This window comes from Acinetobacter sp. A3 (assembly GCF_012371415.1).
Taxonomy (GTDB): Bacteria; Pseudomonadota; Gammaproteobacteria; order Pseudomonadales; family Moraxellaceae; genus Acinetobacter.
On sequence record NZ_JAAZQW010000012.1, the window covers coordinates 1 to 57,671 of the forward strand.

56 protein-coding genes (1 of these 56 running past the window's edge) are annotated in these 57,671 nt (G+C 41.5%); 22 read left to right on the forward strand and 34 right to left on the reverse strand.

The window, feature by feature from the left end; all coding sequences use genetic code 11:
* The 5 genes from HHA42_RS05855 to serC form a co-directional block, all read left to right on the forward strand.
* The coding region (locus HHA42_RS05855) for an FAD-binding protein (protein WP_168525753.1) at positions 1 to 865 on the forward strand (865 nt) is incomplete at its 5' end.
* A gap of 179 nt (positions 866 to 1,044) precedes the next feature.
* Entirely contained in the window at positions 1,045 to 1,695 is a 651-nt protein-coding gene (locus HHA42_RS05860) for a hypothetical protein (protein WP_168525755.1), read from the forward strand.
* Positions 1,696 to 2,029: 334 nt separating this feature from the next.
* The gene (gene gyrA, locus HHA42_RS05865) at positions 2,030 to 5,011 is read left to right on the forward strand and encodes a DNA gyrase subunit A (protein WP_168460171.1); all 2,982 of its coding nucleotides are present in this window, start codon (positions 2,030 to 2,032) and stop codon (positions 5,009 to 5,011) included.
* 84 nt (positions 5,012 to 5,095) lie between these two features.
* Complete coding sequence (locus HHA42_RS05870; RefSeq protein ID WP_168460169.1) at positions 5,096 to 5,539, forward strand: DUF3887 domain-containing protein; 444 nt, start codon at positions 5,096 to 5,098, stop codon at positions 5,537 to 5,539.
* Between the two features lie 174 nt (positions 5,540 to 5,713).
* Positions 5,714 to 6,793, forward strand: coding sequence for a 3-phosphoserine/phosphohydroxythreonine transaminase (serC, locus tag HHA42_RS05875; protein WP_168460168.1), 1,080 nt, complete (start codon positions 5,714 to 5,716; stop codon positions 6,791 to 6,793).
* Positions 6,794 to 6,896: 103 nt separating this feature from the next.
* On the opposite strand, the gene HHA42_RS05880 is transcribed toward serC, so the two are convergent.
* The gene (locus HHA42_RS05880) at positions 6,897 to 7,037 is read right to left on the reverse strand and encodes a hypothetical protein (protein WP_168417755.1); all 141 of its coding nucleotides are present in this window, start codon (positions 7,035 to 7,037) and stop codon (positions 6,897 to 6,899) included.
* Between the two features lie 420 nt (positions 7,038 to 7,457).
* Positions 7,458 to 8,390: a hypothetical protein gene (locus HHA42_RS05885; RefSeq protein ID WP_168417756.1), complete on the reverse strand. Its 933-nt coding sequence runs from the start codon at positions 8,388 to 8,390 to the stop codon at positions 7,458 to 7,460.
* Positions 8,391 to 8,630: 240 nt separating this feature from the next.
* Between HHA42_RS05885 and HHA42_RS05890 the strand changes: the two genes are divergently transcribed.
* The gene (locus HHA42_RS05890) at positions 8,631 to 9,110 is read left to right on the forward strand and encodes a YaiI/YqxD family protein (RefSeq protein ID WP_168417757.1); all 480 of its coding nucleotides are present in this window, start codon (positions 8,631 to 8,633) and stop codon (positions 9,108 to 9,110) included.
* Between the two features lie 12 nt (positions 9,111 to 9,122).
* Positions 9,123 to 10,040, forward strand: a complete 918-nt coding sequence (locus HHA42_RS05895; RefSeq protein WP_168460166.1) for an EamA family transporter — start codon at positions 9,123 to 9,125, stop codon at positions 10,038 to 10,040.
* A 67-nt stretch (positions 10,041 to 10,107) separates the two neighbouring features.
* On the opposite strand, the gene HHA42_RS05900 is transcribed toward HHA42_RS05895, so the two are convergent.
* Complete coding sequence (locus HHA42_RS05900) at positions 10,108 to 10,680, reverse strand: PilZ domain-containing protein (RefSeq protein WP_168460165.1); 573 nt, start codon at positions 10,678 to 10,680, stop codon at positions 10,108 to 10,110.
* Positions 10,681 to 10,705: 25 nt separating this feature from the next.
* Between HHA42_RS05900 and HHA42_RS05905 the strand changes: the two genes are divergently transcribed.
* The 3 genes from HHA42_RS05905 to HHA42_RS05915 all read left to right on the forward strand — a co-directional run bounded on the left by HHA42_RS05905 (position 10,706) and on the right by HHA42_RS05915 (position 15,204).
* Positions 10,706 to 11,941, forward strand: coding sequence for a lipoprotein-releasing ABC transporter permease subunit (locus HHA42_RS05905; protein WP_168417760.1), 1,236 nt, complete (start codon positions 10,706 to 10,708; stop codon positions 11,939 to 11,941).
* On the forward strand, positions 11,934 to 12,617 hold the full coding sequence (lolD, locus tag HHA42_RS05910) for a lipoprotein-releasing ABC transporter ATP-binding protein LolD (protein WP_168460164.1): 684 nt from the start codon (positions 11,934 to 11,936) through the stop codon (positions 12,615 to 12,617). The genes HHA42_RS05905 and lolD overlap by 8 nt, the downstream gene beginning before the upstream one ends.
* Positions 12,618 to 12,771: 154 nt before the next feature.
* A complete protein-coding gene (locus HHA42_RS05915) occupies positions 12,772 to 15,204 on the forward strand; it encodes a DNA internalization-related competence protein ComEC/Rec2 (RefSeq protein WP_168525757.1) in 2,433 nt (810 codons plus the stop codon).
* Here HHA42_RS05915 and HHA42_RS05920 read toward each other — a convergent pair.
* Entirely contained in the window at positions 15,161 to 16,150 is a 990-nt protein-coding gene (locus HHA42_RS05920) for a lysophospholipid acyltransferase family protein (protein WP_168525758.1), read from the reverse strand. The two genes, HHA42_RS05915 and HHA42_RS05920, sit on opposite strands and share 44 nt — an antisense overlap.
* A gap of 127 nt (positions 16,151 to 16,277) precedes the next feature.
* On the opposite strand from HHA42_RS05920, the gene sppA reads away from it, so the two are divergent.
* The gene (sppA, locus tag HHA42_RS05925; protein WP_168525759.1) at positions 16,278 to 17,300 is read left to right on the forward strand and encodes a signal peptide peptidase SppA; all 1,023 of its coding nucleotides are present in this window, start codon (positions 16,278 to 16,280) and stop codon (positions 17,298 to 17,300) included.
* Positions 17,297 to 18,115: an alpha/beta hydrolase gene (locus HHA42_RS05930; RefSeq protein WP_168460157.1), complete on the forward strand. Its 819-nt coding sequence runs from the start codon at positions 17,297 to 17,299 to the stop codon at positions 18,113 to 18,115. The genes sppA and HHA42_RS05930 overlap by 4 nt, the downstream gene beginning before the upstream one ends.
* A gap of 79 nt (positions 18,116 to 18,194) precedes the next feature.
* Here the strand turns inward: HHA42_RS05930 and purN are convergent, their stop codons facing one another.
* Positions 18,195 to 18,824 carry a phosphoribosylglycinamide formyltransferase gene (gene purN / locus HHA42_RS05935; RefSeq protein ID WP_168460156.1) on the reverse strand — a complete coding sequence of 210 codons (630 nt, stop codon included), beginning with the start codon at positions 18,822 to 18,824 and terminating at the stop codon, positions 18,195 to 18,197.
* Positions 18,825 to 18,834: 10 nt separating this feature from the next.
* Positions 18,835 to 19,905 (reverse strand): phosphoribosylformylglycinamidine cyclo-ligase, encoded by a 1,071-nt coding sequence (gene purM / locus HHA42_RS05940; RefSeq protein ID WP_168460155.1) that lies wholly within the window; start codon positions 19,903 to 19,905, stop codon positions 18,835 to 18,837.
* 135 nt (positions 19,906 to 20,040) lie between these two features.
* Here purM and cxpE point away from each other — a divergent pair, with 135 nt between their 5' ends.
* From cxpE to HHA42_RS05960, 4 genes are all read left to right on the forward strand, one after another.
* Entirely contained in the window at positions 20,041 to 21,261 is a 1,221-nt protein-coding gene (gene cxpE / locus HHA42_RS05945; protein ID WP_168460154.1) for a chloramphenicol efflux transporter CxpE, read from the forward strand.
* A gap of 14 nt (positions 21,262 to 21,275) precedes the next feature.
* The gene (hda, locus tag HHA42_RS05950; protein ID WP_168460152.1) at positions 21,276 to 21,980 is read left to right on the forward strand and encodes a DnaA regulatory inactivator Hda; all 705 of its coding nucleotides are present in this window, start codon (positions 21,276 to 21,278) and stop codon (positions 21,978 to 21,980) included.
* 122 nt (positions 21,981 to 22,102) lie between these two features.
* Positions 22,103 to 23,923 (forward strand): rhombotarget A, encoded by a 1,821-nt coding sequence (gene rbtA / locus HHA42_RS05955; RefSeq protein ID WP_168460151.1) that lies wholly within the window; start codon positions 22,103 to 22,105, stop codon positions 23,921 to 23,923.
* A gap of 57 nt (positions 23,924 to 23,980) precedes the next feature.
* Entirely contained in the window at positions 23,981 to 26,395 is a 2,415-nt protein-coding gene (locus tag HHA42_RS05960) for a CSLREA domain-containing protein (RefSeq protein ID WP_252726303.1), read from the forward strand.
* Between the two features lie 126 nt (positions 26,396 to 26,521).
* Here HHA42_RS05960 and HHA42_RS05965 read toward each other — a convergent pair whose 3' ends face one another.
* The 5 genes from HHA42_RS05965 to HHA42_RS05985 all read right to left on the reverse strand — a co-directional run bounded on the left by HHA42_RS05965 (position 26,522) and on the right by HHA42_RS05985 (position 29,803).
* On the reverse strand, positions 26,522 to 26,923 hold the full coding sequence (locus tag HHA42_RS05965; RefSeq protein WP_168460147.1) for a DUF3106 domain-containing protein: 402 nt from the start codon (positions 26,921 to 26,923) through the stop codon (positions 26,522 to 26,524).
* Complete coding sequence (locus HHA42_RS05970; protein ID WP_168417773.1) at positions 26,913 to 27,233, reverse strand: hypothetical protein; 321 nt, start codon at positions 27,231 to 27,233, stop codon at positions 26,913 to 26,915. The genes HHA42_RS05965 and HHA42_RS05970 overlap by 11 nt, the downstream gene beginning before the upstream one ends.
* Positions 27,230 to 27,844, reverse strand: a complete 615-nt coding sequence (locus HHA42_RS05975; RefSeq protein ID WP_168460214.1) for an RNA polymerase sigma factor — start codon at positions 27,842 to 27,844, stop codon at positions 27,230 to 27,232. Before HHA42_RS05975 ends, HHA42_RS05970 begins: the two co-directional genes overlap by 4 nt.
* A gap of 156 nt (positions 27,845 to 28,000) precedes the next feature.
* Complete coding sequence (locus HHA42_RS05980) at positions 28,001 to 28,777, reverse strand: RNA methyltransferase (protein WP_168460145.1); 777 nt, start codon at positions 28,775 to 28,777, stop codon at positions 28,001 to 28,003.
* A 54-nt stretch (positions 28,778 to 28,831) separates the two neighbouring features.
* On the reverse strand, positions 28,832 to 29,803 hold the full coding sequence (locus HHA42_RS05985) for a class 1 fructose-bisphosphatase (protein WP_168417775.1): 972 nt from the start codon (positions 29,801 to 29,803) through the stop codon (positions 28,832 to 28,834).
* 177 nt (positions 29,804 to 29,980) lie between these two features.
* Here HHA42_RS05985 and HHA42_RS05990 point away from each other — a divergent pair, with 177 nt between their 5' ends.
* Positions 29,981 to 30,166 (forward strand): NF038105 family protein, encoded by a 186-nt coding sequence (locus HHA42_RS05990; protein ID WP_168417776.1) that lies wholly within the window; start codon positions 29,981 to 29,983, stop codon positions 30,164 to 30,166.
* Between the two features lie 207 nt (positions 30,167 to 30,373).
* Here HHA42_RS05990 and pal read toward each other — a convergent pair whose 3' ends face one another.
* The 6 genes from pal to ybgC form a co-directional block, all read right to left on the reverse strand.
* Positions 30,374 to 30,943: a peptidoglycan-associated lipoprotein Pal gene (gene pal, locus HHA42_RS05995; protein ID WP_168460144.1), complete on the reverse strand. Its 570-nt coding sequence runs from the start codon at positions 30,941 to 30,943 to the stop codon at positions 30,374 to 30,376.
* Positions 30,944 to 31,013: 70 nt separating this feature from the next.
* The gene (tolB, locus tag HHA42_RS06000) at positions 31,014 to 32,297 is read right to left on the reverse strand and encodes a Tol-Pal system beta propeller repeat protein TolB (protein WP_168460212.1); all 1,284 of its coding nucleotides are present in this window, start codon (positions 32,295 to 32,297) and stop codon (positions 31,014 to 31,016) included.
* Between the two features lie 195 nt (positions 32,298 to 32,492).
* Positions 32,493 to 33,734, reverse strand: a complete 1,242-nt coding sequence (gene tolA, locus HHA42_RS06005) for a cell envelope integrity protein TolA (RefSeq protein WP_168525761.1) — start codon at positions 33,732 to 33,734, stop codon at positions 32,493 to 32,495.
* A 3-nt stretch (positions 33,735 to 33,737) separates the two neighbouring features.
* Positions 33,738 to 34,187: a protein TolR gene (tolR, locus tag HHA42_RS06010; protein WP_168525762.1), complete on the reverse strand. Its 450-nt coding sequence runs from the start codon at positions 34,185 to 34,187 to the stop codon at positions 33,738 to 33,740.
* Positions 34,187 to 34,885, reverse strand: coding sequence for a protein TolQ (gene tolQ, locus HHA42_RS06015; RefSeq protein WP_168525764.1), 699 nt, complete (start codon positions 34,883 to 34,885; stop codon positions 34,187 to 34,189). Before tolQ ends, tolR begins: the two co-directional genes overlap by 1 nt.
* 27 nt (positions 34,886 to 34,912) lie before the next feature.
* The gene (gene ybgC, locus HHA42_RS06020) at positions 34,913 to 35,320 is read right to left on the reverse strand and encodes a tol-pal system-associated acyl-CoA thioesterase (protein ID WP_004971791.1); all 408 of its coding nucleotides are present in this window, start codon (positions 35,318 to 35,320) and stop codon (positions 34,913 to 34,915) included.
* 227 nt (positions 35,321 to 35,547) lie between these two features.
* On the opposite strand from ybgC, the gene HHA42_RS06025 reads away from it, so the two are divergent.
* Positions 35,548 to 36,126, forward strand: coding sequence for a hypothetical protein (locus HHA42_RS06025; RefSeq protein ID WP_168525766.1), 579 nt, complete (start codon positions 35,548 to 35,550; stop codon positions 36,124 to 36,126).
* 66 nt (positions 36,127 to 36,192) lie between these two features.
* Here the strand turns inward: HHA42_RS06025 and ruvB are convergent, their stop codons facing one another.
* From ruvB to HHA42_RS06040, 3 genes are all read right to left on the reverse strand, one after another.
* Positions 36,193 to 37,200, reverse strand: a complete 1,008-nt coding sequence (ruvB, locus tag HHA42_RS06030) for a Holliday junction branch migration DNA helicase RuvB (RefSeq protein ID WP_168460137.1) — start codon at positions 37,198 to 37,200, stop codon at positions 36,193 to 36,195.
* Between the two features lie 286 nt (positions 37,201 to 37,486).
* Positions 37,487 to 38,089 carry a Holliday junction branch migration protein RuvA gene (gene ruvA, locus HHA42_RS06035; RefSeq protein WP_168460136.1) on the reverse strand — a complete coding sequence of 201 codons (603 nt, stop codon included), beginning with the start codon at positions 38,087 to 38,089 and terminating at the stop codon, positions 37,487 to 37,489.
* A gap of 112 nt (positions 38,090 to 38,201) precedes the next feature.
* Entirely contained in the window at positions 38,202 to 39,545 is a 1,344-nt protein-coding gene (locus HHA42_RS06040) for a deoxyguanosinetriphosphate triphosphohydrolase (protein ID WP_168460134.1), read from the reverse strand.
* Between the two features lie 308 nt (positions 39,546 to 39,853).
* Between HHA42_RS06040 and purL the strand changes: the two genes are divergently transcribed.
* On the forward strand, positions 39,854 to 43,690 hold the full coding sequence (gene purL / locus HHA42_RS06045; RefSeq protein WP_168525768.1) for a phosphoribosylformylglycinamidine synthase: 3,837 nt from the start codon (positions 39,854 to 39,856) through the stop codon (positions 43,688 to 43,690).
* Between the two features lie 178 nt (positions 43,691 to 43,868).
* A complete protein-coding gene (locus tag HHA42_RS06050; RefSeq protein WP_168525770.1) occupies positions 43,869 to 44,186 on the forward strand; it encodes an NGG1p interacting factor NIF3 in 318 nt (105 codons plus the stop codon).
* Here HHA42_RS06050 and HHA42_RS06055 read toward each other — a convergent pair.
* Together HHA42_RS06055 and HHA42_RS06060 are read right to left on the reverse strand one after the other, a co-directional pair.
* Positions 44,183 to 44,959, reverse strand: a complete 777-nt coding sequence (locus HHA42_RS06055; RefSeq protein ID WP_168525772.1) for a nitroreductase family protein — start codon at positions 44,957 to 44,959, stop codon at positions 44,183 to 44,185. The two genes, HHA42_RS06050 and HHA42_RS06055, sit on opposite strands and share 4 nt — an antisense overlap.
* Positions 44,960 to 45,109: 150 nt before the next feature.
* On the reverse strand, positions 45,110 to 45,910 hold the full coding sequence (locus tag HHA42_RS06060) for an enoyl-CoA hydratase-related protein (protein WP_168460130.1): 801 nt from the start codon (positions 45,908 to 45,910) through the stop codon (positions 45,110 to 45,112).
* Positions 45,911 to 46,010: 100 nt separating this feature from the next.
* Between HHA42_RS06060 and HHA42_RS06065 the strand changes: the two genes are divergently transcribed.
* On the forward strand, positions 46,011 to 46,583 hold the full coding sequence (locus HHA42_RS06065) for a nicotinate-nicotinamide nucleotide adenylyltransferase (RefSeq protein ID WP_168525774.1): 573 nt from the start codon (positions 46,011 to 46,013) through the stop codon (positions 46,581 to 46,583).
* A gap of 67 nt (positions 46,584 to 46,650) precedes the next feature.
* Here the strand turns inward: HHA42_RS06065 and HHA42_RS06070 are convergent, their stop codons facing one another.
* The 5 genes from HHA42_RS06070 to dapD all read right to left on the reverse strand — a co-directional run bounded on the left by HHA42_RS06070 (position 46,651) and on the right by dapD (position 49,958).
* Positions 46,651 to 47,112: a peroxiredoxin gene (locus HHA42_RS06070; protein ID WP_168525776.1), complete on the reverse strand. Its 462-nt coding sequence runs from the start codon at positions 47,110 to 47,112 to the stop codon at positions 46,651 to 46,653.
* Positions 47,113 to 47,182: 70 nt separating this feature from the next.
* Complete coding sequence (locus HHA42_RS06075; protein WP_168525778.1) at positions 47,183 to 47,587, reverse strand: hypothetical protein; 405 nt, start codon at positions 47,585 to 47,587, stop codon at positions 47,183 to 47,185.
* A 13-nt stretch (positions 47,588 to 47,600) separates the two neighbouring features.
* Positions 47,601 to 48,272 (reverse strand): 7-cyano-7-deazaguanine synthase QueC, encoded by a 672-nt coding sequence (gene queC / locus HHA42_RS06080; protein ID WP_168417792.1) that lies wholly within the window; start codon positions 48,270 to 48,272, stop codon positions 47,601 to 47,603.
* Between the two features lie 74 nt (positions 48,273 to 48,346).
* Positions 48,347 to 49,057, reverse strand: a complete 711-nt coding sequence (gene queE, locus HHA42_RS06085; protein ID WP_168525780.1) for a 7-carboxy-7-deazaguanine synthase QueE — start codon at positions 49,055 to 49,057, stop codon at positions 48,347 to 48,349.
* A 79-nt stretch (positions 49,058 to 49,136) separates the two neighbouring features.
* Positions 49,137 to 49,958, reverse strand: coding sequence for a 2,3,4,5-tetrahydropyridine-2,6-dicarboxylate N-succinyltransferase (gene dapD / locus HHA42_RS06090; RefSeq protein WP_019837707.1), 822 nt, complete (start codon positions 49,956 to 49,958; stop codon positions 49,137 to 49,139).
* Between the two features lie 303 nt (positions 49,959 to 50,261).
* On the opposite strand from dapD, the gene carO reads away from it, so the two are divergent.
* On the forward strand, positions 50,262 to 50,978 hold the full coding sequence (gene carO / locus HHA42_RS06095) for an ornithine uptake porin CarO (RefSeq protein WP_168525782.1): 717 nt from the start codon (positions 50,262 to 50,264) through the stop codon (positions 50,976 to 50,978).
* 56 nt (positions 50,979 to 51,034) lie between these two features.
* Here carO and HHA42_RS06100 read toward each other — a convergent pair whose 3' ends face one another.
* The 7 genes from HHA42_RS06100 to HHA42_RS06130 form a co-directional block, all read right to left on the reverse strand.
* Positions 51,035 to 52,207 (reverse strand): outer membrane protein transport protein, encoded by a 1,173-nt coding sequence (locus HHA42_RS06100; protein ID WP_168525784.1) that lies wholly within the window; start codon positions 52,205 to 52,207, stop codon positions 51,035 to 51,037.
* A gap of 201 nt (positions 52,208 to 52,408) precedes the next feature.
* Positions 52,409 to 53,332 carry a CysB family HTH-type transcriptional regulator gene (locus tag HHA42_RS06105; RefSeq protein ID WP_168525785.1) on the reverse strand — a complete coding sequence of 308 codons (924 nt, stop codon included), beginning with the start codon at positions 53,330 to 53,332 and terminating at the stop codon, positions 52,409 to 52,411.
* 53 nt (positions 53,333 to 53,385) lie between these two features.
* Entirely contained in the window at positions 53,386 to 54,447 is a 1,062-nt protein-coding gene (locus HHA42_RS06110; RefSeq protein ID WP_168525787.1) for a sulfate ABC transporter ATP-binding protein, read from the reverse strand.
* Positions 54,448 to 54,458: 11 nt separating this feature from the next.
* Positions 54,459 to 55,352: a sulfate ABC transporter permease subunit CysW gene (gene cysW / locus HHA42_RS06115; protein ID WP_168460110.1), complete on the reverse strand. Its 894-nt coding sequence runs from the start codon at positions 55,350 to 55,352 to the stop codon at positions 54,459 to 54,461.
* Positions 55,349 to 56,182, reverse strand: coding sequence for a sulfate ABC transporter permease subunit CysT (gene cysT / locus HHA42_RS06120; RefSeq protein WP_168460108.1), 834 nt, complete (start codon positions 56,180 to 56,182; stop codon positions 55,349 to 55,351). Before cysT ends, cysW begins: the two co-directional genes overlap by 4 nt.
* 84 nt (positions 56,183 to 56,266) lie before the next feature.
* Positions 56,267 to 56,872: an alpha/beta hydrolase gene (locus HHA42_RS06125; RefSeq protein WP_168525789.1), complete on the reverse strand. Its 606-nt coding sequence runs from the start codon at positions 56,870 to 56,872 to the stop codon at positions 56,267 to 56,269.
* Positions 56,873 to 57,137: 265 nt separating this feature from the next.
* A protein-coding gene (locus HHA42_RS06130; RefSeq protein ID WP_168460105.1) for a sulfate ABC transporter substrate-binding protein crosses the window boundary here: on the reverse strand, positions 57,138 to 57,671 show its 3' portion. 477 nt of this gene lie beyond the right edge of the window; the window shows 534 of its 1,011 coding nt (coding positions 478-1,011); its start codon lies off the right edge, out of view — the gene reads right to left on this strand; the stop codon is at positions 57,138 to 57,140.

A 57,671-nucleotide genomic window follows, 5' to 3' on the forward strand; every position in this document is an offset into this window, starting at 1 on the left:
TGCAGCTCAAAAAATCGGTGGTGATATCACTGTATTGGTTGCGGGTTCTGGTGCACAAGCAGTTGCAGACCAAGCAGCTAAAGTTGCAGGCGTAAGCAAAGTATTGCTTGCTGATGATGCTGCTTATGCAAATCAATTGGCTGAAAACGTTGCAAAACTTGTTGCAGAGTTAGGCAAAGGTTATAGCCATATCCTTGCTGCTTCTACAACAACAGGTAAAAACATTTTACCGCGTGCGGCTGCACTTCTTGATGTCAGCATGATCACAGACATCGTAGCTGTAGATTCTGCAAAAACATTCAAGCGTCCAATTTATGCAGGTAACGCAATTGCGACTGTAGAATCTTCAGAAGCGATTGTGGTGGGTACTGTACGTGGTACAGCATTTGATCCTGTCGCTGCAGAAGGTGGTTCAGCTGCAGTTGAAGCTGCTGCATCACAAGGTGATGCGGGTATATCTAAGTTCGTATCTGAAGAAATTGTGAAATCAGAGCGTCCAGAATTAACAGCAGCGCGTATTGTGGTTTCAGGTGGTCGTGGTGTAGGTTCTGGTGAGAACTATCACAAAGTACTCGATCCATTAGCGGACAAACTTGGTGCAGCACAAGGTGCTTCACGTGCAGCGGTTGATGCGGGCTTCGTTCCTAACGACATGCAAGTTGGTCAAACAGGTAAAATCGTTGCACCTGATTTGTACATCGCTGTAGGTATCTCAGGTGCGATTCAGCACTTGGCAGGTATGAAAGACTCTAAAGTGATTGTTGCAATCAACAAAGACGAAGAAGCACCAATTAATGCAGTAGCAGACTACTGGTTAGTGGGTGATTTGAACACTGTTGTTCCAGAATTGGTTTCTAAAATCTAATTCCTGAACTTCGGTTAAAAAGACGCTCTTGCGCAAGCAGTAAAAGTATTACTTTGCTGTTTTGTTCAGGGGCGTTTTTTATGCCTGAAAATAAGGATGACTGTGCCTTATAAAAGATTTGTGTTTCATTTGAGTGAAAAGTGATAGAATTCGCCTTTCATTTTTTATCCCGCGTTGTAATGTCCCTGTCCAAAACTGCTCACATCTTATTTATCAGTTTTCTGCTGATCGGCATTTATATTGGTGTTTGTGTTCATACCGCCTTATTTGCACCTGTTCAAGTGACTCAATTCCTGTTTAGCGAGTCGGGACCGTTTGAGACCTTTAGTGCCTGGCTCTGGTATTTGCTGGCTGTACTGTGTGTGCTGAATACGGAGCTGAAGTTAAAGACACGTATTTTTACCGCTTTGGGCGCTGCGCTGTTGGGCTTAAGGGAAATGGATTTTCATAAACGTCTATTCGATGACAGCTTTATTAAAACCAATTTTTATCGCAGTGCAGAAATTCCTTTTATGGACAAGCTGTTAGGTTTTATCTTGCTGTTGGCGATTATTTTCGTATTTTTCAATCTGGCCAAGATTTTTGTGCAGGCCATTCGTCAATTTAAGTCGAATCCGAATATTGCCTACCTGTTTATTGCCTTGACGGTATTGTGTGGTGGTTTGAGCAAGCTGTTGGACCGTACCAGCTCGACTTTAAATGAAGACTTTAATATCAAGCTGATGCAGCATACCGAGGTCATTATTATGACCATTGAAGAAGGCGTAGAGATGCTATTGCCTATTTTGCTGGTGGTTGCAGTCACGAGTTACAGGAAAATACTTAACTAGTCTGATCGCAACATCCTTTGCTGGTTCAAGCACGTTAGTCTATAGAAAAGTTGATGTGTTTTTTTAAATTAATAATGCAAAAATCATATTGAATATATTCGGATAAAAGTGGACCAAGCTATATAAATTTAATTTTTAAATTAGTATAAAAAAACATCACTAAATTTAAGTAAATTAACAAGATTAAGATCATCTCTAAAGCACAAAAACACAGGTGTATATGCTATAATTTTTCGCTGTATTTTATTTTTAGCCTGCATTTCAGGCTAATCATTTGCAAGTTTTACGACATATAAAATGCAAGCAAAATTTGTTTGCAGAATAAGGAGTATGCATGAGCGTATCGGAAATTAGACCGATTGCCATTGAGGATGAACTCAAGCACTCGTATTTAGACTATGCGATGAGCGTGATTGTGTCACGTGCGCTGCCAGATGTACGAGATGGTCTAAAACCTGTGCATCGTCGTGTGCTATTCGCAATGCACGAATTGGGCAATGACTACAACAAAGCTTACAAAAAGTCTGCCCGTGTAGTCGGTGACGTCATCGGTAAATATCACCCGCATGGTGACTCCGCTGTTTATGAAACCATTGTTCGTATGGCGCAAGACTTTAGTTTGCGTTATCAATTGGTCGATGGTCAGGGTAACTTCGGTTCGATTGATGGCGATAGCGCAGCAGCTATGCGTTATACCGAAGTGCGTATGCGTAAATTAACCCATGAACTGTTGGCCGATTTAGAAAAAGACACAGTTGACTGGGAAGATAACTACGACGGCTCTGAGCGTATTCCTCAAGTCATGCCAACCCGTATTCCAAACTTACTGGTGAACGGTGCAGCGGGTATTGCGGTAGGTATGGCGACCAATATGGCGCCACACAACATGACCGAAGTAGTACATGCGTGTTTGGCTTATGCAGACAATCCAAATATTTCTATTGAAGGGTTGATGGAACATATTACAGGTCCAGACTTCCCTACAGGCGGTATTATTTACGGTAAATCAGGCATTGTAGATGCTTACCGTACAGGTAAAGGCCGTTTGCATATTCGTGGTAAGTACCATTTTGAGGAAGATCAAAAAACTGGTCGTACCACCATCGTCTTTACTGAAATCCCTTATCAGGTTAATAAAGCGAAAACCATTGAGCGTATTGCTGAACTGGTAAAAGAAAAGAAACTCGAAGGTATTTCTGAACTACGTGATGAGTCCGATAAGGAAGGGATGCGTATTGCAATTGACTTAAAGCGTGGTGAAAACGCTGAAGTGATTGTGAACAATCTGTTCTTGAATACGCAATTAGAAAACTCATTCAGCATCAACATGGTTTGCCTAGACAATGGTCAGCCAAAGTTGATGAACTTAAAAGATATTATTGCGGCATTTATTCGTCACCGCCAAGAAGTAGTGACTCGCCGTACCATGTTTGAATTGCGTAAAGCACGTGAACGAGGGCATATCTTAGAAGGCTTAACCGTTGCTTTAGCCAATATTGATGCCATCATCGAAACCATTAAATCTTCTGCCAACCCAGCCGAAGCGCGCGAGCGTTTACAGGCAGGCGAGTGGGCTGCAGGCGGTGTCGTGGCGTTATTGGAAAAAGCAGGTTCAGTATCTGTACGTCCAGATGAAATTGAAGGCGAAGACCCAAATCGTCCATTCGGTTTGGAGGGACAGATTTACCGTTTGTCACCTACGCAAGTGACTGCAATTTTAGAATTACGTCTGCATCGTTTAACAGGTCTGGAACAAGACAAATTACATGCAGAATATTCTGAAATTTTGGCACAGATTGCTGAATTGACCGCAATTTTGAATGACTTTAATTTGTTGATGGGTGTGATTCGTGAAGAATTGGCGCAGGTTTTACAACAGTATGGCGATGCACGCCGTACTGAAATTGTAGAATCACGCATCGATTTCTCTCGTGAAGATTTAATTCCAGAAGAACAAGTGGTTCTGACTGTTTCACAAACAGGTTATGCGAAAACTCAGCCATTGTCTGATTATGCTGCGCAGCGTCGTGGTGGTCGTGGTAAATCTGCAACGTCAATGAAAGAAGACGATTACGTACAGCATTTAATTGTGACCTCTAACCACGCAACAGTACTGTGCTTTACCGATGTAGGTAAAGTCTATCGTCTGAAAGTGTTTGAAGTGCCGCAAGCATCACGTGGTGCAAAAGGTCGTCCAATGGTGAACTTGTTGCCATTAGATGCCAATGAAACCATCACCGCGATTTTACCTGTGATTGATGCACCGAAGAAATTTACAGAACGTCTGGCAGACTTCCGTAGCTATGTGAAAGCCAATGCGATACATCTACAGACTAATGCCATTATTGCTGCTCACTATGCTGAACTAGAAGCTGCTTTTGCTGAGCTTGCAGATGGTGATGATTTATCTGATGCACTGCGTGTTCAGTTAAAACAATTGGGTGTGGAGCTTTCTGCAACCGATCTAGATGATGAAATCATTGCTGAATTTGCTACACAAGCAGAAGCATTGCGTAAAAACTTCTATGTATTTATGGCAACAGCATCGGGCACAGTGAAGCGTGTTGAATTGGAACAATTCAGTAACGTTCGCTCGAATGGTTTACGTGCCATTGAACTGAATGAAGAAGATACCTTAATTGGTGTTGCAATTACTGATGGCGAACAACAAATTATGTTGTTCTCCAATGAAGGTAAAGCGATTCGTTTTGCAGAAACCGATGTTCGTTCAATGGGGCGTGCAGCCAAAGGTGTGCGTGGTATGCGTGTCAGCTTTGGTTCAGCACAAGTTGAAGACATCGAAGATGCAGAAGTAGATGGTGATGATGAAGATAGTTCAGATTCAGCATTTATCAGTCGTATTGTGTCCTTAGTTGTTGTTCCAGAAACAGGCGAAGTGCTGTGTGCTTCTGCCAATGGTTATGGTAAGCGTACGCCTGTAGATGATTTCCCAACTAAAAAACGTGGTGGTAAAGGGGTTATTGCAATCAAAACCTCGGAACGTAACGGTGAATTGGTGGGTGCGGTTGCCATTGATGAAAGCAAAGAGCTGATGCTGATTTCTGATGGTGGTACTTTGGTGCGTACGCGTGCATCTGAAGTAGCGCAAACAGGCCGTAATGCACAGGGTGTTCGTTTAATTCGCTTGGGTGAAAATGAAACATTGGTGGGCGTAGAAGCGATTGAGACAGTTGAAGAAGAGGACGATTTTATTGAAGATCAGGAAACTGATGATTTAGAAAATTCAGAGACTTCAGAAACAGCAGCAGAAGCAACACCAACCGATGCAGCCAATGATCAAGAAAGTGCTGACTAAGTAATTCAATTAAGAGCAAAGAAAATGATAGAAATAAGGGCGCTTCGGCGTCCTTATTCTTACAGAGCCAAAATGGAAACAACGATGAAGAAAAAAGTAGCTTTGATCTTTGCTGCAACGATGCTGAGTTTAGTTGGCTGTAAGCAATCACAAGATCAGGTGCCTGAACCAACGGCGGCACAACAACAGGTTGCCTTTGCTGCCTATGATCAATTACGTGATGGTGAATATGAGCAGTTTTTGACACATCTTGAGCCTGAGTTGCAGCAGTATTTTCAGGACAATCAACGGGTCATGAAAAAGTTTTCCAAGTCTATTCCTAAAGATGCAGAGCGTTCTCGCACGTTGATGACTAAGAAAATTGAGCAACAAGCCAATCAGGGCAAGCAATATAAAATCAGTTATGAAATTGCTTATCCTAAAAACTTGGTGCAATACGATGTAAGTTTTGATGCTGTAGCAAATTCAGCAACTACAACGCAGCAACCTAAAATTCGGAATTTAAATATTCAGGTGTTTGGTGAGTAAACTGATCTATCCTGAAATTTTATGATGAATTGAGAATGCTACAAATAAATATTGTGAAAGATTGATTTTATGACTGCATCTGGCATTTGATATTGAAATAATTTTATGCAAGTCAGGGCAAGATGTGGTTAAATGCCATCATTTTATTGTGTTTCACATAGATAAGGAAAAATCATGCGCGCGTACAATTTCTGTGCTGGTCCTGCTGCATTACCTACAGCCGTTTTAGAAAAAGCCCAAGCTGAAATGCTGGATTGGCATGGCAAGGGACTTTCCATTATGGAAATGAGCCATCGTAGCAAAGACTATGTGGCTGTTGCAGAAAAGGCTGAAGCAGATTTACGCACTTTAATGAATATTCCTGAGAACTACAAAGTATTGTTCTTACAGGGTGGTGCATCGTTGCAGTTTTCTGCAATTCCGTTGAATTTGTTGGGTAAAAATAACAAAGCAGATTATATCCATACAGGAATTTGGTCTGAAAAAGCATTAAAAGAAGCGCAGCGCTATGGCGATATCAATGTCGTAGAAGCGGGTATTCAAATTGAAGGCAAACATGCCATTAGCGAACAAAGCCAATGGAATTTATCTGCCGATGCTGCTTATGTGCATTATGCCGATAACGAAACCATTGGTGGTTTGCAGTTTGCCAATATTCCTGAAACAGATAAGCCATTGGTATGCGATTTCTCATCGAGCATTTTATCTGCACCTTTAGATGTATCTAAATTTGGTTTAATTTATGCGGGTGCGCAAAAAAATATTGGCCCTGCGGGTCTAACCATCGTCATTGTACGTGAAGACTTGCTTGATCAAGCTAAGCCAGAAATTCCAAGCATTTTGAAATATTCATCGCAAGCAAAAAATGATTCGATGGTGAATACTCCTGCAACTTATGCATGGTATTTATCTGGTTTGGTGTTTGAGTGGTTATTGCAAAATGGTGGTGTGGATAAAATTCATCAAGCCAATTTGGAAAAAGCTAGATTGTTGTATGGCTATATCGATTCAAGTGACTTCTATGCAAATCCAATTTACACAGCAAACCGCTCAATCATGAATGTGCCATTTACGTTAGCGGATGCAGCACTTGAAAAAGCATTTTTGCAAGAAGCCGAAGACAATCGTTTACTGAATTTGGCAGGTCACCGTTCTGTGGGTGGTATGCGTGCAAGTATTTATAATGCTGTGCCATTAGAAGGTGTGCAAGCTCTCGTGAACTTTATGGATGACTTTGCAAAACGTCACGGTTAATTGCTCAGCGAAAGCAAAAACCCAGCTGAAAAGCTGGGTTTTTTTTGGAATGAAGGTGAGTATTTGGCTTCAGTTTAGAGAATTCAACTTAGAACATTAGATATTAGAAAACAAAATAGTGTAAAGCATAAGCAGAGAGCAGCATGCCTAATGCAAAAAATAGGCAAGACATTGCATCGAGTTGGTAGCGTTGCTCTAACTGATGTTCAACATGCTGTAAGTTTTCTTCTTGCACGATTTTCATAGATATTATTTTCCGATGATCTATTTATCGTTAAATATGTAGTAAGCCATATTTTTAGCATAAAAAATTGATTAAATAAAGTACTAATTTTATTTTAAGCAGATTTAAGTATCGATATTGAAATAATTACAGTAGATTTTCCAAATCCTTGCTGTTTAAGGCTTTGCGATTATTTGATGTAATTCTATTTTAAATAATTTATCCACAACTTATATTTTAAATTGAGTTGATTTTTGAATTTATAATAAATTTAAAACTGTGGATAAATGAGCCTATTTTGAATTTAAAACGATTAAATAATCGGCAGTTTATCCACAATTCTTTTATAGAGGTAACGATTTAACCCTAAATAAAATAAAAAATCGCCCATCTTTTAGATACATTGTATCGATGGGCGATTAGAAAGGTTAAATAAATAACTTACTGTTTTTTATTGTGAATGTAGGCTTGAATCCAGATGTTGCCACGAATGTATTGTCCAATTTCAAAATTTTGATGGGCAGGGTTTTTAGTCGCAATACGAATCAAAATAGCAGGCTGATTTTCATCATGAATCAGGGTGACATCATAAACAGTATAGTTTTGATTCATGAATTCAAAACTGGTTTTGCCAACCACGTTGCCCTGAAACCATGCTTCATCTTCCTGACCAATATTTTCACCATATAAATATGCCACCATTTTAGAAAAATCGACGGTGACAGGTGCCTGATCATCTTCAGATTTGGGCTGCCATGCATCAATTTGTTCCTGCAAATTTGGTGGTGCAACGCCATCATTGGCAGCCAAAATATCATTTAAGGCACGGTGGTGTTTGATTGAAGCAGGATCATCTACTACTAATTGTTCACCTTCGGCCACGGTTTCCAGTTCGTATGCCCATGCATTTAAATGTACCCAATAGCTTTGGTCTTTTTGGTATTGCTGGTGGTTTACGCTATAGAGACTATCAAAGGCATATACAATACTGTTATTGCCTAAATTGAGTCTAAGCACCGCTTGGGTATTCGATTTACAGCAAATTATACGTTCAATTTTGGCTTCGACTTTGTATGGACTTTCAAAACACGGAAAAGCTATTTTAACAGCTTGTGGTTTATTATTTTCAACAGCAATTACTTGCGCCAACTGTACCGCTTGTTTGCTTGGCCCTTGAATGAGCCAAGTTGCAGGATCCATTTCTGATTCTTGGCGACACAAACCCATTGGCATAATTGGTGCATCTAGAGCCAGCCCTAACCATTTTGGAACTTCAGTGCAGGGTTCATCCGTCAGTAAATTCCAATGTTCTACATGGCTACCGAAGTTTTGATCTTCAATGCGGATGATTTCTGGTCTATTTTGATTGTTCATAAGCACTTTTAGATGTTGGGTTCTGTTCTTTACTATTAGATCGAGGGTTATTTTGATTTTTCAAGTCTTTGGCTGAAATTTCACAGAAATGTAGGAGATCATCGATATATTCAACATCAGCTAAAGCGATTTGAGATCGTAATGAAAAATAGTCTGCAGGATGCTTTCATCTGCATAATTTGAAATTTTAAAACAGGCTGTATTGCAGTGAGTTTGATACACTAGTTCAATATTATTGTGATGGGTTGTACTGTGCTGCCATTTAAACTTTGGGTCGATGCGGATGCATTGCCTAAAATTCTGAGAGAAGTGATTCTACGTGCTTCAGATCGTTATCAGCTAGAAGTTACCTTTGTTGCCAATCAATCTGTGGGCATCACGCCTTCGGTACGCATCAATTCCATTCAGGTCATGCATGGTGCAGATGCAGCTGATCAGGAAATTGTAGACCGCATGAAAGCGCATGACATTGTGATCACTCAGGATATTCCACTTGCAGCTCAGGTGATTGAGAAGGGTGGAATTGCGATTCATCCACGCGGTGAAGTGTATACGGTAGCCAATGTGAAAGCACGGCTGCATTTGCGTGATTTTATGGATACCTTACGTGGTGCGGGGGTACAAACAGGTGGACCTGCACCCATTTCAGAACGAGATAAACGTGAGTTTTCCAGTAGCTTAGACCAAACCATTCAAAAGCAAAAACGTAAAACTGCTTAATACGAGCCCGATATGCCATCTAAAACCAATATTATGATGACCTATGCAGGATTGGTTTTCATTTGGGCAACGACACCTTTGGCGATTGTGTGGAGTGTGTCGGATTTACCCGTGCTGTGGGCATTGGTGCTACGGTTCTTTCTAGCATTGCCCATGGCGGTGACTTTATTGTTGCTATTCAAAGTACATTTTCCATGTCATGCACAGGCATGGCACAGCTATTTAGCTGGCTCGTTTAGTTTAATTGGCTCGCAAATTTTTACCTACATTGCCACAGCTTATTTAAGCTCGGGCATTATTGCTTTAATGTTTGGACTTGCGCCAATTATGGCAGGCTTGATTGGTCGCTTTGTATTTCAGCAGCATTTGGCACGTTTGCAGTGGTTGGGTATGCTAGTGTCTATTACTGGATTGGGCATTATTTGTTTTGGTGGAGAAACGCAGCATGTGCACCCTGTCGGGATTGCTTTAATGCTGTTGAGTGTACTGACTTATGCGATGTCCATTTTCTGGGTTAAAAAGGTCAATGCAAAGATTGAACCTGTTGCACAAGCCACAGGCTCAATTTTAGTGTCTACTATTGCAGCCCTATGTATTGTGCCTTTTATTTGGCAAGATGTTCCGACAGCTTGGCCAAGTTTGAAATCTATGGCCGCTTTGCTCTATACCGTGATCATGGCTTCACTCATCGCCATGTTCTGTTATTTTAAGTTGGTGCAAAATATTCAGGCCACCACTTTATCGCTAACAACGGTGATGACGCCCATGCTGGCTTTATTGATTGGCGCATTGTTTAATCAGGAAGCATTGTCCATGATGGTTTTTGTGGGGGCATCGGTATTGTTGTTAGGCTTATTCCTGTATTTTTATCGTGATTTAAAAACCAGCCGCAGCTTGGCACAAAAAATAAAATCATCATCACCATCTTAAACAAGGCTTAAAGCTACATAGAATTTGAAAGTCACTTTCTTTTTAATTGTATTTTGTTAGGCTTTACTCAGATATCTTTACCTTGTTTTATTGCGACAGCTTCGGTAAGTTTGACGCGGTCTTGAGGGTGTAAGGTAATAAAATACGCACCTGTGCGATATTGGCCATTTTCTTCCTCACGGCTATACACCACTTGGGCAGTTGCCGCGATATGAAAGAAATTTTCAGGATGGCTGAGCGTGACATGAATATAACTGCCCGAATTTAATTCACGGTCACTATAAAAGCTCAAACCACTTTCTGAAAAATTGACCTGTTCAGGCACAGGTAACATGCTTTGTACAATTGCATCGTACAAAGACCCCGTAATAAGGTTTAATTTTTGGTTGAATAAGGATAAGATTCGAGCAATTTGTTGATCTTTTTCAGTTAATTGTTCTAATTCGTAGTTTAGGGCATGATCAAATTGATCTAATTCTGCGAGTAGTAGAAAATAACGCGGTAAAACAAAATTAGGATCGTAAGGGTCATTTAAGGCAACATCGTCTGAAATGATCTGATAATTGATTCTTAAGGCAGCATCAATTCGTGACATTACACGACGTTCGGACGGGACACTTTGATGCTGTAAATTTTCCATAATGTATTACCTCGGACTAGATGGTATGTTTAAACCAATCTCGCTATATATAGGGTTGAGATATACGCGCGCACGGCGCAGTAACCACTTTATTTCTTTTATTGCCTTAGTTTCAATGATCGGTCTAACTTTGGGTGTTGCCGTCCTCATTACCGTACTTTCGGTGATGAATGGTTTTGATCGCGAGTTAAAAAATCGTGTCTTGGGAATGATACCTCAAGCCACTGTTTCATCAACACAAATTTTAACAAATTGGCCAGAACTTGCAACGAAAGTTGAGCAGCATAAGCATGTAGTTGGGGCTGCTCCATTTACCCAATTACAAGGCATGTTAACTGCGCAAGGTCAGGTTTCGGGCATTATGGTGACGGGGATTGAACCCGAATACGAAAAGAAAGTTTCGATTATTCAAAACCATATGGTTGCAGGCAGTATCGATAATCTTAAAAAAGGTGAGTTTGGTATTGTCTTAGGCAAACAAATGACCGATGCCTTGGGCTTAGGTTTAAATGACAATATCACACTGGTTTTGCCTGAAGCGACACCCTCACCAGCAGGTGTAGTACCACGTTTTAAGCGCTTCAAAGTGGTAGGTATTTTTAGTATTGGTGCAGAAGTTGATTCAATGATGGGCTATATTGCCTTGAATGATGCATCTACTCTGTTGCGTTTGCCTGATGGTGCACAAGGTGTGCGTTTAAAACTGGATGATATTTTTGCCGCGCCACAAGTGTCACAAGACATTGTGCAAGATTTGCCAGCGAACTTCTATGCTTCGGATTGGACCTATACCCACGGTAATTTATTCAGTGCCATTCAAATGGAAAAGGCGATGGTCAGCCTGTTGTTATTCCTGATTGTTTTGGTGGCTGCGTTTAATATTGTGTCTTCATTGGTCATGGTCGTGACTGATAAAAAGTCGGATATTGCAATTTTAAGAACCTTGGGGGCATCGCCAAGTACCATTACTAAAATCTTTATGGTGCAAGGGACTGTCATTGGGGTGATTGGCACAGTGTCAGGGGCAATTTTGGGGATTATTTTTGCTTCAAGCATTAGTGGCTTTATTGCATGGCTGAATAATCTATTTGGGCTTAACTTGTTTGATGCTTACTTTATCAACTACTTACCTTCATATTTAAGATGGCAAGATGTGGTAGTGATTGTGAGTCTGTCGTTAATTTTAAGTTTCTTGGCAACCATTTACCCTGCGTTACGTGCAGCAAAAATTCAACCTGCAGAGGCATTGCGTTATGAGTAAAATTGTTCTTGAAGCGAAACAAGTTTCTAAGCACTTTACCGATGGCAAAACTACTGTAGAAGTGATTCGTGGATTAGATTTACAGGTACAGCAAGGGCAGTTTGTGTCGATTGTGGGTGCAAGTGGTTCAGGGAAAAGTACTTTGCTGCATGTGTTAGGTGGTTTAGATCGACCAAGTACAGGTGAGGTATTTTTAAATGGGCAGCGTTTTGATAATTTAGGTGAAGCAGAGCGTGGTTATCTGCGTAATCAGTATTTAGGCTTTGTCTATCAGTTTCACCATTTGCTGCCTGAGTTTACTGCGTTAGAAAATGTTGCAATGCCGCTGATGTTACGTGCAGGTACGCAATTTAAAGAAGTGAAAGCACAGGCAGAATACTTGCTAGAACGTGTCGGTTTATCACACCGTTTAACCCATAAACCTGGCGAATTGTCGGGTGGGGAACGTCAGCGTGTTGCCTTAGCACGTGCTTTGGTCGCCAAACCTGCACTGATGCTTGCCGATGAACCCACAGGTAATTTAGACCGTAAAACTGCAGTCAAAGTGTTTGAACTTCTGCGTGAATTGCGTAGTGAAATGAACATGGCTATGTTGATTGTGACTCACGATGAAGAGTTGGCGAAATCTGCCGATATCATTTTGCACATGCAAGATGGTGTTTGGGTAGATGGTTAAAAATTCTTAAATTTGACCATGCCCTTATTAACCTTAACGTAGGTCACTGTGGATACTTGAGCTAAGCTACATTAGTGGAATAAGACTCTTTTATTGAAGCCCGCTTCGGCGGGCTTTATGATGCTTGCCAATAAAAATAATAAACTGAATTTTCATGCTGCAATTTATTGGGCTAGCTTGGGTAATGGGAATTGCCTGTGTTGGAATACGTACTTCATTTTTTCCTTTTGATACTCTAAACGCATTACCACGCGTGCTGGTATTCATTTTTATATTGTGTATTGGGCTGCAAGTTTATGTGCAGCAACGTTTGCCTTCCGTGTACTGGAAATTATTGAATGGGGTTTTGGCCAGTCTATTGTGTTTTATTTTAGGCTGGCTTTACGCAGATTCACAGTTACAGCAGCGAATGCAGTGGCGTGAACTGCAACGTGACACAGCAGAGGTCATCGTCTATGTACGTCAATTAAATCAGTTAAAAGACAACAGTGTTTCACAACCTGTTGAGGTGCTGAATCGACATCCACAAACAGTCACATGGCTTGCGACTTTAGCTCAAAACTCTGTATTACCCGACTTAGAATTAGGTCGGTATTATAAATTCAGTGGTACGGTTTACCCTGCGCATAGCTATGCGACTGCAGGAGTATTTGATGTAGAGCAATGGTATTTACAGCAAAATATCATGGGTAATTTTCGGGTAACTCATGTCCAGCCTATTTCTGCCGAACAGATTTATAGCATGGGTTTGAGCAAGCATTGGCGTGCACAACACACGCTTTGGGCAAAATTTCGACTGTGGATAGAACAGCAGCGTTATCAAATTCGAGCATTTATTCAACAGCAGTCTCTACAACATAAAGGTCTGCTTTTAGCGTTACTCACGGGCGATAAAAGTCTGTTATCTAGTGAAATTGAAGATCAATTTCAACGCTTTGGGATTAGTCATTTACTGGCAATTTCGGGGCCGCACGTACTGATTTTTGCGGCAATGCTGTGTTGGGGTTTGGATCGCTTAATTAGGGGTTATCGCCCGCATTACTATTTGTGGATGCCCAGACAATACCTATTGTTGTTACCATTTTTAAGCTGTGTAGGGTTATACACGGCATTTGTCGGTTTTGAAATTCCAGCACTCAGAACTTTGTTGATGTGCAGTGTCGTCACAATAATGTTGCTGCTGAAGCAAAAAATCAGCAGTTTTGCCTTACTGATTTACAACGCTGCTTTGTTGCTCTATTTAGATCCTTTGAGCGTATTGTCAGCAGCATTTTGGCTATCTTATGGTGCTTGTTTTATTTTGCTGCGAATTTATCAGAGCTTGCGTCATCAACCCAAACGTGTTTATCTCAGTCGTTGGCAACAATTTTGGCAGGGATTTAAAATTTTAGTTGAATCGCAATGGAAAATATTCATTGCCTTGTTACCACTGGTGATTGTGTTTTTTAAGCAAGTCTCTTGGATTGCTCCTTTAAGCAATATCGTAGCCATTCCTTTCATTGGATTATTGATTGTACCTTTAGATATTTTGGCAGGTCTTAGCTTTTTTCTATTTGAGCCATTGTCAGCAGTATTGTTTCAACTGAATGATAATTTACTGGCTTTGTTGTTGCTGATATTTCGAGGCATAGACGCTTTATTTGCACCACAGCTATCTAGCATCGCAATGTCGGCTGCAGTTTATATTTGTTTATGTATAGGGTTGTTGTTGCTGTTTTTACCACAATCAGTTTTGCCTAAGACTTGGGCTGCCTTATGCTTTGTCCCCCTCATTTTAATTGATCCGCAACGACAAAAGTTTGAGTTGGTGGTGTTGGATGTCGGGCAAGGGCAAGCCGTATTTCTGCGTTCTGGTTCGTACAGTATGATGATTGATGTGGGCGGCTATTATGATGAAAGCAAGTTTAGTGTCGGTCAGCAGATCATACGTCCATTTTTATCTGTGCAGGGCGTCAGTACGCTAGATCATGTGATGCTTACGCACTTAGATCAAGATCATAGCGGTGCTTTTGCTTATCTGAAAAATGAAATCAATATCCATAAGGTTAGTGCTAATCAAGCGGTGAATGTGGCTGAAAATACCCAGTTTGAATTTTGTTACCAAGGGCAACAATGGGATTTACCACATCAAGTACGCGTACAGGTAATCTCTCCAAAACCAAGTCAGTTGCAGTATGCCGCACAGCAGCAGAATGAATATGCTTGTGTACTACATATTCATGTGCCAAATGCACAACCTTATCAGGACTTTTTGCTGATGGCCGATACAGGCTGGGCAACTGAATATCAAATTTTACAGGATTATCCTGATTTAAACGTGGATGTTTTAATTTTGGGTCATCATGGCAGTAAACACAGCTCTGCTTATGATTTTTTAGCACATTTTCGGCCTAAACTGGCTGTGGCATCGGCAGGTTTTGACAATCGTTATGGGCATCCTAGCCCTATCGTTGAGCAACGTTTGGTCGATCTGAATATTGCATTCATGTATACGGCTCAGCATGGAAGTTTACGTTTTTATTTAGATGCGCCACAACGCATGCTTATACAGCCGTATCGGCAACAAAAGTTGTGGCTGCAGCGTTAACTTGATTCTGAGCTTGCATGCGCACAGCTTGAACATCAGCCAAGGCTTCATGCGTAGGCTTGTGATAAACCCCGCGTAAATCTGGATGGGCTTTGTATCGTTTATAACTCCAATGATAATGCGCAGGATAACGACGAATTAGGTCTTCAATTTCACGGTGAATAATTGCTGTACCAGCATTGGCATGACTTTCATAAATTTGTTCGTCAATCGCTTCGATATGAATATCAAAACCCTGATTTTCATTTCTCAATGCATATAAAAGTAGGGCGCTGGCTTTAGTTTTTTGAATTAGTTTGGCACTTAAATTGCTCGATTCCAAAGGGATGCCAAAAAATGGAATCATTTCACCGCCCACATTGGGAGTATGATCAGGCAGAATCACCGTAGTACTGCCTTGTTTCAGGGCTTTAAAAATCTGACGCACGCCAGACTCATCGGTTGGAACTAAATTCGCCTGTTCACGGCTACGTGCCTGACGAACAAAGTCATCTGCAGCAGGATTTTTCACTGGCTTATACATAATGGTCATTGGGGTAAATTGTGCAATCCATGCATTCATAATTTCCCAAGTGCCAAAATGCGGCACAATCAACACCACGCCTTTTTGTTGGGCAAGTGCTTCTTGTAATAAATCTAAACCGTGTACTTGATGAATTCTTTGAATATTCTTTTGATTGCTTGAGCCCCAAATATGAAAAAACTCAAAATAAGAGGTGAGTTCGTTACGAATCGCTTGTTGGGTAACGAGTTTACGTTGCTGAGCGTCTAATTCAGGAAGTGCAATTTGTAAATTCAGTTCAATGGTTTGTGAGGTTTTACTTAAACGTAGACGATTGACCAAAAAAGCCAACGATTTGGCAAAAACACGCGCAACAGACAAAGGTTGACGACTGACAAAATGCAGCAAGCGCGATAAAGACGTTGTAGGTGCAGGTTGGGTCATAACGACAGCGTCAATTGGTCAAAAGAATAAAGATGCGAAATATTATAGGAGAAAATACAGGCTTTAGACAGTTTTTGCCAATTCCGTGTATATAATGGAGCAAATTTACTATTTTTTGGATTGTTTCATGTCCGATTGGCCACCAAAACCACAAAATGAATCACAGCAAATCCCATCACATGCGCAGCAGCCAACAGGCAATGAGTGGAAACTATTAGAAAAAGCAGTTTTAGCCTCAGTTGAAGAACAACGTCGTGCACGCCGTTGGGGAATTTTCTTTAAGTTTTTAACTTTTGCCTATGTTTTTTTGCTCTTGGTCATTATGGGCAAAGGTTGCAGTACCACGACGACGAATCCATCTGCAGCGAGTCCGCACATTGCAGTGGTCGATATTGTTGGAACGATTGCATCAGATAAGCAAAGTGTGAACAGCAACGACACCATTAAGTCGCTGAAAAAAGCCTATGAAAATAGCAATAGTAAAGCCGTAGTGCTGAACATTAATTCACCTGGCGGCTCACCTGTACAGTCCGATGAAATCTGGCAAGAAATTCAATATCTGAAAAAACAGCATCAGGATAAAAAACTGTATGCTGTCATTGGCGATACTGGTGCTTCGGGTGCTTATTATATTGCCTCTGCTGCAGATGAAATTATTGTCAATCCATCTAGTTTGGTGGGTTCAATTGGCGTAATTATGCCAAATTACGGCCTGAGTGGTTTAATGCAAAAACTGGGTGTGGAAGATCGCACCATGACCTCGGGTGAAAACAAAGCCTTGTTGTCGATGACGCAACCTGTCGATCCTGCACAGAAAAAGCATGTACAAGCAGTATTGGATAATGTGCATGGTCATTTTATTCAAGCAGTGAAAGATGGACGTGGTGCGAAACTGAAATCACAAGATCCTGCAATTTTCTCTGGTTTATTCTGGACAGGTGAGCAAGCAGTTACACTGGGAATTGCCGATAAAATTGGTAGTCTAAATAGCCTAAAGCGTGATTTAAACCTTGATAAAGCTGTGAATTATACGATTGAACATAGTCCTTTAGACTCTGTATTAGGTCGTATGGGGGCCGCAGTGGGAGAGGGTTTTGCCACTTCAATTTCTCAACAGCTTCAGACTGAGCAAAACGCGAAATTACAATGAAACCACTGATTCATTTTGCACATGCCAATGGTGTGCCATCAAAGGTCTATCAAAAACTCTTTGATTCACTTAAAGATGATTACGATGTGATTGATGTCCCGTTGCTAGGGCCAGATAAGCGTTATCCAATTGATAACCATTGGCATAGCTTAACCCAGCAAGTGATTGACAGTATTGTACGTCAATCGCAAGGCCGTAAAGTCATAGCGTTGGGACATTCTTTAGGTGCGGTCTTGTCTTTTCAAGCAGCTTTGCAACGTCCTGAGTTGTTTGAGCAAGTGATTATGCTCGATCCACCTTTAATTATGGGTAAGGCTTCAGTGTTTTTGCATTTTGCTAAAATGTTGAAACTCAAAGCGGTTGATCAAATGTCACCCGCAGCTTTGTCTTTGCGACGTCGTGATCATTGGGAGAGCCGTGCGCAGGCTGCAGAATTATTGCGTCCTAAAGGTTTTTACAAAGACTTTGATGCAGACTGTTTTCAGGCCTATATTGATTTTGCGTTAACAGAAGACAGTGTGCGTGGTGGGGTAGAGTTGACCATTCCAAAAATGGATGAAGTCAATATCTTCAGAACCAATCCATCGCTTTGGTGGTTGCCGCAGTCTAAGCCGCAAGTGCCAATGCAATTGGTAATTGCAGAAAAAGGGCCATTTTTAAAGCCTGGTTTTCCACAGATTACTTCTAAGAAATTTGGGATACCGTATCAGGTTACGGCAGGCGGGCACATGTTCCCCTTAGAAAAGCCTATAGAGACTGCGCAGCTGATTAAAGACTTAATTCAAGCCCAGCAAACAAAAGCAAGCGTGGTGTAAAAAGATACTTGTTTGCATCGTGTATAAAAAAACGCCTGATAACAGGCGTTTTTTATTTTGTATCCATTAAGCCAATTGCTTAAACACGGCAAAACTGTACTGGTTGCTGTAACAGCTGCTGACGATACATCACGCCTTGCGCGGTGTGTTCAAGGCTACCATTGCAAATCCATTCAACCACTTGTGGGTAAATTAAATGTTCCAATACATGTACGCGGTTGGCCAAACTTTCAGGAGTGTCATGCAGATTTACCTGTAATACACCTTGTGCGAGTGCTGGACCTGCATCTAGTTCGGCTGTGACATAATGGACTGTACAGCCATGCAAGGTATCACCAGTATTGAGGACACGTTGATGGGTATGCATGCCCTTATAATGTGGCAAGAGTGAAGGATGAATGTTGAGCATTTTTCCTTCCCAAGCCTGCACAAACTTGGCACTTAAAATTCGCATAAAGCCCGCAAGAACAACTAAATCGACATTCCAGGCCAGCAATTGCTGATGCATCACCTCATCAAAGGTTTCACGGTCAGGGTATTGCTTATGTTCAATGACTGCGGTTGGAATACCTGCATTTTGCGCACGGGTGAGGGCATAGGCATCAGGCTTATTGGAAATAACCCCAACAATTTGCCCTGAAAGATTGGCATCTATCAGGGCTTGTAGGTTACTTCCGCTGCCTGAAACAAGAACAGCTATTTTGATCATGGGTGTTGAATCACGCAAAAATTACGCGAATTTTTTCATCTGCGCCTTCAACAGATTCGGCATTGTCTTGAATGCGACCCATTACCCATGCTTTTTCGCCTAAGCTGTTGAGAAGTGCTACAGTTTTGTCTGCATCATTGGCATCTACTGCAACAACCATCCCTACACCACAGTTAAAGGTACGATACATTTCAAACTGTTCTACACCACCTTCGCGTTGTAATAGTTTGAATAGTTCAGGCCATTCCCAAGAAGATTCATCAATCACTGCTTGTGCACCATTTGGCAATACGCGAGGCAAGTTCCCAGGTAGGCCGCCACCAGTGATGTGTGCCATAGCATGCACATCTACTTGTTTGCATAATTCAAGCATAGATTTAACATAAATGCGTGTTGGTTCCATGGCAACGTCAGCAAGTGGACGACCATCAACCAGTTGAGTTAAATCAACATTTTTTACGTCTAAAATTTTACGAAGTAAAGAGTAACCGTTCGAGTGCGCGCCTGAAGATGCAACACCAATTAAAACGTCACCCGCTTTTACTTTAGAGCCATCAATAATTTTGCTTTGCTCAACCACGCCCACACAGAAGCCTGCAAGATCGTAATCTTCACCTTCATACATGCCTGGCATTTCTGCTGTTTCACCACCTACAAGCGCACAGCCTGCAAGCTCACAGCCTTTACCAATACCTGTCACAACATTGGCAGCAACGTCTACATTTAAGTGACCTGTTGCATAGTAGTCGAGGAAGAATAAAGGTTCAGCACCACATACCAGCAAATCGTTTACACACATTGCGACTAAGTCTTGACCAATGGTGTCGTGGCGATTTAGGTTCAACGCTAAACGTAATTTAGTCCCTACACCATCTGTGCCAGATACGAGGACAGGTTCTTCATAACCTTTCGGAATTTTACAAAGTGCGCCAAAGCCACCTAATCCACCCATCACTTCAGGACGAGTAGTACGCTTAGCAACAGATTTGATACGATCGACTAACGCGTCGCCCGCTTCAATATCGACACCAGCATCTTTATAGCTTAAACCAGTGGTAGGGTTAGAAGTTGAGTTGCTCATAATGAAGTCTCCGCATTCGCGGGGCCGATTATACCTGAATATACGAAACTCTTATGTTATTTATGCGCCAAAATGCTATCTTTATTCAAATATTTTAGCTTCTATAACGAATAAACTGAAAAAAGGCGAATTTCTATGGTCGATCGTACCTTGCGTCGCATTTTTATCCTGTCTGGGATAGTTCTGCTCCTTTGGGTGCTGTACTTATTAAAACCGGTTGTCATTCCTTTTGTGGTCGCATTTTTCATGGCCTATTTATTTAGTCCATTGGTGGAAAACTTGTGCAAAGTCGGTTTGCCGCGCTGGTTGTCAATCAGTATTGTATTTATTGGAATTGGTATCGCGCTGACGCTTGCTGTTTGGTACATCATTCCATTGGTTTGGAAACAGTTGATTATTGCGCGTGACAGTATTCCTGTAGGTATTAACTGGATTAATTCGACCTTTTTGCCTTGGGTGTCGTCCACCTTCAATATTGAAGAAATGGAAATTGATACTACGCACATGACCACAATTGTGATGGATTATGTGCAGACCAATTACAGTGCCGATAGCATTCAAGCAATGGCCTTGCGTGTTGCACAGTCTGGACTGAATTTTATCCAGATTGGGGGGACGGTCGTACTTATTCCAATTATCGCTTTCTATTTCCTGTTGGATTGGCAGCGCATGCTCGACAGTTTACGTCGTTTAATTCCACGTCCGTATGAGCAAAGCACTTTGACTGTGGTGCAAGAATGTCACAGTGTTTTAGGCGCATTTGTGAAAGGTCAGTTTTTGGTGATGATTTTGTTGGGTGTGGTCTATGCCACAGGTCTACAACTGATTGGTTTAGAGGTTGGCTTAATTATTGGCATGATTGCTGGTCTGGCCAGTATTATTCCATATTTGGGTTTTGCCGTAGGAATTGTTGCTGCAATCATTGCCACTTTCCTGCAATTTGGGATTGATTGGATGCAATTGGTCTTGGTGCTGGTGGTGTTCATGATTGGGCAGGCCGTGGAAGGCTACATTCTGCAACCATTTTTATTGGGTGACAAAATTGGACTTTCACCTGTTGCGGTGGTTTTCGCAGTTTTGGCAGGTGCGCAGCTCGCAGGTTTTATGGGGATGTTGATTGCCTTGCCAGTTGCTGCGGTGATTGTGGTCCTGCTTCGTCATTTGCGTGATTATTACGAAAAAAGTTACTTATATGGACAACCTGTGGTGGTGTCTGAAGATGCAGTATCGGGTGATATTAGTATTGAAACCTCACAAGTGCATATTGATATCGAACTTGACCCTCATGCTGCAAATTCACTGCAACAGACTGAAAAATCAAGTAAGATAAAACCCTCAGATCAGCCAGACTCCTAGGTGATTACAGTTATATGCGTCAACTGCAGTTAGACATCGAGCCTCAATTAGATGCACGGATCAGTGATTTTTCTGGTCCGGGTTGGGGGCACGTCATTGATGCAGTACGACAGCTTCATGCAGGACTGGTCAATCGTTTTTATGTCTATGGTGGTGCAGGTACAGGTAAAAGTCATTTGCTGTCTGCAATTTGTGATTCATATTTAGAAATTGGCAAATCTGCCATTAAAGTGTCTTTACTTGAGTTGCTCGATGCCCCAACCGAAGCAATCACGTCTTTAGATCGCTATGACTTGGTGGCTTTAGATGATATTGAAGCGATTAGCGGTGTGCCACATTGGCAACGTGCAGTTTTTCATTTAATCAACTACAGTAATGAAGTGGGTGGTCAGTTGGTATTTTCCTCCCGTTTTGCACCGATTGAATTGAAGTTGGAATTACCCGATTTACAATCACGTTTGACGCAAGCGGTGAGTGTTAAAGTACCTTCGGGCAGTTTATATGCAGACCGACAAGCACTGGTGAGTTCGGTGCTGGAACGTCGTGGCATCCTGATTGATCCACAAATTATTGATTATTTGTTATTGCATGGGCCACAACAAACTTCTATCTTGCTGCAAAACCTTGAGCAGTTGGTGCAATTACTCAAAGGAGAAAAAACAAAATTAAGTGGCGCCAATTTGCGTCAGATTTATGCGCTGATTGACGAATATCGGTAAAAATTAAAATTACTTGAGAATTTGCTCGAGCTGTGCGAAATTATTGGGAAAATAATTCGAAGTTGCAGGGAATTTGCAACTAAAGAAGAAAAAAAACAAAGAAAATTACAAGGAGTACGCTTATGCTCAAGCAGAGCATCGGCATTGGTATGCTGTTTATCGCAGGTCATGCATATAGTAGTAATATCATTGTCACCACCACTGCAGACACAAAAGCAGATGATCAACAATGTTCTTTGCGTGAAGCCGTTGAATATATTAATTTAGGAAAGCCTGAACAAGGCCATTTGGGATGTGGTGGTGAAAATGCCTCCAATGTGATTTTATTAGAAAAAAAAGCGATTTATCAGTTAGATCAGCAACTTAAAATTACTGAAAGCCTGGAAATAAAAACCACTTATGACAGTAGTTTTAATGACAAAACCTCGCCAGGATTAAATAATGCCATTATTCAAATGCGTGGGAATGGTCGGATTTTCCATGTTGATGATAGCCAGGATCGTTTCGTAAATGTGTCACTGAAAGAGCTGACATTAGAAGGCTGTGGAGAGGAGCGCTGCCGTCAGGAACAAGGCGGTTTAATTCTGAATAATGAAAATTTAAATTTAGAGTACGTAAAGCTGAGTAAAGGTATTGCCAATCAAGGTGGTGCAATTTATAACTTGGCGCAAATCACTACTGATCTTGATCGTGTTGTTAGAGGCTTAATGCAGGTAAAAAATAGCCTGTTTGAAAATAACCAAGCGCAAGATGGCGGTGCCATTTATAGTAAAATTCCTAATTTTACAGTAACTTCATCGGTTTTTAAGAGCAATAAAACTACGAATTCAAACTCTGCCAATTTATATGCAGCTAGCAGCACAGCAGATGAAAATACCCAAGTTTTTTCAAATGATGTGAATAAGGTGACAAGTAGTACCTTTATTGCTAATGAAGGGTATGTGTTGAATGTCCTTGATGGTATTGGTGTTAATAATGTCAGCATCCTGGGGAACACGCGCGGTATTTATTTAAATGCCCCTTTGGGTAAAGGCTATGTAGCGAACAGTATTGTTTTGGCGAACCCACATCCAGTGAATAGCATGGCTTATAATTGTACCCAAGCAGGTTCAGATGCCACCGTATTACAAAATAATCTAGTTGGTGCAGGTTGCAGTACGGGTGATGCGAATTATCCAAACAGCGTATGGACAGGTAATACCATATTCGCAGGCAATATGCTTGAAGGGGCATGTAAAACACTGAGCGAAGATGCTGCGGCCTTATTTTGTCCATACCATGTGCCTGAAAATGCGTTCTTAGGTTTTATTCGTCCGCGTGTATTGCTGACTGATCAAAGTTTGCAAGATTCTCTAGTGGTGAATAAAGGTCAACTTGCTAAAGCAGGGTTGCCTATGCAGGGGTGTACATCAGCCGATCAGCGTGGGATGCAACGTGAATTTGATAGTACGTTATGCGATCGCGGTGCAATTGAGGTAATGGTGCCTGCATCTAGAGGCTTAATCGGTCAAGATATTCTGGCTGGTCAAATTGCAAAAATGACAGTGAGTGACTTGCTCGGTGACAGTGACCTTGTGCCTAAAGAGTTTTGTGATCAAGTCTATCCGACGAATCCAACAGGGCAGCCTTGGCAAGCCGGATGTGTACAAATTGAACAATTAGATACCCGCTCTAAAGGTAAGCTGACGATTGATGAGTCTGGCAACTTGGTTTACACACCAGATTCTGCTTGGCATGGGGCAGATGTTTTTAAAATTAAACTGGTCACGAGCACAACGCGTTTTAATAGTACTTCTCCTTATATGGAAGTGAAAGTTCAAGTCATACAAGAACATGAAAATCGCATGGAAAGCGATAAATTAAATGTTTCAGGTGGTGCGTGGAGCGCTTACGGATTAATGGCTTTATTGGGCTTGTTAGGTTTACGCCGTAAAAAAGCATAAAGGATAAATATGAAAAATAATAAAAAAACACTGTTAGGGATAATGGTGCTGTCAGCGATGTCGCTTATGGCCGCGGATGATCGTGTTATTCAGGTGACGACTTTTGAGGATCAAAATGGTGAAGATCTAAACAATTGTTCCTTGCGTGAAGCCTTAGTCGCAGCCAAGAAAAATATTGCTTTTGGTGGATGTAGTGCAGGTAATACAAACCGTGGTAGTACCGACTATATTCAGTTGAAGGAAGGCGAATACATTTTAAACTCTGAGTTACGTCCTGAATCTATGGTGAGGATTTATGGTGCAGCTGCTTTAGACTATAATCAGCGTGATCCGCTGACACATCGTTATCCTTCTATTGCGCTATTAAAAACCAGTATTAATGCACAAGGTAACAGTCGTATTCTGAATACTTCGGATACTCAAGCCAGTGTAGCCTTGTATGATCTGGTACTCAAAAATGGTAATGCCAATGGTGGTGGTAATCTTAATGCTAAAGATCAAGGCAAAGGCGGTGCTGTTTTTGTAGCAGGGCCATTGTCTGCAAATAATATAGAAATCCAAAACTCAAAGGGCGAACAGGGTGGTGCAATATATGTAGTTGCGCATCAGACCGAACGTCAGGTTAATTTGGAAAATGCATTCATTCATGATAACCAAGCAAAAGTAGGAAGTGTTCTGGCTATGGATTGCCAGGCTAATCTAGTCAATACACGTTCTGTTATTCACGTAAATCGTAGCAGTATTATCCAGAATGGGTCTACAGATAGTCAGAGTACATTTGATCTTTGTGGGCAGCCAGATCTTAAAGTAAGCACAAGCACAATTGCAAAAAACCAGGCAAATGCTAATCAAGGACATATTTTTAATCTAGTTCATTCTGATCAGCATCCTTTAAGCACATTGTCTCAAGTATCTTTAGAAAGTAATACTATTGTTGAAAACCAAGCATTCAGTACACTGTATTATGATCAGCATCCGCGTATCGCACTCTTTTTTAATATGTTGGCCTTTAACCAAGGTAAATCTTGCCGATCTGCTCAAGATTTAAATCAGCAGCAACTCAATATCGTTACTGTACGCAATGCAATATTGCCAGCGAGTGCGACTGCAGAACAAGGTGAGTGTGATTTACCTGAAAAGGCTAGTAGTAGCTATGAATTGAGCAAGAATATTGATTTAACAGGCTTAAGTTTTGATCAGTTGCTTCAGCCTTTACAAGAACCTTCGGCTTATAACTTATTCTTGCCACTTTATTATCCAAAGCGTGGTGTAGACCCAAGTAAAGACTTGATTGATGTCGAAGGTTTTGGTTGTGCCGAAGAGGACCAACGTGGTTTGGCACGGGTTAGTAACGCGACACTCACTTTAAATCCGGATGCAAAAAATAGCTGCGACATTGGTGCTGTCGAAGTCATGCGTTTAAATGCTGCAGATATTACCAGTTTGAGCAATATTTCGTATGAGAGATTATTAGATGGGTATCAAGAGCAAATTGATCGTACACAGGCTAGTATAGATCAAAACAAAACCAGTGATCAGGCTTTACTGACACAGGCACGTGCTGATTTGAAAACTTTACAAGATTTGCTAAATCATACCGAAGCCAAACAACAATATCGTGCAATTTATATTGATCCATTTGCATTGGCGTTAAAGCAAGATGAGCCAACCGCAGATGGTCAGTTCGTTCAGTTAAAACAGTTAAACTCAGAGAATTTTAGTATTCAAACAGAAGCACTAGGCATAGGGGCTGTTTCTGGTACAGGAACAACGTTCAATGTAGATAAACTGACTAAAGATCCATTGTTTAAATGTGAGTGGGATGCTCAATTACAGCGTATCTTAATGTATCGTTTGAATGACAAAGTGACAGAGCTAACTGATTCTGCGTACTGTAAATATACCATTACCTCTAAATCGGACAGTAATCATCATTCATCAGGTTTACTGGAAGGGAAATTTAATAATATTCAGCCAATTGCAAAAGATGATCACATACGTATGGAACATGGGTCAGACTTGAAAGTTAGTTTTAATCCATTGGCGAATGATAGCGATGGTGGGGATGGCATAATCAGTACTTTAACTGAAAATACCAATAAACCAGCATTCTATAGAGACCATACAGGACAAGAGCTCGCAATTCGCTTTACACATATCCCTTCTAGCGTGGTGCTAACGGCAGATCGTAAAGCACCTTGTCCAGGTGATTATGCACGTGAAACCTGCTATGGAGGCAATATTCAGGTACAAGTGCGTAATAGTTTTAGCCCATTCGATTATGAACTGAGATATACCGTGTTTGATCATGAGCAGGCACTATCAGAAGAAGCGACTATTACTTTGGAGAATACAGCCAAGAACACCAACTATGAAGCCAGTAGTGGTGGTGGGGGAAGTTTGGGTATTTGGGGATTAATGACTTTACTAGGCTTGGTGGGCTATCGCCGTCACACGCGGTTCAAGTCTTAACTTAAACAGATGTTATAAAAAGAAGCCCATTTCGGGCTTCTTTTTTATGTGAGCAATTAATTATTTCTAGAAATATGCACAAAAGATTTTTGCCTTTTACGAGTATAGGTGTGCTATTTAACCATTCTAGTGATTGACGATGTTCGGTTGATATTTTTGAATATATTCTTGACGAATCAAGGGGCGTTGCTCTGGAGTAGCTTGTTGTAGCCGTTGACCTAATTCTCTGCGTTCTTGCGTACTCATTTTTTGCCAGGTTTCACGCATTTTTTGCTTTTCACTTTCAGGCAATTGGGTAAACCAATCCATGCGTTGTTGTAAAGCCACACTTTTATCTGCAGGGATTTCTTTCAGATTTTGATAACGCTTAATCAGCGCCATCTGTTCTTCTTCAGACAGCGTTTCCCAAGTTTCTGCAATTTGCGTGTCGGCGTCTTTGGAAAAAATCCAAAAACGCTCAAAACCTGCAAAACTGGTTTGCAGAAAACCAAGTGCACAAAACGCAAATACAATTCGCTTAGCTGCCATGTGGAACTTTGTCCTCACCTAACACCATTAACATTTCTAAATCTTCCACCATTTGTGGAGAAAGTTTAGGAACAGACACAGCTTGATTTTGTGGTGCTGTGGTCATTTCCATTGAGTTTGGCAAGACCACAAAACCTGCAATCGCAGCTGCCAAGGCAAAGCCTGACATTTTCCAAAGTCCATAACGCGAGCTTTTCTTGTCTTGAATATGATCTAAGACATGGTTCATGACCGCTGCTTTGTCTTGATGATGGTGAGCGAGCCCATCTAGTTTGGAAGTGACTTGTTTTAAGAAATCATCTTGTTTCATTCTGATGACCCTCCCAGATTTGGATTCATATGTGCCAAACTGTTGCGTAAGGCTTGAATGGCACGGTGATAATGTGTTTTTACACTGCCTTCAGTACAATTCATAATTTGTGCTGTGGTGTGTGTGTCAAAGCCTTCCCATGCACGTAACATAAAAGCTTGTTGTTGACGTACAGGAAGCTTTGCAATTGCTGCTTGAATTTCGTCTACAGTGACGGCCTGATCTAAAAACTCAGCTGGATTGAGTGCTTGTTCATCCACGATATCGAGTTGTTCGACGTCGTCATCATCTAAACTGACTTTTTTAAATAATGAGAAGGGATGAGTGCGTCGAGCTTCTTTGCGTCGCCAGTCTTGTAATTTGTGATTTAAAATCGTGTAAAACAGGGGATACCATTCATCTGTGGCTTTATCTGCATAAGATTTATGTAATGAAATAAAGGCTTCTTGAACTAAATCCATGGCAATGCCATGTTGTCCTTGGGTTGCACTTTCCATCATGACTAAGGCACGCCCAGTCACATCCTGCATAAAATTTTTTAGACGTTGTTCAGCCGTACTCTTTAGAGCACTCAAATTTTCCGAGTGTGACGACTTCGGGTTTAAATCCATAGAGATGGAAAATCCTGTCATTGGATACCCACCATTATTTTTAACATCATACTTATATAACGCTAAAAACAATGGTTTGGTTGACATTACAATTTATTATTTTAAGTCTAATCTATTTTTTCTACAGGGCTAGTCTATTTAAAATAAATTAACCATTTACAGACGTTGGCGCACCATTTCAAAGAAACAAATCGAACCTGCAATCGCAACATTTAAGGACTCCTGACCACCAGGTTGTGGAATGCTTACCGCTTGTGCATGCTGCAAGGCGTAGTCTGACACACCTTGTCCTTCATTACCTAAAATCCAGACGCAGGCTTTACGCAAGTTTTTGCTGTACAAGCTTTCTGCATGGTGTGAGCTGGTTACATATACCGGAATCTGAAATTGCGGTAAAACCTCTTCCAGTGTGACATTTTCAAAAGTCTGTAAGCTAAAGTGCGCGCCCATGCCTGCACGTAACACACGTGGTGACCAGAGTGATGCAGAACCTTTGGTGCAAATAATTTGTTCAATCCCTGCGGCGGCGGCAGAACGTAATATGGTACCGACGTTGCCTGGGTCTTGCACATTTTCTAAAATCAGCGTGTCTGCTTTAAAGTCCAGCGTTTGACTTGAGCTCGGTAAATCGACAATGGCTAAACAAGCTAATGAAGTACCTAAAGTGCTTAAATCTTTGTATAACGATTCACTAATGACAAATACTGCGCCAGTATATTTTGCCAAAATACGCTCATAGTCGGGATGGCTGAGTGCATGTTCTGTAGTGAAAATCGAATTGATCTTTTTATTTTCATGTAACCACGCAAGACACAAGTGCGTGCCTTCAAGCACGGTTTGTCCTTGTTTTTTACGATAGCTATTTTGCTCAATTAAACCACGTAAGTGTTTAATTTTTGGGTTATCTTTTGATTCTAAAAAAATCGTAGGCATGCGATAAAATCCACAGCAATTGGCGCAATACCAATTGCTGTTGTTGAAAAATGATTAATGATAGCTGCTGACTAAATCGACTTCATTTTTTGAACCAATAATGACAGGTACACGTTGATGCAAGTCGGTTGGTTCAATGTCTAAAATACGCACACGGCCTGTAGTTGCAGCACCACCAGCTTGTTCCATGAGCATGCTCATCGGGTTGGCTTCATACATTAAGCGTAAACGACCTGCTTTTTTCGGGTCTTTTAGGTCGTATGGATACATGAAAATACCGCTACGGCAAAGAATACGGTGAATATCACCCACCATACATGCTACCCAGCGCATGTTGAAATCTTTTTCACGTGGGCCAGTCTTGCCTGCCAAAAGCTCATCGATATAGCGTTTTACAGGCGCTTCCCAGTGACGTTGGTTAGATGCATTAATGGCGTATTCTTTGGTGTCTGCTGCAACTTGAATATTATCTGCAGTCACTAAAAATTCTTGGCTTTCCGGATCAAAGGTAAAGAACACCACACCTGCACCAACAGTGAGCGCCATCATAGTGGATGGGCCATACAGAACATAACCTGCTGCCACTTGTTGTGTGCCTGCTTGCATAAAGTCCGCAGCCTGAGTCAACGCATTTTTTGCAGGTAAAATGGAGAAAATTGTACCCACACACATATTGATGTCGATGTTGCTTGAGCCATCTAGTGGGTCAAACAAGACTAAATATTGACCATTTTCTTGAGCAGGGGTGAATTCATCTAATTCTTCAGAAGCCAAACCACCAACATTTGGGTGTTTTTGTAATGCTTCAATTAAATAATCATTTGAAATGACATCTAATTTCTTTTGTTCTTCGCCTTGTACGTTTTCATTTTGTGCACTGCCTAATACACCTGCCAAAGCACCTTTTTGTAATGTTTGATCAATAGTCTTACAGGTATTGGCAATGGTTTCAATTACTTGAGCAAGTTCGGGTGTTAAATTTCCAGTTTGTTGTTTTAGAAATTGGGAAAGGGTACGGTATGACATGACTGGAAAACTCCGAATAACTGCAAAAATGAGGATAACAATATGCTGCAATAGTTTAGATGAGAACGCGTTAAAAGAAAAATTAAACTCGACTATTTGCTGTGATTTTACCCTTGCAAGTCTTGTAGAAAGTGCTATGTTGATGTGAAGGATTTAATTTGAGATAGGAGCACAGATATGACAACGTTAAAGTTTGATGCGACTCCAACGCCGAGCGAAGGGATTAGTTTAGACGATATTTCTGAAGACAAGATGAAAGCAGCTTGGAAAGATTATGAGTCTAAACCTGAATATAAAAAGTTCAATAAGCATGATTTGATTGAATCTATGCAAACGGCTAAATCAGATGCAGAGTCGGAATAAATTGTTTTAAACGATTTTTTCAGATTTCAAACGCTCAGGATTCAACATATTCAGTTTGCTAAGTTTTTAAATTGCGATTGCATTCGTGATATAGCTGGGTTAAATAAAAAGCGCTCTTGAACAGATTGTTTCAGAGCGCTTTTTTATTGGATTTGAGAAAACACTTCTTAAAAAATCTAGAAATGCTTTCTCAAAACATAACGACCATTATTTTAATAATGGCGGAACAGCTTCATAGTTAATTTCTACACGGCGGTTTTCTTTCCAGGCATTTTCATCGTGCCCTGGATTGACTGGCATTTCTTTACCATAGCTGACTGCTTCAAGTTGACCTGCATTGACACCGTTGGTGATTAAGAAGCTTTCAACTGCTTTAGCACGACGCTCACCCAAAGCCATGTTGTATTCACGGGTACCGCGTTCATCGGTATGACCTGTAAGGGCAACTTTAGAGTTGGCATTGGCCATTAAAAATTGTGCATGTGCTTGCAAGGTTTGGTAATCGTCATTTGATAATTCGCTGCTGTCGTAGTCAAAATGCACCACACGTTTTGCTAAGAAAGCTTTGTTGGCTTCAGTAACACCTTTGGCAGATGCACCTGCAAGGTTTTGCGCACTTAAAGCGGCATCTTCACTCAAGCCTTGGGTATTGACTGTCGTTGTACCACTCGGGTTTTGGCCTGCTTGTAAGTCTGTAGCAGGTTTACGGTTTGCACAGCCTGTCATGACTAGAGCCGATGCCAAAACAGGGAGTACCAATAATTTAACTGCGTTCATCCTCATCTCCATGAAGCTTGATTTTTGGTTTTAAAACAGAACTGAAAAAGTATTTACTTGCATGATTGAATTACTTTGGCGCCCATGCAGGTTCACGAACTTCACCTTGTTCACTTGGTAAGTTCATGCGGAAACGACCATCTAAAGACATAATCGACAATAAACCGCGTGCACCTTCACGTGTTGCATACACCACCATTTGCCCGTTTGGCGAGAAGCTTGGCGACTCATCTAAACTAGTTGGGGTTAAAATATTGGTGATGCTGGTGTTGATGTCTTGAATCGCAACTTTATAGTTACTACCACTTGGACGATGCACCAAAGCCAGTTTACGGCCATCGGCACTGAGTGTACCGCGTGCATTAAATGCACCACGGAAGGTCAAGCGCTTGCTGCTGCCTGTAGCAAAGTCATAACGATAAATTTGCGCTGAGCCACCACGGTCTGAAGTATAAATAAAGGATTTACCATCTGGGGCATAACGTGCTTCGGTATCAATCGCACTGTCATTGGTCATGCGTTGCAGTGCACGGGTGTTCAAATTCATTTGATAAATTTCTGGATTGCCATGCATAGATGCCGTGAACAACATGCTTTGACCATCTGGTGAGAAACTTGGAGCACCATTTAAACCACGGAAACTGGCTAATTTTTCACGCTGACCTGTGGCTAAGTCCTGCACATAAATTGCAGGGCGTTTAGTCTCAAACGACACATAGGCAATTTTTTTAGCATCAGGTGTCCAAGCAGGCGATAAAATCGGATCACGCGAAGTCAAAATGGTTTTGGGTTGTTCACCATCAGTATCGGCAATTTGTAGAGTATAGCGTTGCTCAGGTGTTGCAGGATTACGCAGCACATAGGCAATACGTCCGCTAAAATCTCCCTTAATACCCGTGAGTGCTTCATAAATGGCATCACTGATCATGTGTGCGGCAGAACGCACCCGTGAAGCAGGTACGCTTAATAGCTCATTCAACAAATATTGCTGTTTTTGTACATCGTACAGTTGGTAATGAACTTCATAGCCTCCTGCCGCTGTGGTTTTGACATTCCCTGTAACGACATAAGGTACACCCGCCGCTTGCCATGCAGCCGTATTCGGGTGGTTCATTCCTGCTGTTGCAGCAAGGTTTTTAGATGAGCTGGTAAATTTCCCAGAACGATTTAAATCATTTTCAACAATGGGATAAATACTTTGATCGTTTCCAAATGGCACAATCGCAATTTGTGGTGCTTCTTCTGGTGCTTTGGCAATTTCTAGATGCAGTTGGGCAAAAGATTGTGTGCTTAAAACTGGGCTGAGTGCAGTTAAAACGGCAAGGCAAAGTAGGTGTTTACGCGTTGTTTCCATCATTCGCTATTTTCTCAAATCAACATAACTTTTTTGGATGTAATTGTTGTACATAATGGCATGCTTTATTGGGAATGAAAGCATGAATGTATAATAAAACTGTTATAACACTGTGAAAAATGAAATTTATTTAAAGTCGTGAATATTTTTATAGGGGAGAGTCTGAGTAAATGATTTTACTCAGACCATTTTAGCTTATTGTGCCGTAAAGGTTGAGGTGAAGCTACGTGCTTCACGGCGTGCATCTGGGTCAGATGGCATTGGATAAGGCGCAGCAGCACGAACCGCAGCTTCTACACTGGCTTTCATGTCTGGGTCACTGGAATTGACCACTACAGATTGCACTGCACCACTGTCACTTAGAGTTACACGCGCAGTTGCACGTTTGCCCGATGAACCCACAGGGGTATCCCACGCACGTTTGATTTTATTTTCAAAATCACGTTTAGCTGTTGAAGCAATACGGCGTACCTCAGCTTTTTTCTGTGCTGCTTCTTCTGCGGCTTGTTTAGCGGCAGATGCTTTGGCTTCTGCATCAGCACGAGCCTTCGCTTCGGCATCTGCCTTGGCTTTTGCATCGGCATCTGCTTTACGTTTTGCTTCTGCGTCCGCTTTGGCTTTAGCGTCTGCTGCAGCTTTACGTTTTGCCTCTGCGTCCGCTTTGGCGTCTGCCGCGGCTTTACGTTTTGCCTCTGCGTCTGCTTTGGCTTTAGCATCTGCCGCGGCTTTACGTTTTGCCTCTGTGTCTGCTTTGGCTTTAGCATCTGCCGCAGCTTTACGTTTTGCCTCGGCATCCGCCTTCGCTTTTGCATCTGCTTCCGCTTTACGCTTTTCTACTGCATTGGCTTCAAGTTTGCGTCTTTCTGCGGCTTCAGCTTTTTTTAGCGCTTCGGCTTCTTTACGGCGTATAGCCTCAGCTTCAGCACGTGTTTTAGCATCAGCCTTAGCTTTTGCTTTAGCATCGGCTTCACGTTGCGCACGTTCTTTAGCACGTGTCTGTTGTGCCTTTAAGCGTTCAGCTTCGACTTTTTGTTGTGCTGCAATTTGTTTTGCTTCAGCAGCTTGACGTTCCGCACGCGCTTGAACTTCTGCTGCCTGCGCTGCTTTTTGTGTGTCTATCTGTGGTGCAGGTTGAGGCACAGGCGGAGTAGGGGGCACTGCGGGTGTTGGAATGACAGGTGCAGGTTCAAGCGCAGGCTCAGCAGTTTGAGTAATTTGTTCCGCTACATTCTCATGCGTCGTTTCAGCAGATTCAGTTTCTAATAATGGTTTTAAATCTTCGGGTTTAATGAGTACTGTTTTAATAGGTTTAGGTGGCTCAGGTGCTTTACTCATACCTAAATAAAGCAAGCCGATCACAGCGACAATATGGACACCAACGGTGAACCCAATCGCAATAGCTTTTTGTTGAAAAGGTGGCTTTTTAAAATCTTTCATAAATTACTTTAAAGGCTCGGTTAGCAATCCAACTTGGGTTAAACCTGCATCTTGTAAGTTAGACATTAACGCAATCACATCACCATAAGGGCGTGTATTATCCCCACGAATGACAACCTGAAATTCTTTATTTTCAGCTTTGGCTTGAATTTGAGCCTCGGTCAAAATTTGTTTCAGTTGGGCTAATTCTAAAGGTTCTGCTTTATGTTCTTTATATTCTAAAAAATAACGTCCATCTTTATCTAAAGTTACCTGAGCTATAGCACTTTTCGATTCAATGGCATTACCATTGGCTTGTGGTAAATCGACCTGAATACCACTGGTAATCATAGGTGCGGTGACCATAAAAATCACAAGCAACACCAACATGACATCAATATAAGGTACAACATTCATGTCACTTTTCAGTGGTTTTTTGATGCGCTCGAAGCGTCCTGAGCGTTGAATGGCCATTAGTCGTGATCCTTAGTGTTGCCTAAAGATTGACGTTGTAATAAAGCCACCATTTCTTCAGCAAATAGGGCACGATCTGAATAAATGCCTTCACCCTTAGCTGTGTAATGGTTAAAGGCGAGTACCGCAGGAATGGCTGCAAATAAACCAATAGCTGTGGCAATGAGGGCTTCTGCAATACCAGGTGCAACGGTTGCTAGTGTGACTTGGTCAACATCTGCCAGCCCAATAAAGGCATTCATAATGCCCCAGACTGTACCAAATAAACCCACATACGGTGCGACAGAACCAATACTGGCCAGTGCGCCTAAGCCTTGTTCTAGCTGAGCTTGGTCACGGCTTAAACCTACCCGTAAAATACGTTCTGTGCCTTCAATACTTTGTGTGGCAGGGGCATGGCGTTTTTTAAGTTTTAAAAACTCCCCCAGGCCCTGATAGAAAATATCTTCTAAGCCAACACGTTTTGAATTGAGCTGAGCGTTGTTATACAGCGTATTCAGCTCTGCACCAGACCAAAAGATTTTTTGGAAATGCCGATCATCTGCCTGTGCTTTTTTATAGCTCATGTGTAACTTGGCAATCAGATACCAGCTGTATAATGATGCTAAAAGTAGCGACAGCATTACCAGCTGAACAACAGGACTTGCTTGTAAAATAAGATCTGATACTTGAAGAGATGATTCGAGTTGTGTTGCCATAGTTACTACATGTGCCAATTCATTTTTTTAATCTTGTCCTAATTCTTTCAGAATAAGGCTACGAATTTCATCTGGCAGACGACGTGGTTTCATATCTGAGCCCAGACAGGCCAATTCAACCTCACCAGATGCAAGCATGATTTCACCACGATAAATATTTTGTTGCAATACAAATGATGACGCTTTACACGAAACTACACTTGCTGTAACAGTAATCAGGTCATCCATTAAGATTGGACGTGAATATTTCACATTAATTTTATGTACGACAAAATTGTAGTCTTGTTGATGCCAGTAATGATCAACGCCCGATGCACGAAGCCATTCGGTACGGGTACGTTCCATAAAGCGAATATGGTTAGCGTGGTAAACAATACCGCCTGCATCGGTATCTTCCATATAGATACGAATTTTAAATTCAAATTTATTCGCCATGATCGTGTTCCGCTTCTATGTTACAAAGTTGTTGAGTCAGCAATGCCTATAGCTTAAGCCGTATCTGTGAAAGTGACGTGAATAAGTCTAGGAGTCAAGCTGTGTACCGCGTGGCAGTTTATCATTCTCACCGCTTGGTCCAATGGCACAAGATTTCAAACATGCTTTTAAGTTAAAATTATCTAGCTGCGTATTTCATGCAGATGATCAATTGAAATGAGAAATGCATGAGTCGGTTAATTAAATTTTTGGTTGTTATCGCAATTTTGTATGCGTTGTGGATAGTGTTATTTCAGTCAGATGATGGAATTTCTGATTCTGCAAGTTATCAATCCACGCAGCAAATCCATCAGTTTAAAGGTTATAACATTCGTACTTTAGAAACTTATGCAGGGGAGTTTCGTGTTTTAGCACGTGAAGATTACAACTTTGGACGTGAAGCTGAACTTAGCCCTGTCGATTTTGCCTTAGGATGGGGTGAAATGGCAAAGCCAGAAGTTTATAAGCAGCTGTCTATTCGTCAAAGCAACCGTTGGTATCATTGGCGTTATGAACAAACACCGCCTATTCCTGTTCAAGAGATTGCACGATTGAGTGCCAATACCCACTTAATTCCTGCAACCTCTGCTGTTGCGACACAATTAAAGCGTATAGATGAAGATGATTTGATTTATTTGAAAGGTAAATTGGTTGAGGTTACTGCCGCAGATGGTTGGCAATGGCGCAGCTCTTTAAGCCGTGAAGATACAGGCGCGGGGGCATGTGAACTGATGTTGGTTGAAGATGTGCGTGTCATCGAAAATTAGGGTCTAGCTACCGACCTAACTGATTTAAATGTTTAAGAGTTCAAAGGGAGATGAACTCCCTTGAAGTTATTTTTCTTTCGGCTCAGGCGGTGTCATGCCAAATTGCAAATAAGCCATATTGGTGGCAATACGTCCGCGTGCGGTTCGCATCACATAACCTTGCTGAATGAGGTATGGCTCAATGACATCTTCCAGTGTGCCTGAATCTTCGGCCATAGCGGCTGCCAGTGCCTCTACGCCTGCAGGGCCACCATCAAAACGCTCTAACAGCATTGATAAATAACGACGGTCTAAGGTGTCTAAACCATCTTTATCTACATTGAGCATATCTAGCGCACGTTGTGCCATGTCTTGCGTGACTTCACCCGTGCCTTTGACTTGGGCATAGTCACGTACACGACGCAACAAGCGGTTCGCAATACGCGGTGTACCACGTGAGCGACGAGCAACTTCTTTGGCGCCTGCATCGGTCATTGGTACATCCATCAGGTTGGCCGAGCGTTTAACAATATGGGTCAAATCTTCAACCGAGTAAAATTCTAAACGCTGCACAATGCCAAAACGATCCCGCAATGGAGAGGTCAGCAAACCTGCTCGGGTGGTGGCTGCCACAAGTGTGAAAGGGGGTAAATCAAGTTTAATGGAACGTGCTGCCGGTCCTTCACCAATCATGATGTCAAGCTGGTAGTCTTCCATTGCAGGGTACAAAATTTCTTCAATCACAGGCGAAAGGCGATGGATTTCATCAATAAATAACACATCGCCTTCTTCAAGATTGGTCAACATGGCGGCTAAGTCGCCTGCACGTTCCAAAACTGGCCCTGAAGTGGATTTAAGATTGCCGCCCATTTCACGGGCAATAATATTGGCTAGTGTGGTTTTACCTAAACCGGGTGGTCCGAAAATGAGGGTATGGTCAAGCGCTTCACCACGACCACGTGCTGCACCAATGAAAATTTCCATTTGTTCGCGCACTACAGGTTGCCCAATGTAGTCATCGAGGGAAGTTGGGCGGATGGCACGATCAATTTGATCTTCGGGTTTTTCAGAACCACTGATGAGACGGTCTTGCATAGGCGATCTAAACTTTATGTAAACTGATTTTAATTAGAAGTCTCGCAAAACATTTTTGACGGAGTCTTTCCAATAGAACTTTAATATGAGGAATAACCTGCGGTTCGCCTTACTTTTGTTTAGGCAAAAGTAAGCAAAACCATTGTCATTCGCAAAACTCGTCGAATTTTGATTCGTATCGATAATATCGCAGAAACATTTTTGTGCAAATGCCTCCTGCCTCAAACAGTTGCGAATGACTTCGTCGCGTATCAGATTAAGTGAATCAGGTAATATTAATGTGTGCTTAGCGATTCATCGACTTTAATGCCGCCCGAATAATGTCGCTGGCTTCGGTAAAATCGGCCTTGACTGCATTAATTAATTTTTGCGCTTCCGCAGGTTTGTAGCCTAAAGACTGCAGTGCAGCTTCAGCTTCAGCAACAGCAGAGTTACCTGTGAACTGAATTTGGGTGGTTGTAGAATTGTGACTGGTTGCTTCACTAGACATGGCTTTAAAGCGGTCACGCAATTCAATCATCAAGCGTTCAGCAGTTTTTTTACCCACGCCCGGCACTTTGATTAAAGTGTTAATATCTTCATGCTCTACAGTGTGAATCAGCAACTCCACACTTAAGGTCGATAAAATCCCTAAGGCCATTTTAGGGCCGACACCATTTACTTTTAATAAGGTGCGGAAAATGGTTTTTTCCTGTGCATCTAAAAAACCATACAATAATTGTGCATCTTCACGTACTGCTAAATGTGTCCACAAGGTGATTTTTTGCCCTTTTTGAAGTTGGCAAAATGTGGTGAGTGGGGTGTCAATTTCATAACCCACACCGTTGACATTCAGCAACACGGTTGGTGCTTCCAAAGCTAACACTTCGCCAATAAGACATCCGATCATATTTATGCTTCACACATTGGTTTTAAATGAATTAAGGTTTGCATACTAGAGTGCCTTGCCCTAAAAGGCAAAATCTGTATTTGCGTGATGATATTGTTTATATCCAACGTATTCATCCAAGTAGTCCGACCTTATTGCCCTGTAATTCCTGTGACAAATTATAGGCTTGGTGATCAGAAAACTTAGAAATAATATCTAAGACCTGCATAATATTTTCATAATGATTATGCGCAAAATCTGCCCCTGCACGCTGCAAAATAGACATTAAACGCTGCTCTTTAAAGCTGAGGGTTTTATGTGGTGTGGTCAATGGAATAAACGCATCCAAGATATTTTGTAAACTTTGATGTGCAATAATTTCAAGCCCCGCTTTTTGTGGATGCTCAAAAATTTTCTCACGGGCTAAATCTTTGGCGCGATTAATACCAACTTCAATATCTGCCGAGCAATACTGTAATAGGCTGCCTTGTAGTTGGCCCATTAAAATTTCTAAATGATGTTTAGCAAAAGCTGTGGTAACTTCATCGACCAAACGCTTCATCACTCGACCACGTAAAGCTGCAATTTTCTGTTGCCATGTGGTACGCGGCATCGCCAATTCTTCAGGGATGCCATACTCACCAATCAGGTTTAGAAAAATTGGTTCAACTTCTTCATAGCTGAGCATATTTAGAATAATGCCATCTTCTAGATCAATCAGGGCATAGCAAATATCATCGGCTGCTTCTAACAAATAGGTGAGTGGATGACGACAATAGTGATAATCCCCCAATTGAATCAGTCCAAGCTGTTCTGCAATTTGTTGGAGTATCTCTTTTTCTGATTGATAACAGCCAAACTTTGCACGTTGGTTGGCAGGGCGATTGCCTTGTTCTGCAATGGTTTTGGAGAGCCAAGGGTATTTCAAATATGCACCTAAGGTGGCATAGGTTAAGCGCATGCCGCCATCATTGGGGTGATAATCAATTTTGGTGAGTAGACGTAAGCCTTGCGCATTGCCCTCAAACTGACGTACATCGGCTTCTTCTTCATCGCTGAGTTTGGCAAGAAAGTTGCCGTGTGAGGCATCATCAAACCATTCGCGAATGGCATATTCACCAGCATGTCCAAAAGGTGGGTTGCCAATATCATGCGCTAAACAAGCCGCTTGAATAATGGCACCGACATCGGCAGGGGAAATCCACATGGGTAAGTGGTCTTTAATTTTTTCTGCGGCCAACATACCTAAAGAGCGTCCAATACAAGAGACTTCTAAAGAATGGGTTAGACGAGTATGGATACCGTCATGCTGTGTCAGCGGGTGAACTTGGGTTTTACGGTTTAACTGTCTAAAACTTTGCGAAAAAATAATACGGTCATAATCTTTATGAAAAGGGCTGCGCGCCTGTTCTGTACTTTGTTTTTTACTACCAATCCGAACTGTAGAAAGCAGTTCTAACCAACGCATTTGAGTCATTTATCATTATTCACTATGTGCTTGTTTGCATCATGCCAAAAAAAATGCAAAAGCTCTAGGGGAGTGCGACATGAGTTGTCTTTTAAAATACAGCTTTAACGTGTTTCTAAAATGGCAGAATCATCTAAGATGCAAAACCATCGGAAATCTATGCTTTATCTCAATATTCAGAAGTTTTGCTGCTGAAACGCAGCAATAAAACTGTTTTGCCATCTAGCTGATTTGGGCATTTCACAGTAGAATATGCGCTCTCTTCAAGTCACATTGTGGCATGGTCCAAAAGATCAGCCCGTGGAGCCAAAATCAGCATGTTTATCGTTGCCGGTGCACCTGCACATTCTTCTTTTAAGAAAACTCAACTCTTAAACCGTTTAGCGTCAATGAGTTCTGTTCAATCTTTCGATAGCCAATGGGTTTATTTATTTGACCAAGCGCTCGACGAGCAACAACAGCAATCTGCTTTACAGCTTTTAAACGATGGTGCGTCTTTTGAATTACGCCAAGCTGCAAGTGATGAAGTTCAAATTTTAGTCACTCCACGTGTGGGTACAATTTCACCGTGGTCATCAAAAGCAACAGATATTTTTGCTAACTGTAATACACCTGTGCACCGCTTAGAGCGTGGTGTTTTGTTCACCCTGAAAGGTATTTCAGCGGTATCGAATGAAGTTAAACAAGTATTGCATGACCGCATGACTGAAAGTGTGTTCAATCATATAGATGATGCGGCAGCGTTATTTACTGAAACTGAGCCAAAACCGCTCAACAGCATTGATATTTTGGGCGAAGGTAAGTCTGCGCTGGTAAAAGCCAACAGCGAATTTGGTTTTGCATTGTCTGATGAAGAAATTGATTATTTAACTGATGCATTTATCAAGTTAGGTCGTAATCCGCATGACATCGAATTGATGATGTTTGCGCAAGCTAACTCTGAGCATTGCCGTCACAAAATCTTTGGTTCTGAATGGACAATTGATGGCGAAGTACAGCCATTGTCATTGTTCCAAATGATTAAGAACACCTATAAAGAATCACCTACAGATGTTTTATCTGCCTATAAAGACAACGCTTCGGTCATTGTGGGTTTTGATACTCAGCGTTTTTATCCGAAAAAAGACGCAGCGACAGGTCACTACGTTTATAAGTACAAGAGCCAAGCTGCCCACATTCTAATGAAAGTGGAAACTCACAACCACCCAACGGCAATTGCTCCATTTGCAGGTGCTGCAACAGGTTCGGGCGGTGAAATCCGTGATGAAGGTGCAACAGGCCGTGGTGGTAAACCAAAAGCTGGTTTGACAGGTTTTACTGTATCTAACTTGAACATTCCTGGTTTTGAACAGCCTTGGGAAGAAAATTACGGTAAACCTTCACGTATGGCATCGCCATTACAAATTATGATTGAAGGCCCGTTGGGTGGTGCAGCATTCAACAACGAATTTGGTCGTCCTGCGTTAAATGGTTACTTCCGTACTTTTGAGCAAAACGTGAATGGTGAAGTCAAAGGCTTCCATAAACCAATCATGATTGCAGGTGGTTACGGTAACATTCGTCCAGATCATGTTGAAAAAGATCCAATTCAGCCAGGTGACTTGCTCATCGTTTTAGGCGGTCCAGCCATGTTAATTGGTTTGGGCGGTGGTGCTGCATCTTCTGTAGATAGCGGTACAATGGGTGAAAACCTTGACTTCGCTTCAGTACAACGTGAAAACCCAGAAATGGAACGCCGTTGCCAAGAAGTGATTGATACTTGCTGGCGTTTGGAAGATGCCAACCCAATCGTATCGGTGCATGACGTTGGTGCAGGTGGTATTTCTAACGCAATGCCTGAATTGGTGAATGATCACGAATTGGGCGCAGTACTTGATTTGCGTAAGATTCCATCTTTAGAACCTGGCATGTCGCCTATGGAAATTTGGTCAAACGAAGCGCAAGAACGTTACGTATTGGCTATCCGTCCAAGTTCTTTAGAATTATTTGAGTCGATCTGTGCGCGTGAGCGTTGCCCGTTTGCAGTATTGGGTGAAGCGACTGAAGCGCGTCATTTAACGGTTGAAGACCCGCTATTTGAAAACAAAGCTGTAGATATGCCAATGCAGGTTATGTTAGGTGGTACACCTCGCATGAGCCGTTCGTATGAAAGTATTGAGCGTAAAGGGGATGACTTTGCTGCGGCACAAGTCACCGATCTGAAAGATGCGATTTACCGCGTCTTGAAAAATCCAACAGTTGCTTCTAAATCATTCCTAATCACCATTGGTGACCGTTCAATTACCGGTATGGTTGCACGTGATCAGATGGTTGGCCCATGGCAAGTCCCTGTTGCGGATGCAGCGGTGACCACAACTAGCTTGCAAGGCTTCACAGGTGAAGCAATGGCAATGGGTGAACGTCCGCCTGTAGCATTGTTAAACCCAGCAGCATCTGCACGTTTGGCAGTGGCAGAATCAATTTCTAACATCATGTCGGCCAAAATTGATCAGATTAGCGATATTAAATTATCTGCAAACTGGATGGCGGCAGCAGGGCAAAAAGGTGAAGACCAAGCCTTGTTTGAAGGTGTTAAAGCCATTGGTATGGAAATGTGTCCTGCACTCGGTATTGCAATTCCAGTAGGTAAAGACTCATTGTCTATGCGTACCACTTGGAATGACGAAGGCGAAGAAAAATCTGTAACTTCACCAATGTCAGGTGTCATCACAGCCTTTGCACCTGTAACCGATGTACGCAAAACATTAACTCCTGAATTAAAAAATACCGATTCAGTGTTAGTACGCATTGACTTGTCTAAAGGTCAGTTCCGTTTAGGCGGTTCAATTTTGGCACAGGTGTATAAAGCCATTGGTTCAATCACACCAGATGTAGACAATTTTGATGAGTTCAAAGCTTTCTTTGCGTTGGTGCAAGATTGGAATGCACGTGGTCTGATCCAAGCCTATCACGACATTGGTGATGGTGGTTTATTGGCGACTGTTGCAGAAATGATGTTTGCTTCACGTTTAGGTGTGGCACTTGAAGATCAATCTGTTGCAGCATTGTTTGCTGAAGAAATTGGTGCAGTACTACAAATCTCTAAAGCAGATTGGGCTGACTTAGCTGCTGAAGTTGCTGCATCTACTTTGAAAGATGCAATTACAGTCGTGGGTACCGTCAATAACACAGACCAACTTACTGTAAATGGTTTGGTACTTGAACGTGCAGACTTGCAAGTGGCATGGACTGAAGTATCCCACCAAATCCAACGTTTACGTGATAACTCAGAAACTGCTGATCAAGAGTTTGCATTAATTACCGATAAAGCACACAAAGGCTTAATTGCACAACCAAGCTTTGATTTAAATGAGTCTGTAGAAGCACCGTATATCAACACACGTCGTCCTAATATGGTGATTTTACGTGAGCAGGGTGTGAATGGTCATGTAGAAATGGCGGCAGCGTTTGACAAAGTTGGCTTTAACACTGTTGACGTACACATGAGTGATTTACTTGCAGGTCGTGTCGATTTAGACGACTTTGAAGGTTTAGTGGCGTGTGGTGGCTTCTCTTACGGTGACGTATTGGGTGCTGGCGGTGGTTGGGCAAAATCTGTGTTGTTTAACCCGAAACTGCGTGATCAGTTTGAGAAATTTTTTAACCGTCAAGAAACTTTCTCATTGGGTATCTGTAACGGATGTCAAATGTTGTCACAATTAGCGCCATTAATTCCGGGTGCAGAAGCGTGGCCACGTTTCCATCGTAATACTTCAGAAGTATTTGAGGCACGTAGCGTTAACGTACGTGTGGAAAAATCGAATTCTGTCTTGTTACAAGATATGCAAGGTTCAATTTTACCAATCGCAGTGGCGCATGGTGAAGGTCGTGTCGTTGCACCAGAAGCGAATTTGGCTGCATTGAATGCAGGCAACCAAGTAATTTTACGTTATGTGGACAGTCATGGAAATGCAACGCAGCATTATCCAATGAACCCGAATGGTTCACCAGATGCTATTTCTGGGGTGACTTCAACCGATGGTCGTGCAACGATTATGATGCCGCACCCTGAACGTAATTTCCGTGCACTTCAACATTCTTGGAAACCTGAAGAATGGACTGAAGATGGTGCGTGGTTACGTATGTTCCGCAATGCACGTAAGTTTATTGGTTAAGCTTGAGCTAATTTGATAATGATGCAGATTAAGCCACCTTCAGGTGGCTTATTTGTTTTATCTGATTTAAATGATTAAGTGTTTTGTATAGAACAAGGCTGATTGCATAAATTCTGTTTAGACTGTTTTAAATAGATTTTAACGAACGATTTTATTCATATGTTGATAAGGAAAATATATGCTAAAACTCATCTACTACGTACCCGAATCACATCTTGAGGCAACCAAGAACGCTATTTTTACAGCGGGTGCGGGTGGGATTGGCAATTATGAGCATTGTGCATGGCAGGTTTTAGGCACGGGACAATTTAAGCCGGTACAGGGTGCGGAACCATTTATTGGTGAGCTGGATACTTTAGAACAGGTGGCCGAGTGGCGAGTGGAAACTATTGTGCCTGAGCAATACGCCAAGGCTGTGGCAAAGGCACTCAAGGCAAGTCATCCTTATGAAGAACCTGCCTTTGAGTTTTTACAAATGATTGAAATAAAGGATTAAACCTTTTGAATAAATAACCCACGGTCAAAACGATATTGCGGGAAAAATACACCATCTTCGGCACGTTCACCTGCAGCAATAACCATAACTGGGTGCTGTTGATCATTCAGCTTTAATAATTTGCGTACCATCGGTTCATCAAAACCTTCCATCATACAGCTGTCAAAGCCATGTGCACGAAGTGCTAATACCATATTTTCACAAGCGAGTGCGGTGGTTTTACTGGCCCAAAGTTTTGCATCGGCAGGGGTGAAGGCAGTGACAGGCAATTGTTTATCTAAACTACGTGCAATTTTAAATGCAACTTTCTTAAAGTTACCTACTGTGTTTAAGTAACCTGTCATGTAGTTATAAGGAATAAATTTGTAATACTTTTTCACCGCAGCAGGGGCTTCAGGAAAAGGAAACTCGCTGATATTCTTTTTGGCCATTTCATCCACCCGGTCAGTGCGTGCTATACACACAATGAGCTCTGCAGCAGTACGAGCCGCAAGCTGACCTAAACAAGCTTTGACCAGTTGCTTTTTCTTAGCAGGGTTTTGCACCACAACAAATGTCCACGGCTGTAAGTTAGATGAGTTTGGTGCAAGTAAGGCCATGTCTAAGCAATCATCTAAAATCTCAGCAGGTATGGCTTTGTCAGTAAATTTTCGTACTGAACGACGGCTTTGAATGACTTTTTTAAAGTTTTCGACATCAATATCTTGTGGGGCAGCTTCAAAATAACGTTCTTTTTTCTCTGGTTTGGTGTCTTGAGTAAGCTTAGTAGACATTTCAGATAATCCTCAATTTTAATGATAGACAGCATTTAGCAAAATATGGGGGCGAATAAAGAAAAAACCACATTCGCTTAAGCCGAATGTGGTTAGTAGTTCTTCTTAATTCAGGTGATGTGTTGAATTCATTTTTAGTGAAACAGCAGCTTAATTAAACTGGCTAAAGTCAGGTTTACGCTTTTGCATAAAGGCTTGCACAGCTTCCATCATTTCAGGTGAGCCGACACGTTGCATGAAAATTTCGGCTTCATGGTCAATCCACGCCACAATTTCATCTACATTGTGTTTCATTAACGCTTTAGACTGTTTGAGTGAAGCCAATGGTAAAGCGGCCAATTGCGCTGCTTTTTGCTGTGCAGTTGCATAGACATCACTTTCAATACTATTGACTAAGTTTGCAGCCAAGGCAGTTTCACTATTAAATTTTTGTGCAGTCAGTAAAAGTTCAGCAGCTTTATGATAGCCTGCTTGCTCCACTAAAAGCTTGCTCGAAGCCCCTTCTGGCGATAAACCTAAACTCACAAATGGAATCTGGAATAGCGCAGTGTCATCGCTATAAACTAAATCTGCATGTAACAGAATTGTGACACCAATGCCAATTGCTACCCCACGAACTGCAGCAATTAGAGGTTTTGAAAACTTAGCTGCAGATTTTAGCAAGATGAATGGAGGGCCTTCCGCAGCAGGCAATTGCCCTTTAAGTGCAGCAGACTTCATAAAGTCTTGCATGTCATTGCCTGCACTAAAGTCGGCATCTGCACCACGTAAAATGACACAACGCACTTCATTGGCTTGATCTGCCTCATCTAAGGCTTGTGCAATCCATAAATATAATTCACCATACAGCGCGTTTTTTGCTTCTGGGCGATTGATGGCTAAAGTCAGTACACCATGCTCTAAATTCGCATTCAAATGTGGGTGGGGTTGTTGAATACAGCTCAGTGTCATCGTACTATCCTTGCTTTAATTGGGTTGAATTTATGGCTCATTATGTCGCAAATTCGCAGCGCTGGCACAACTCATGAGTTCATAAAAAGTTAGATTTATTATGCAATATACCTTTGATTATTTGGTTTTCATTGGCCGTTTTCAGCCATTTCATTTGGCACACTTGCAAACTATTCAAATTGCTTTGCAGCGCAGTCATTATGTGATTTTGGCCTTGGGTTCGGCTCAAGCTGAGCGTAATTTAAAAAATCCGTTTTTAGCCAAAGAACGTGAGCAAATGATTTTGTCTAACTTCACGCCAGATTTGCAAGAGCGGATCAAATTTGTGCACGTAGTAGATGTGTATAATGATGAAAAATGGCAAAAACTGGTGAAATCTTTAGTGAATGAACTGATTCATCCACAAGACCGAGTTGGATTGATTGGGCATTTTAAAGATGATTCATCTTATTATTTAAAATTTTTTCCTGAATGGGAAATGGTCGAGCTAGACAGTTTGCAAGGTGCGATGTCTGCTACACCTGCGCGTGAAGCGTATTATCGTGGGGAAATCCAGCCTAATTTTTTCCCGCAAGGCACAATTGATTTCTTAAAAGCATTTCAAAGCACAGCTATTTATCAACAGTTACAAGAAAAATATCAACAACAGGACAGCAGCAATTTGCTGGAATAATGAATTTTTAGAGAGCAATGGATGATTGACAATATGTCAATCATCCATAATTTTTTAAAGCAGAAAATTAAGCCTGTAAAGCAGTTAAGTCAGCCAAGACTTGTTCTGCATGTCCTGCAGCTTTGACTTTACGATATTCTTTTACCAGTTGACCTTGATGGAAAATAAAAGTCGAGCGTTCAACCCCCATCACTTTTTTACCATACATATTTTTTTCTTTAATTACATCAAATAATTGGCACAGTACTTCTTCTTTGTCACTAATTAAATTAATACCCAAAGATTGCTTTTCGGTAAAGTTCTGGTGGGCTTTGACCGAATCGCGCGAAATTCCAATAATGGTGGTATTCAGTGCATCAAACTGAGCTTTTAGTGCAGTAAAATCCACAGCTTGTGTCGTGCAGCCAGGCGTGGAATCTTTTGGGTAAAAATAAACCACCAACCAATCTGTACCAAGTTCGGTTAAGTTCACTTCACCTGTAGTTGCAGGAAAAGCCTGATTTGGTAATTGAATTGCAGCCGTGCTCATATTTTTCTCCAAGACCATACACATAAAAAACTAGCCACATAAAGTGGCTAGTTGAAATTGTTAAGAAAACTTATTTTTTCTCAGCAGCTTTCATTGCTTCTTCAGTTAAGGTTTTTAATTTACCTGTTAACTGTGGGCCAAAACAAGCTTGTAAATCTTTATTTTGCTTTTGTACAAAAGCTAAAGTACCAGGGCTCTTTTTCTGGTTAATGGCACTTTGAATTTCCCATTTCTGAGCGTTGGTCAATTTACCATCTGCTTCTACTGCACAAGTACAATACTTGTTCACTTCAGCAGTAGTTAGTTTTTTGCCTTTAGCAGTTTCTTCTTTACAAACATTAATTAAAGCTGCTTTTACATTGGTGCTTTTGTATGCCTGTTGCAACTTATCATTATTTGCGTGTGTTGTTGTTGCGAATAATGCAGCTACAGACACAATCGCAGAAACCATAATGTTTGATTTTAAATTTTTCATACACTTTACCTTATTATGACGGTATATAACGTGTTGGGTCTGCAACACCTGCATCGGCAAAACCTTGTTTGCGTAAGCGACAGCTGTCACATTTACCACAAGCACGTCCTTGGTCATCTGCTTGGTAGCAAGAAACCGTTTGACTATAGTCTACGCCATGTTCAATACCTAAGCGAATAATATTTGCTTTGGATAAATGTAACAATGGTGTTTCAAATTTTAGCGGTTTGCCTTCTACACCCACTTTGGTGGCCAGACGTGCCATATTGGCAAAAGCATCAATAAATTCAGGGCGGCAGTCAGGATAGCCTGAATAATCAACCGCATTAATACCAATCACAATTGCTTCGGCATCAAATACTTCTGCTGCAGCTAAGGCATAAGACAGGAAGATGGTATTACGAGCAGGCACATAGGTAACAGGAATACCTTCTTGCTCATGGTCAGGTACTTCAATGCTGTGATCGGTTAACGCAGAACCACCTAAATTACCCAAATCAATATTAATCACACGGTGCTCAACGCCTGCTTTTTGGGTCAAGGCACGTGCAGCATCCAATTCTGTGGTAGAGCGCTGACCGTACATAAAACTAAGCGCAATACATTCATAACGCGCTTGTGCCCATGCCAAACACGTGGTTGAGTCTAATCCACCAGATAACAATACAATGGCACGAGGGCGCATAGTTGAATCTCCAAAACTTTAAAAATTAAGATTTAAGGCCTGAGCAAAATACTGAGCAATTTCAGCAGTCAGCATTAGCGACCTGTTTCATCGTTCCAAAGCAATTTATGCAATTGTAACTGGAAACGAACCGGGAGATGGTCGGCTAAAATCCACTGTGCTAAATCACGTGCAAGCTGAGGCAGGCTTACTGCACCTTTTTCGACTGCAAATGCGGGGGAGAACCACACCGTGTCTACTTTTTTATGCAGTTGATATTGTTCAAGCTGCTGTTTTGCCCAAAGATAATCATCATGGTTGCAAATCACAAACTTGATTTGATCATGCTGGGTTAAAAAATCTAAATTTGATAATAAATTACGCGACATTTCACCCGATGCAGGGGTTTTTAAATCCAGCACTTTAGATACACGATGATCCACTTTAGAGACATCTAAAGCACCGCTGGTTTCTAAAGACACTTCACAGCCTAAATCTGCCAGACGTTGCATAAGTGGCAGTGCATTGGGTTGAGCTAGTGGTTCGCCACCTGTGACACATACATACGGGGTTTTAAAATCGAGCGTAGTTTGAATAATGTCATCTAAAGACTTGCGTTCACCACCTTCAAAAGAATATGTAGTATCACAATAATGGCAGCGCAAAGGGCAACCCGTAAGACGAATAAAGACTGTCGGTAAACCAGAAGTATTAGCTTCGCCCTGTAATGAATAAAAAATCTCCGTAATGCGTAACCCCGCAGACGGATCAGAAACAGGAATAGCGGAAGATCGCAGCGTACTCATAATATTCATCACAGTATATAAAAAACAAAAATCCCTACGATCATTGCTGATCGTAGAGATGCTGAAGACTGAAAGGAAATTAGTCTTCGCGTAATAAATCGTTCAAGCTGGTTTTTGCACGTGTTTTGGCATCTACCTTTTTCACGATGATAGCCGCATATAGGCTGTATGTGCCACACTTAGATGGCAAGTTGCCTGATACGACAACAGAGCCAGCAGGTACACGGCCGTAGTGGATTTCGCCCGTTTCTCGGTCATAAATTTTGGTAGATTGACCAATATACACGCCCATAGAAATGACTGAGCCTTCTTCTACGATCACGCCTTCTACAATTTCAGAACGTGCACCAATGAAGCAGTTGTCTTCAATAATAGTGGGGTTAGCTTGCAAAGGTTCAAGTACACCACCAATGCCTACACCACCTGATAAGTGAACATTTTTACCAATTTGTGCACAAGAACCCACTGTTGCCCATGTATCTACCATAGTGCCTTCATCTACATAGGCACCAATGTTTACATAAGAAGGCATTAATACGACATTCTTGGCTTGGAATGAACCTTTACGTGCAACGGCAGGTGGTACAACACGTACCCCTGCAGCTTTAAATTGCTCGTCAGTCCAATCTGTAAATTTAGTATCGACTTTGTCGTAAAAACGAAGGTCACAAGATTCAATTGGCTTGTTGTCATTCAATTTAAACGATAGTAAAACTGCTTTTTTCAACCATTGGTGAACAATCCATTCACCATTAATTTTTTCAGCTACACGTAATGTGCCATTGTCTAAACCCGCAATTGCTTGTTCAACTGCTTGGCGAATTTCAGCAGGGCAATCTGCCGCTGTAAAATTAGCACGGTCTTCAAATGCTTGTTCAATAATTGTTGAAAGCTGCGACATCGATGTAATTACCTGAAAAATTTTCCCAAGATTTTACACTATATTGTGTCAAGAATAGATTGAAAATTAAGCTTTAAATGAAGAAATTATAATGAAAGGTCGAAAGCTAAACAGATTATATACGGCTTAATTGTTACTGTTTTGAAATTAAATTGTTTAACAATCAACAAGAAAAAAGAATTTGTATCAAAAAATAACATAAACCTAGCAAATCTTGCATAAAAGATGAGCGCAACATGCCCTATAGTTTTTCCATGACAAAACGAATGAAAAATTCAAAAGTTTTAATTTGAGGAGAATACAATGAAATCTTTACACACAATTTTAGCCGCATCGGTATTGGCAGCAGTTGCATGTTCTGCAATGGCAGATACAGCTGTTGTGCAAGATGGTTATGCATTTGACCGTAACCAACTCATTCCAACAGGTGTTCGTGCTGAAGTCGGTACAACTGGTTATGGTGGTGCCTTACTTTGGACTGCAAACCCATACGTTGGCTTAGCTTTAGGTTATAACGGTGGTGATATTTCTTGGTCGGATGATGTTGAAGTTGATGATGTCAATTATGACGTTGATATGGATAATAACTTGACCTATTTAAATGCTGAATTACGTCCTTGGGGCGCAAGTCCAAATAAATGGGCACAAGGTGTTTATGTTGCAGCGGGTGTAGGCTACATCGATCAACAATACGGCTTACAAGCTCGTAATGATGGTGGAACTATTAAAGTTAAGGGTGAAAATACTGGTTTAAGCAAACTTGGCTATGATCTTGACTATAGTAATGATATTGCACCATATTTAGGTCTAGGTTTTGCACCAAAACTTAATAAAAACTGGGGCGTATTTGGTGAAGTTGGTGCTTACTATACAGGTAACCCTACAGTAACGAATGTAAAAGTTGAGGATGGCACTTGGCAGGATAACCAGCTAGTAGTAGATCACCTGAATGAAGTTCGTAACGATGACAAATATGAATGGATGCCAGTGGCGAAACTGGGTGTGAGCTACCATTGGTAATTCAAGTCAGTGTTTGAATGAACAAAAAACGAGCTTCGGCTCGTTTTTTTGATGGACTAAAAACGGTGTGCAAGTTTGAGATGATAAATCCAAGCATCCCGTTCTTCGAGTTGTGAAAAGTGTGAGCTTTGTGAAAGCAAAGAAGACCCTTGTGCATTCTTTGGTTGATTAAAGTACAGATAATGAATACCGCTAATCACAAAAGTTTTAGGGGTGAAATTATAAATAAGGCCAGTACCTAAACCTAAATAACCATCTACAGGGTTGAAGCTGGAAGCAGGATTTCCTGCACCTGAGTCCCACAATCCTTCAACAGCAGTGATCCATTTTGGTGACCATTGATGCGCTACACCCAAACGTGCCGACCACTGATTTTTTTGGTAATCAATCAGATTTAAATTCATATTAGGTACTTGCTGTAGCATTGCAGCATATTGTGAGGGCTGAATTTCAAAATCTTGCCAATTCACCCATCTTAAGGATGCATAGAGAAAATTTTGTGCAGGTAAACCTGTATGAAAATCGAAATTAATTGATTCTGGTGTTTGAATAGTAGTCGCATGCTGTGGTGCAATCTCTAGAGGAAACCCCAAAAAACTTTCGCTAGCATTGGTATGGTGCTTAATTTTAGAGCGGTAGGTAATAGCTGTAGTGAAAGCATATTCAGGAAGTTGATAGCTGATACCTGCCAGCCAGCCCCATGCGTGATCTTTAGGGAAGTGCACATCATAATCAAAATAAATATTGTCGACGTGTGTACCAATTCTGAGATTCCCTGAAAAGGATTGGTAGCTCACACCCGTAAACAGATTCCAGTTTGCATTTGGTTGGAAGCCAACCAGTGCAGTCATGTTGTTTGAATCGAATTCAACGTCTGCAATTTCTGAAGAGGGGTGAGTCGTTTTGAACTGATAACCCACATCCGTAAAAAAAGGTTGGTCAAATAATAATGCGACCGAAATTTGTGGATGCGGTTGTAGTTTTAAGGCGGCTTGAAAGTAGTGTTGCTTATTCACCATATCACCTGTAGAAAACTCTGGACTCCCTACAGATGAAACAGGTTGCACTTTTCCTGAAACATTCGGGTTGACTTGCAGCATAGACACTTCTGCATAATTGCCTTTTTCAAAGAAAGCTTGAATAGATTGATTACTGCGTTCTAAGCCTGCAGCATAAACATGACCGATGGGCAGCACGTAGAATAACGCAGTATAAATGTGATATTTCATGTTACGCCCTTGGTCGAAATTATAGAATCGTATTTAAAATCGAATCGTATTTTTTATTTTAGATTCTATATTATTCATGGTTTTTATAAAATATAAATCATTATTTCAATTATTTGCTGCACAAAAAGATAAACCAATTTCATAGCAAAGTGATGAAACATAAGCACGTCAATTTACGTGCTTATGTTGGTCTAATTTGGCTTATTCCTCAGGATACGCAATACGCTTCAAGGCTTTAATATCTGCATCTGGGGCGCATAATGAAATAAATTCATAGCCGTAGCCACGCAGTAAATGACCTTTGTGCACCGCAATCCAAGTGGTATTAATGCCAAAAATATCGGTCTGAATTTGTTTGAGACGATAATCGCGTTCAGCATCGTATGCCACATTGTTGACCACACCAACGCCCATGCCTAATTCCACATAGGTTTTAATGACATCGGCATCCAGTGCTGACATTACAATATTGGCATCAATCCCTGCATCGGTAAAAGCCTTGTCAATTTTAGAGCGACCCGTAAAACCACCGTGATACGTAATAATTGGGTAGTCTGCTAGATCGGTCAGCTGAATGTCAGTTTTACTCGCTAAAGGATGATCTTGCGGGGTGATAATGCTGTGCTGCCAGTTATAGTAAGGCACACTGGCCAAGTTGTCTTCTGTGGTTAAAGACTCCGTTGCAATGCCAATATCGGCTTCACCCTGAAGTAGCATTTCTGAAATTTCGATAGGGCTGGCTTGTTGCAAAATCAAATGAACTTTAGGAAATTCCTTTTTAAATTGATTTACAATTGGTGGCAATACATAACGTGCTTGGGTGTGGGTTGTTGCAATGGTAAGCGTGCCTTCATCGACTTTGTTAAAGTCATCGGCAAGGCGTTTAATGTTGTCAGCATCGACCAACATGCGCTCTACAATGCTCAGCAAGGCTTGCCCGGGTTCGGTGAGCCCCAGTAAGCGTTTGCCTTTACGCACAAAGAGTTGTACCCCTAATTCATCTTCAAGGTCTTTAATGTGCTTACTGACTCCAGATTGAGAGGTGTACAGTGCAGCTGAGGCTTCAGTTAAATTAAAGTTCTGTCTAACCGTTTCTCTAATAATTCTAAGTTGTTGGAAATTCATAGTGGTGAAACCTTAAAAGAGGATGGGGCATGTGACGCCCCATCTTAATGTCCTTATGCAACTTGATTTTCAAATAAATGTAAAGTGCTGACACTTAACCATACTGTTTGATTTGGGCGGAATTGGTGGAGCTTGGCTTCTTCTGCACTTAAGGCAATTTCAATTAAATTACCTTGACGATCTTGCAATTCTGCAACCACTTTACCTGCAATCCAAACTTCACGTAAAAAAGTAGCTTGAATGCAATTTTCTTGTGGTTGTGCATGAATATGCAGTTCATCTGGACGTGCAAATGCAATCACGTCACCCTGCGGTGCATTGGGTTGGTTCAGCAGTTGTACCCGATCTTCACCAATCTGAACAAAGCCATTGTGGTGTTGGCCTTCAAAACGGTTGGCTTGACCCAAGAAGTCAAATACAAACGGTGTAGCAGGCTTTTCATACACTTCACGTGGTGAACCAATCTGCTCGACATTGCCTTTGTTCATAACAATAATCTGGTCTGCAACTTCCAGTGCTTCTTCCTGATCATGAGTCACGAAAATAGACGTGATGTGTAGCTCATCATGCAGGGTTCTTAACCAGCGACGTAATTCTTTACGTACTTTGGCATCCAGTGCGCCAAAAGGTTCATCGAGTAGTAATACACGTGGTTCAACCGCTAGGGCACGTGCTAAAGCAATACGCTGACGTTGACCGCCAGATAGCTGAGCAGGGTAGCGGTCAGCTAAAAAGCCAAGTTGAACCAAATCTAATAAACGGGTAACACGTTTTTTAATTTCAGCTTCTGAAGGTCGGGTTGAACGAGGACGTACACGTAAACCAAAAGCCACGTTGTCAAATACAGTCATGTGGCGGAACAAGGCATAGTGCTGGAATACAAAACCAACCTGACGTTCACGGACATGCACATCGGTCGCATCTTGACCTTCTAAAATTACTTGGCCACGATCTGCAGATTCTAAACCTGCAATAATACGGAGCAGGGTGGTTTTACCACAGCCTGATGGCCCAAGCAGTGCCACCAATTGACCATCTGGAAAATCGAGAGAGATGTCTTTGAGTGCATGGAATGCACCAAAATTTTTTTCAATATTTTTAACTTGAATACTCATGTGGTCATTCCTTAAGAAACGGTTGAATCTTCATTACGTTGGTTTTGTTTTTCTTGGCGAATTTCTACCCAGGTTTTTAAAATTAGGGTCACAATAGCCAAGAGTGCCAAGAGCGATGACACTGCAAACGCAGCACTAAAGGTATATTCGTTATAGAGAATTTCGACGTGAAGTGGCAGGGTGTTAGTTTCACCACGAATATGCCCAGACACAACCGATACTGCACCAAACTCACCCATCGCACGTGCATTACACAGAATCACGCCGTAAATTAAACCCCATTTAATATTGGGTAGAGTGACTTTCCAAAAGGTTTGCCAGCCAGAAGCACCCAATACAATTGCTGCTTCTTCTTCTTCTGTGCCTTGTGCTTCCATTAATGGAATTAATTCACGGGCTACAAAAGGTACAGTAATAAAAATGGTTGCGATAACAATTGCAGGAACGGCATATAAAATTTTGATGTCATGTTCCATCAACCAGCCGCCCATCCAGCCTTGTGTACCAAAAATCAATACCAGCATTAAACCTGCAATGACTGGAGAAACTGAAAATGGCATATCAATTAGCGTGGTGAGGATAGATTTGCCTCGGAAGTTGAATTTGGCGACTGCCCATGCGGCTGCCACACCAAAAACCACGTTTAAAGGGACTGCAATGGCTGCGGTCAGTAAGGTTAATTTCACTGCCGATAGCGTGTCTGGATGTACCAGTGCTTGTGCATAAACCCCTACACCTTGTTTAAAGGCTTCTACAAAGACCAGAATCAGCGGCAAAATTAAGCAGCTTAAAAAGAAGATTAAGGCAATCGCAATTAGGGTATAACGCACCCAAGTCGGTTCACGGGTGGCATCGCGTGACTGTAGTTTTTCAGCCAAAGCATTGCTGTTGGTATTTAAACTCATCGTGCAGTTCTCCCTGTGCGACGGCTTGCCCATGCTTGTAATAAATTAATAAGGAATAGCATCACAAAAGAAATCAGTAACATCACCACAGCAATGGTGGTTGCACCTGCGTAGTCGTATTCTTCCAAGCGAGAAATAATCATTAACGGTGCAATTTCAGTTTCAAAAGGCTGATTACCTGCAATGAAAATAACAGAACCATATTCGCCTACACCACGAGCAAATGCCAAAGCAAAGCCGGTGATTAAGGCAGGCAGTAAAATAGGAAAAATCACTTTACTGACAATTTGAAAGCGGTTTGCTCCTAGTGCCGATGCAGCTTCTTCCAGTTCAGTTTCTAAGTCACTGAGTACAGGTTGTACGGTACGCACCACAAAAGGAATACCAATAAAAATCAAGGCCAAAGTAATCCCGATTGGGGTATAAGCGACTTTAATGCCAATTGGCTCTAAATATTGACCAATCCAACCCGTGGGTGCATATAAAGAAGTCAGCGCAATACCTGCTACTGCGGTCGGTAGAGCAAATGGTAAATCGACCAACGCATCTATAATACGTTTGCCTGGGAAACTGTAGCGAACTAGACACCATGCCAATAACAGGCCAAAGACCACGTTAATAAAGGCAGCGATGAGCGCAGCACTAAAACTGAGTTGCAAAGATTTTAGAATACGTTCTGAACTTAAAATTTCCCATAAACCATCCCAACCAATACCAAGCGATTTAATAAATACTGCCGATAAGGGAATAAGAACAATTAAGGATAAATACGCTAGGGTAAAGCCTAGAGAAAGACCAAATCCTGGCAGCACTCGGGATCGCTGCGACATGATGACTCCTCAAAGAGAGAATTGTGTTTGAAAACAAACAGAGCAAAGAAAATGTAAATTCGGCACAAGCATAGTTTGCAAGGGTTAAATTGCAAATTTAAATAAATACTTGCTGTTATCAGTATTGCTGATATGCGACATCGTATTTTGTGAGATGAGATAATGATGAATCTCAGGGAAAGCATCAAAGCCAGAAGCGACATTAATATGTCCAACTTGACCTAAATTAATAGGCTTTAATTGCCATGTTTGCGCTAAGGCTTGCGCATCTTCAAAGCTTAGCCATGGGTCATTTTCGCTAATTAATAATTGAGTCGGTACAGACCATTTGAGCTGCTTAAAATAAGCCAAATAGTTGTTTTGGCTTTGCTGTGCAAAACCTGATTCACCAAAACGTGCAGGGTTAGCAGGCGCAACCAAAACTACATTTTTAATTTTTTCTTGTAGTTCAGGATATTGTGCCAAGGCTGCAATTGTGGTCAGACAGCCAAAGCTATGTGCCACGATTTGGATATCGTCCTGAATAGGCGCAACAGTTTTCACAAACTCAGCCACCCAATGACTTAAAATTGGTAAATTCCAGTCTTGTTGTTGCACACGTGAGCAAGACATGAGTTGTCGTTGTAACCAAGACTGCCAGTGAGCATGTTCGCTGCCACCCACGCCTGGAACAATTACGGTATGAATCATGTCGATGCTCCTGAAAAATATATGTACATTAATGACGTTGCTGTTCCACTTTTTGAGTGGAAGGTCTGGTTAGGTTTGCAATTCAAATCACTAGACCATTGTTTAAAAGTCATTTTTGAAACCTGCACGAAGAATAGCGAGAGTTTCTATGCAAAAAAAACAATTAAAAATGAATTTTATATGAATAAAAGAGATATATAAGAAAATAGGGTAAAAAAGCACCCCTATTTTTCAATGAGGGTGCTTGCCCAAGTCCTTCACATGCTTATTTTGCAGCGTTGGCTTTTACAATTTGATCGAAAATACCACCATTTTCAAAATGGACTTTCTGCACTTTTTCCCAGCCACCGAATTCTTGATCAATGCTGACCAATTTTAAAGGTTTGAATACGTGCTGATACTTGGTCAATGCGGTTGCGCTGCGTGGGCGGTAAAAATGCTTACCTGCTAAGTCCTGCCCTAAAGGAGAGTACAAGAAGTTTAAATAGCCTTGAGCAAGATGCTGATTGCCTTTTTTCTCGGCATTTTTATTGACAATAGCCACAGGTGGTTCTGCCAATACAGAAAGGCTTGGGGTAATAATTTCAAATTTACCCGGCTGTTCACGAATCGCTAAATGAGCTTCATTTTCCCAAGCCAGTAAGACATCTCCAATACCACGCTCTGCAAAAGTGGTGGTTGAACCGCGTGCCCCTGAATCAAGAACTTTGGTTTGTTTATAGATTTGACGTACAAACTCTTGGGCTTTGGTATCATTCCCAGCAGGTTGATGTTTAGCCCATGCCCAGGCTGCTAAGTA

Excerpts from the sequence above, each read along its gene's own strand:
- HHA42_RS05905 (WP_168417760.1), top strand. The coding sequence starts at position 10,706 with ATGTTTAAACCAATCTCGCTATATATAGGGTTGAGATATACGCGCGCA.
- lolD (WP_168460164.1), top strand. The coding sequence starts at position 11,934 with ATGAGTAAAATTGTTCTTGAAGCGAAACAAGTTTCTAAGCACTTTACC.
- HHA42_RS06055 (WP_168525772.1), bottom strand. The coding sequence starts at position 44,959 with ATGTCTACTAAGCTTACTCAAGACACCAAACCAGAGAAAAAAGAACGT.
- rbtA (WP_168460151.1), top strand. The coding sequence starts at position 22,103 with ATGCTCAAGCAGAGCATCGGCATTGGTATGCTGTTTATCGCAGGTCAT.
- tolR (WP_168525762.1), bottom strand. The coding sequence starts at position 34,187 with ATGGCCATTCAACGCTCAGGACGCTTCGAGCGCATCAAAAAACCACTG.
- HHA42_RS05980 (WP_168460145.1), bottom strand. The coding sequence starts at position 28,777 with ATGCCTACGATTTTTTTAGAATCAAAAGATAACCCAAAAATTAAACAC.
- cysT (WP_168460108.1), bottom strand. The coding sequence starts at position 56,182 with ATGTCGCAGCGATCCCGAGTGCTGCCAGGATTTGGTCTTTCTCTAGGC.
- HHA42_RS05870 (WP_168460169.1), top strand. The coding sequence starts at position 5,096 with ATGAAGAAAAAAGTAGCTTTGATCTTTGCTGCAACGATGCTGAGTTTA.
- HHA42_RS05915 (WP_168525757.1), top strand. The coding sequence starts at position 12,772 with ATGCTGCAATTTATTGGGCTAGCTTGGGTAATGGGAATTGCCTGTGTT.
- hda (WP_168460152.1), top strand. The coding sequence starts at position 21,276 with ATGCGTCAACTGCAGTTAGACATCGAGCCTCAATTAGATGCACGGATC.
- tolQ (WP_168525764.1), bottom strand. The coding sequence starts at position 34,885 with ATGGCAACACAACTCGAATCATCTCTTCAAGTATCAGATCTTATTTTA.
- HHA42_RS05970 (WP_168417773.1), bottom strand. The coding sequence starts at position 27,233 with ATGAAACAAGATGATTTCTTAAAACAAGTCACTTCCAAACTAGATGGG.
- HHA42_RS05885 (WP_168417756.1), bottom strand. The coding sequence starts at position 8,390 with ATGAACAATCAAAATAGACCAGAAATCATCCGCATTGAAGATCAAAAC.
- HHA42_RS05990 (WP_168417776.1), top strand. The coding sequence starts at position 29,981 with ATGACAACGTTAAAGTTTGATGCGACTCCAACGCCGAGCGAAGGGATT.
- HHA42_RS06060 (WP_168460130.1), bottom strand. The coding sequence starts at position 45,910 with ATGACACTGAGCTGTATTCAACAACCCCACCCACATTTGAATGCGAAT.
- pal (WP_168460144.1), bottom strand. The coding sequence starts at position 30,943 with ATGAACGCAGTTAAATTATTGGTACTCCCTGTTTTGGCATCGGCTCTA.
- HHA42_RS06075 (WP_168525778.1), bottom strand. The coding sequence starts at position 47,587 with ATGAAAAATTTAAAATCAAACATTATGGTTTCTGCGATTGTGTCTGTA.
- gyrA (WP_168460171.1), top strand. The coding sequence starts at position 2,030 with ATGAGCGTATCGGAAATTAGACCGATTGCCATTGAGGATGAACTCAAG.
- HHA42_RS06070 (WP_168525776.1), bottom strand. The coding sequence starts at position 47,112 with ATGAGCACGGCTGCAATTCAATTACCAAATCAGGCTTTTCCTGCAACT.
- HHA42_RS06100 (WP_168525784.1), bottom strand. The coding sequence starts at position 52,207 with ATGAAATATCACATTTATACTGCGTTATTCTACGTGCTGCCCATCGGT.
- purM (WP_168460155.1), bottom strand. The coding sequence starts at position 19,905 with ATGAGCAACTCAACTTCTAACCCTACCACTGGTTTAAGCTATAAAGAT.
- cxpE (WP_168460154.1), top strand. The coding sequence starts at position 20,041 with ATGGTCGATCGTACCTTGCGTCGCATTTTTATCCTGTCTGGGATAGTT.
- HHA42_RS06125 (WP_168525789.1), bottom strand. The coding sequence starts at position 56,872 with ATGATTCATACCGTAATTGTTCCAGGCGTGGGTGGCAGCGAACATGCT.
- HHA42_RS05900 (WP_168460165.1), bottom strand. The coding sequence starts at position 10,680 with ATGGAAAATTTACAGCATCAAAGTGTCCCGTCCGAACGTCGTGTAATG.
- ybgC (WP_004971791.1), bottom strand. The coding sequence starts at position 35,320 with ATGGCGAATAAATTTGAATTTAAAATTCGTATCTATATGGAAGATACC.
- purL (WP_168525768.1), top strand. The coding sequence starts at position 39,854 with ATGTTTATCGTTGCCGGTGCACCTGCACATTCTTCTTTTAAGAAAACT.
- HHA42_RS05965 (WP_168460147.1), bottom strand. The coding sequence starts at position 26,923 with ATGGCAGCTAAGCGAATTGTATTTGCGTTTTGTGCACTTGGTTTTCTG.
- sppA (WP_168525759.1), top strand. The coding sequence starts at position 16,278 with ATGTCCGATTGGCCACCAAAACCACAAAATGAATCACAGCAAATCCCA.
- cysW (WP_168460110.1), bottom strand. The coding sequence starts at position 55,352 with ATGAGTTTAAATACCAACAGCAATGCTTTGGCTGAAAAACTACAGTCA.
- serC (WP_168460168.1), top strand. The coding sequence starts at position 5,714 with ATGCGCGCGTACAATTTCTGTGCTGGTCCTGCTGCATTACCTACAGCC.
- HHA42_RS05895 (WP_168460166.1), top strand. The coding sequence starts at position 9,123 with ATGCCATCTAAAACCAATATTATGATGACCTATGCAGGATTGGTTTTC.
- HHA42_RS05930 (WP_168460157.1), top strand. The coding sequence starts at position 17,297 with ATGAAACCACTGATTCATTTTGCACATGCCAATGGTGTGCCATCAAAG.
- HHA42_RS05860 (WP_168525755.1), top strand. The coding sequence starts at position 1,045 with ATGTCCCTGTCCAAAACTGCTCACATCTTATTTATCAGTTTTCTGCTG.
- queC (WP_168417792.1), bottom strand. The coding sequence starts at position 48,272 with ATGCGCCCTCGTGCCATTGTATTGTTATCTGGTGGATTAGACTCAACC.
- HHA42_RS06110 (WP_168525787.1), bottom strand. The coding sequence starts at position 54,447 with ATGAGTATTCAAGTTAAAAATATTGAAAAAAATTTTGGTGCATTCCAT.
- HHA42_RS05985 (WP_168417775.1), bottom strand. The coding sequence starts at position 29,803 with ATGTCATACCGTACCCTTTCCCAATTTCTAAAACAACAAACTGGAAAT.
- dapD (WP_019837707.1), bottom strand. The coding sequence starts at position 49,958 with ATGTCGCAGCTTTCAACAATTATTGAACAAGCATTTGAAGACCGTGCT.
- HHA42_RS05890 (WP_168417757.1), top strand. The coding sequence starts at position 8,631 with ATGGGTTGTACTGTGCTGCCATTTAAACTTTGGGTCGATGCGGATGCA.
- HHA42_RS05960 (WP_252726303.1), top strand. The coding sequence starts at position 23,981 with ATGTCGCTTATGGCCGCGGATGATCGTGTTATTCAGGTGACGACTTTT.
- ruvA (WP_168460136.1), bottom strand. The coding sequence starts at position 38,089 with ATGATCGGATGTCTTATTGGCGAAGTGTTAGCTTTGGAAGCACCAACC.
- HHA42_RS06105 (WP_168525785.1), bottom strand. The coding sequence starts at position 53,332 with ATGAATTTCCAACAACTTAGAATTATTAGAGAAACGGTTAGACAGAAC.
- ruvB (WP_168460137.1), bottom strand. The coding sequence starts at position 37,200 with ATGCAAGACCGTCTCATCAGTGGTTCTGAAAAACCCGAAGATCAAATT.
- HHA42_RS06040 (WP_168460134.1), bottom strand. The coding sequence starts at position 39,545 with ATGACTCAAATGCGTTGGTTAGAACTGCTTTCTACAGTTCGGATTGGT.
- HHA42_RS05920 (WP_168525758.1), bottom strand. The coding sequence starts at position 16,150 with ATGACCCAACCTGCACCTACAACGTCTTTATCGCGCTTGCTGCATTTT.
- HHA42_RS05880 (WP_168417755.1), bottom strand. The coding sequence starts at position 7,037 with ATGAAAATCGTGCAAGAAGAAAACTTACAGCATGTTGAACATCAGTTA.
- tolA (WP_168525761.1), bottom strand. The coding sequence starts at position 33,734 with ATGAAAGATTTTAAAAAGCCACCTTTTCAACAAAAAGCTATTGCGATT.
- tolB (WP_168460212.1), bottom strand. The coding sequence starts at position 32,297 with ATGGAAACAACGCGTAAACACCTACTTTGCCTTGCCGTTTTAACTGCA.
- purN (WP_168460156.1), bottom strand. The coding sequence starts at position 18,824 with ATGATCAAAATAGCTGTTCTTGTTTCAGGCAGCGGAAGTAACCTACAA.
- HHA42_RS05975 (WP_168460214.1), bottom strand. The coding sequence starts at position 27,844 with ATGGATTTAAACCCGAAGTCGTCACACTCGGAAAATTTGAGTGCTCTA.
- HHA42_RS06050 (WP_168525770.1), top strand. The coding sequence starts at position 43,869 with ATGCTAAAACTCATCTACTACGTACCCGAATCACATCTTGAGGCAACC.
- queE (WP_168525780.1), bottom strand. The coding sequence starts at position 49,057 with ATGAGTACGCTGCGATCTTCCGCTATTCCTGTTTCTGATCCGTCTGCG.
- HHA42_RS06065 (WP_168525774.1), top strand. The coding sequence starts at position 46,011 with ATGCAATATACCTTTGATTATTTGGTTTTCATTGGCCGTTTTCAGCCA.
- HHA42_RS06025 (WP_168525766.1), top strand. The coding sequence starts at position 35,548 with ATGAGTCGGTTAATTAAATTTTTGGTTGTTATCGCAATTTTGTATGCG.
- carO (WP_168525782.1), top strand. The coding sequence starts at position 50,262 with ATGAAATCTTTACACACAATTTTAGCCGCATCGGTATTGGCAGCAGTT.